Origin of the sequence: Vibrio sp. D431a, assembly GCF_030248655.1 — a bacterium.
GTDB lineage: Bacteria > Pseudomonadota > Gammaproteobacteria > Enterobacterales > Vibrionaceae > Vibrio > Vibrio alginolyticus.
Window position 1 is genome coordinate 1 of record NZ_JAHGAP010000035.1, and the last position, 51,631, is coordinate 51,631.

Annotated in this window: 47 protein-coding genes; 12 read left to right on the forward strand and 35 right to left on the reverse strand. The window is 45.0% G+C overall.

Annotated features, from left to right (window positions below):
• Positions 1 to 588: 588 nt before the first annotated feature.
• The 7 genes from KJB35_RS25190 to dusA form a co-directional block, all read right to left on the reverse strand.
• Positions 589 to 1,368, reverse strand: coding sequence for a phosphoadenylyl-sulfate reductase (locus KJB35_RS25190; protein WP_005382748.1), 780 nt, complete (start codon positions 1,366 to 1,368; stop codon positions 589 to 591).
• Positions 1,361 to 3,097 carry an assimilatory sulfite reductase (NADPH) hemoprotein subunit gene (gene cysI / locus KJB35_RS25195; RefSeq protein ID WP_005382750.1) on the reverse strand — a complete coding sequence of 579 codons (1,737 nt, stop codon included), beginning with the start codon at positions 3,095 to 3,097 and terminating at the stop codon, positions 1,361 to 1,363. The genes KJB35_RS25190 and cysI overlap by 8 nt, the downstream gene beginning before the upstream one ends.
• Complete coding sequence (locus tag KJB35_RS25200; RefSeq protein WP_005381262.1) at positions 3,097 to 4,968, reverse strand: assimilatory sulfite reductase (NADPH) flavoprotein subunit; 1,872 nt, start codon at positions 4,966 to 4,968, stop codon at positions 3,097 to 3,099. The genes cysI and KJB35_RS25200 overlap by 1 nt, the downstream gene beginning before the upstream one ends.
• A gap of 117 nt (positions 4,969 to 5,085) precedes the next feature.
• Positions 5,086 to 5,316 (reverse strand): hypothetical protein, encoded by a 231-nt coding sequence (locus tag KJB35_RS25205; protein WP_005381264.1) that lies wholly within the window; start codon positions 5,314 to 5,316, stop codon positions 5,086 to 5,088.
• A gap of 157 nt (positions 5,317 to 5,473) precedes the next feature.
• The gene (locus KJB35_RS25210; protein WP_005381265.1) at positions 5,474 to 6,133 is read right to left on the reverse strand and encodes a TIGR04219 family outer membrane beta-barrel protein; all 660 of its coding nucleotides are present in this window, start codon (positions 6,131 to 6,133) and stop codon (positions 5,474 to 5,476) included.
• A gap of 98 nt (positions 6,134 to 6,231) precedes the next feature.
• Positions 6,232 to 6,447, reverse strand: a complete 216-nt coding sequence (pspG, locus tag KJB35_RS25215) for an envelope stress response protein PspG (protein WP_005381266.1) — start codon at positions 6,445 to 6,447, stop codon at positions 6,232 to 6,234.
• A gap of 163 nt (positions 6,448 to 6,610) precedes the next feature.
• Positions 6,611 to 7,591, reverse strand: a complete 981-nt coding sequence (gene dusA / locus KJB35_RS25220; RefSeq protein WP_017821727.1) for a tRNA dihydrouridine(20/20a) synthase DusA — start codon at positions 7,589 to 7,591, stop codon at positions 6,611 to 6,613.
• 321 nt (positions 7,592 to 7,912) lie between these two features.
• Between dusA and zur the strand changes: the two genes are divergently transcribed.
• The gene (gene zur, locus KJB35_RS25225; protein ID WP_005381268.1) at positions 7,913 to 8,377 is read left to right on the forward strand and encodes a zinc uptake transcriptional repressor Zur; all 465 of its coding nucleotides are present in this window, start codon (positions 7,913 to 7,915) and stop codon (positions 8,375 to 8,377) included.
• A 9-nt stretch (positions 8,378 to 8,386) separates the two neighbouring features.
• Positions 8,387 to 8,848: a chemotaxis protein CheX gene (locus KJB35_RS25230; protein ID WP_005381269.1), complete on the forward strand. Its 462-nt coding sequence runs from the start codon at positions 8,387 to 8,389 to the stop codon at positions 8,846 to 8,848.
• Positions 8,849 to 8,947: 99 nt separating this feature from the next.
• Here the strand turns inward: KJB35_RS25230 and pgi are convergent, their stop codons facing one another.
• Positions 8,948 to 10,600 (reverse strand): glucose-6-phosphate isomerase, encoded by a 1,653-nt coding sequence (gene pgi, locus KJB35_RS25235; protein ID WP_005381270.1) that lies wholly within the window; start codon positions 10,598 to 10,600, stop codon positions 8,948 to 8,950.
• Between the two features lie 305 nt (positions 10,601 to 10,905).
• Between pgi and KJB35_RS25240 the strand changes: the two genes are divergently transcribed.
• Positions 10,906 to 11,325: a secondary thiamine-phosphate synthase enzyme YjbQ gene (locus KJB35_RS25240; protein WP_005381271.1), complete on the forward strand. Its 420-nt coding sequence runs from the start codon at positions 10,906 to 10,908 to the stop codon at positions 11,323 to 11,325.
• Between the two features lie 38 nt (positions 11,326 to 11,363).
• On the opposite strand, the gene alr is transcribed toward KJB35_RS25240, so the two are convergent.
• Together alr and KJB35_RS25250 are read right to left on the reverse strand one after the other, a co-directional pair.
• Positions 11,364 to 12,440 carry an alanine racemase gene (gene alr / locus KJB35_RS25245; protein WP_031777284.1) on the reverse strand — a complete coding sequence of 359 codons (1,077 nt, stop codon included), beginning with the start codon at positions 12,438 to 12,440 and terminating at the stop codon, positions 11,364 to 11,366.
• 13 nt (positions 12,441 to 12,453) lie between these two features.
• Complete coding sequence (locus KJB35_RS25250) at positions 12,454 to 13,854, reverse strand: replicative DNA helicase (RefSeq protein ID WP_005382759.1); 1,401 nt, start codon at positions 13,852 to 13,854, stop codon at positions 12,454 to 12,456.
• A gap of 221 nt (positions 13,855 to 14,075) precedes the next feature.
• Here KJB35_RS25250 and KJB35_RS25255 point away from each other — a divergent pair, with 221 nt between their 5' ends.
• A complete protein-coding gene (locus KJB35_RS25255) occupies positions 14,076 to 14,840 on the forward strand; it encodes a DUF481 domain-containing protein (protein WP_005381276.1) in 765 nt (254 codons plus the stop codon).
• A 77-nt stretch (positions 14,841 to 14,917) separates the two neighbouring features.
• On the opposite strand, the gene rplI is transcribed toward KJB35_RS25255, so the two are convergent.
• The 14 genes from rplI to pilM form a co-directional block, all read right to left on the reverse strand.
• Entirely contained in the window at positions 14,918 to 15,370 is a 453-nt protein-coding gene (gene rplI, locus KJB35_RS25260) for a 50S ribosomal protein L9 (protein WP_005381278.1), read from the reverse strand.
• Positions 15,371 to 15,403: 33 nt separating this feature from the next.
• Entirely contained in the window at positions 15,404 to 15,631 is a 228-nt protein-coding gene (gene rpsR / locus KJB35_RS25265; protein WP_000090472.1) for a 30S ribosomal protein S18, read from the reverse strand.
• 16 nt (positions 15,632 to 15,647) lie between these two features.
• Positions 15,648 to 15,950 carry a primosomal replication protein N gene (gene priB, locus KJB35_RS25270; protein WP_005381298.1) on the reverse strand — a complete coding sequence of 101 codons (303 nt, stop codon included), beginning with the start codon at positions 15,948 to 15,950 and terminating at the stop codon, positions 15,648 to 15,650.
• An 8-nt stretch (positions 15,951 to 15,958) separates the two neighbouring features.
• Entirely contained in the window at positions 15,959 to 16,348 is a 390-nt protein-coding gene (gene rpsF / locus KJB35_RS25275; RefSeq protein WP_005381299.1) for a 30S ribosomal protein S6, read from the reverse strand.
• A 244-nt stretch (positions 16,349 to 16,592) separates the two neighbouring features.
• Entirely contained in the window at positions 16,593 to 17,264 is a 672-nt protein-coding gene (gene rpe / locus KJB35_RS25280; RefSeq protein ID WP_005381300.1) for a ribulose-phosphate 3-epimerase, read from the reverse strand.
• 92 nt (positions 17,265 to 17,356) lie between these two features.
• Positions 17,357 to 18,196 carry a Dam family site-specific DNA-(adenine-N6)-methyltransferase gene (locus tag KJB35_RS25285; protein ID WP_005382762.1) on the reverse strand — a complete coding sequence of 280 codons (840 nt, stop codon included), beginning with the start codon at positions 18,194 to 18,196 and terminating at the stop codon, positions 17,357 to 17,359.
• Positions 18,197 to 18,265: 69 nt separating this feature from the next.
• Positions 18,266 to 19,777 carry an SPOR domain-containing protein gene (locus tag KJB35_RS25290; RefSeq protein WP_213908266.1) on the reverse strand — a complete coding sequence of 504 codons (1,512 nt, stop codon included), beginning with the start codon at positions 19,775 to 19,777 and terminating at the stop codon, positions 18,266 to 18,268.
• A gap of 52 nt (positions 19,778 to 19,829) precedes the next feature.
• Positions 19,830 to 20,930, reverse strand: coding sequence for a 3-dehydroquinate synthase (gene aroB / locus KJB35_RS25295; RefSeq protein ID WP_005381318.1), 1,101 nt, complete (start codon positions 20,928 to 20,930; stop codon positions 19,830 to 19,832).
• Between the two features lie 31 nt (positions 20,931 to 20,961).
• On the reverse strand, positions 20,962 to 21,480 hold the full coding sequence (gene aroK, locus KJB35_RS25300) for a shikimate kinase AroK (protein ID WP_005381319.1): 519 nt from the start codon (positions 21,478 to 21,480) through the stop codon (positions 20,962 to 20,964).
• A gap of 187 nt (positions 21,481 to 21,667) precedes the next feature.
• Positions 21,668 to 23,413, reverse strand: coding sequence for a type IV pilus secretin PilQ (locus KJB35_RS25305; protein ID WP_213908265.1), 1,746 nt, complete (start codon positions 23,411 to 23,413; stop codon positions 21,668 to 21,670).
• Between the two features lie 25 nt (positions 23,414 to 23,438).
• Complete coding sequence (locus KJB35_RS25310; protein WP_005382766.1) at positions 23,439 to 23,954, reverse strand: pilus assembly protein PilP; 516 nt, start codon at positions 23,952 to 23,954, stop codon at positions 23,439 to 23,441.
• Entirely contained in the window at positions 23,944 to 24,537 is a 594-nt protein-coding gene (locus tag KJB35_RS25315) for a type 4a pilus biogenesis protein PilO (RefSeq protein WP_064354357.1), read from the reverse strand. The genes KJB35_RS25310 and KJB35_RS25315 overlap by 11 nt, the downstream gene beginning before the upstream one ends.
• A complete protein-coding gene (locus KJB35_RS25320; protein WP_054577259.1) occupies positions 24,530 to 25,105 on the reverse strand; it encodes a PilN domain-containing protein in 576 nt (191 codons plus the stop codon). The genes KJB35_RS25315 and KJB35_RS25320 overlap by 8 nt, the downstream gene beginning before the upstream one ends.
• Positions 25,089 to 26,105, reverse strand: a complete 1,017-nt coding sequence (gene pilM / locus KJB35_RS25325) for a type IV pilus biogenesis protein PilM (protein ID WP_017821733.1) — start codon at positions 26,103 to 26,105, stop codon at positions 25,089 to 25,091. Before pilM ends, KJB35_RS25320 begins: the two co-directional genes overlap by 17 nt.
• Positions 26,106 to 26,249: 144 nt before the next feature.
• On the opposite strand from pilM, the gene KJB35_RS25330 reads away from it, so the two are divergent.
• Complete coding sequence (locus tag KJB35_RS25330; RefSeq protein WP_025768081.1) at positions 26,250 to 28,811, forward strand: penicillin-binding protein 1A; 2,562 nt, start codon at positions 26,250 to 26,252, stop codon at positions 28,809 to 28,811.
• Positions 28,812 to 28,864: 53 nt separating this feature from the next.
• Here KJB35_RS25330 and oxyR read toward each other — a convergent pair whose 3' ends face one another.
• Positions 28,865 to 29,776, reverse strand: coding sequence for a DNA-binding transcriptional regulator OxyR (gene oxyR / locus KJB35_RS25335; protein WP_005381326.1), 912 nt, complete (start codon positions 29,774 to 29,776; stop codon positions 28,865 to 28,867).
• 169 nt (positions 29,777 to 29,945) lie between these two features.
• Here oxyR and KJB35_RS25340 point away from each other — a divergent pair, with 169 nt between their 5' ends.
• From KJB35_RS25340 to KJB35_RS25350, 3 genes are all read left to right on the forward strand, one after another.
• Entirely contained in the window at positions 29,946 to 30,674 is a 729-nt protein-coding gene (locus KJB35_RS25340) for a redoxin family protein (protein WP_005382781.1), read from the forward strand.
• A gap of 191 nt (positions 30,675 to 30,865) precedes the next feature.
• Positions 30,866 to 32,338 (forward strand): dihydrolipoyl dehydrogenase, encoded by a 1,473-nt coding sequence (locus KJB35_RS25345; protein ID WP_248525352.1) that lies wholly within the window; start codon positions 30,866 to 30,868, stop codon positions 32,336 to 32,338.
• A 373-nt stretch (positions 32,339 to 32,711) separates the two neighbouring features.
• Positions 32,712 to 32,993 carry a DUF3624 domain-containing protein gene (locus tag KJB35_RS25350; RefSeq protein ID WP_025768083.1) on the forward strand — a complete coding sequence of 94 codons (282 nt, stop codon included), beginning with the start codon at positions 32,712 to 32,714 and terminating at the stop codon, positions 32,991 to 32,993.
• Between the two features lie 194 nt (positions 32,994 to 33,187).
• On the opposite strand, the gene argH is transcribed toward KJB35_RS25350, so the two are convergent.
• The 4 genes from argH to argC all read right to left on the reverse strand — a co-directional run bounded on the left by argH (position 33,188) and on the right by argC (position 38,421).
• Positions 33,188 to 35,062 carry an argininosuccinate lyase gene (argH, locus tag KJB35_RS25355; RefSeq protein ID WP_053304155.1) on the reverse strand — a complete coding sequence of 625 codons (1,875 nt, stop codon included), beginning with the start codon at positions 35,060 to 35,062 and terminating at the stop codon, positions 33,188 to 33,190.
• A gap of 242 nt (positions 35,063 to 35,304) precedes the next feature.
• Positions 35,305 to 36,519 (reverse strand): argininosuccinate synthase, encoded by a 1,215-nt coding sequence (locus KJB35_RS25360; protein WP_017821738.1) that lies wholly within the window; start codon positions 36,517 to 36,519, stop codon positions 35,305 to 35,307.
• Between the two features lie 84 nt (positions 36,520 to 36,603).
• Positions 36,604 to 37,395 (reverse strand): acetylglutamate kinase, encoded by a 792-nt coding sequence (gene argB, locus KJB35_RS25365; protein WP_005381333.1) that lies wholly within the window; start codon positions 37,393 to 37,395, stop codon positions 36,604 to 36,606.
• Positions 37,396 to 37,416: 21 nt separating this feature from the next.
• Entirely contained in the window at positions 37,417 to 38,421 is a 1,005-nt protein-coding gene (gene argC / locus KJB35_RS25370; RefSeq protein ID WP_053304154.1) for an N-acetyl-gamma-glutamyl-phosphate reductase, read from the reverse strand.
• Positions 38,422 to 38,565: 144 nt separating this feature from the next.
• Here argC and argE point away from each other — a divergent pair, with 144 nt between their 5' ends.
• From argE to KJB35_RS25385, 3 genes are all read left to right on the forward strand, one after another.
• Positions 38,566 to 39,702 (forward strand): acetylornithine deacetylase, encoded by a 1,137-nt coding sequence (argE, locus tag KJB35_RS25375; RefSeq protein WP_005381335.1) that lies wholly within the window; start codon positions 38,566 to 38,568, stop codon positions 39,700 to 39,702.
• A 272-nt stretch (positions 39,703 to 39,974) separates the two neighbouring features.
• Positions 39,975 to 42,608: a phosphoenolpyruvate carboxylase gene (gene ppc / locus KJB35_RS25380; protein ID WP_005381336.1), complete on the forward strand. Its 2,634-nt coding sequence runs from the start codon at positions 39,975 to 39,977 to the stop codon at positions 42,606 to 42,608.
• A 425-nt stretch (positions 42,609 to 43,033) separates the two neighbouring features.
• A complete protein-coding gene (locus KJB35_RS25385; RefSeq protein ID WP_005382791.1) occupies positions 43,034 to 43,573 on the forward strand; it encodes a PadR family transcriptional regulator in 540 nt (179 codons plus the stop codon).
• Positions 43,574 to 43,643: 70 nt separating this feature from the next.
• On the opposite strand, the gene metF is transcribed toward KJB35_RS25385, so the two are convergent.
• The 3 genes from metF to KJB35_RS25400 all read right to left on the reverse strand — a co-directional run bounded on the left by metF (position 43,644) and on the right by KJB35_RS25400 (position 48,393).
• On the reverse strand, positions 43,644 to 44,546 hold the full coding sequence (metF, locus tag KJB35_RS25390) for a methylenetetrahydrofolate reductase (RefSeq protein WP_005381345.1): 903 nt from the start codon (positions 44,544 to 44,546) through the stop codon (positions 43,644 to 43,646).
• Positions 44,547 to 44,808: 262 nt separating this feature from the next.
• The gene (locus tag KJB35_RS25395) at positions 44,809 to 47,217 is read right to left on the reverse strand and encodes a bifunctional aspartate kinase/homoserine dehydrogenase II (RefSeq protein ID WP_285357820.1); all 2,409 of its coding nucleotides are present in this window, start codon (positions 47,215 to 47,217) and stop codon (positions 44,809 to 44,811) included.
• A 15-nt stretch (positions 47,218 to 47,232) separates the two neighbouring features.
• Positions 47,233 to 48,393 (reverse strand): O-succinylhomoserine (thiol)-lyase, encoded by a 1,161-nt coding sequence (locus tag KJB35_RS25400; RefSeq protein ID WP_053304152.1) that lies wholly within the window; start codon positions 48,391 to 48,393, stop codon positions 47,233 to 47,235.
• Between the two features lie 225 nt (positions 48,394 to 48,618).
• Here KJB35_RS25400 and metJ point away from each other — a divergent pair, with 225 nt between their 5' ends.
• On the forward strand, positions 48,619 to 48,939 hold the full coding sequence (gene metJ, locus KJB35_RS25405) for a met regulon transcriptional regulator MetJ (protein ID WP_005381353.1): 321 nt from the start codon (positions 48,619 to 48,621) through the stop codon (positions 48,937 to 48,939).
• Positions 48,940 to 49,051: 112 nt separating this feature from the next.
• Here the strand turns inward: metJ and KJB35_RS25410 are convergent, their stop codons facing one another.
• The 3 genes from KJB35_RS25410 to KJB35_RS25420 all read right to left on the reverse strand — a co-directional run bounded on the left by KJB35_RS25410 (position 49,052) and on the right by KJB35_RS25420 (position 51,294).
• A complete protein-coding gene (locus KJB35_RS25410; RefSeq protein ID WP_005381358.1) occupies positions 49,052 to 50,329 on the reverse strand; it encodes a malic enzyme-like NAD(P)-binding protein in 1,278 nt (425 codons plus the stop codon).
• A 206-nt stretch (positions 50,330 to 50,535) separates the two neighbouring features.
• Positions 50,536 to 51,012 (reverse strand): bacterioferritin, encoded by a 477-nt coding sequence (bfr, locus tag KJB35_RS25415; RefSeq protein ID WP_005381359.1) that lies wholly within the window; start codon positions 51,010 to 51,012, stop codon positions 50,536 to 50,538.
• 93 nt (positions 51,013 to 51,105) lie between these two features.
• Positions 51,106 to 51,294 (reverse strand): (2Fe-2S)-binding protein, encoded by a 189-nt coding sequence (locus KJB35_RS25420; RefSeq protein ID WP_054729689.1) that lies wholly within the window; start codon positions 51,292 to 51,294, stop codon positions 51,106 to 51,108.
• Between the last annotated feature and the right edge of the window lie 337 nt (positions 51,295 to 51,631).

A 51,631-nucleotide genomic window follows, 5' to 3' on the forward strand; every position in this document is an offset into this window, starting at 1 on the left:
TCGGCTCAATGAATACTGAACATTCCTTTCGCTAATAAATAGCAGAAGTAATGTTTGAATTGACTGTGCTGAATCTTTCGATTCAATGGTCACTTCGTATCATTGAAACCTAATTTGATACCGAAGTATCGAATTGGATTATCATCAACGAGTGCCCACACAGATTGATAGGTCTATATTGTTAAAGAGCAACTCTTCTTTGTGATTGACATCACTTCGGAAGAGGCGGCCATTCTAGCGAGATAATTTATTGTGTCAAACACTTTCTTCAAATTATTTCGTTTTTCTTTTCAGCCTTATCAACTTCGCTTAAACCCTTGTGAGCCCTTGCCCTGTCGACGAGGAGGCATTATAGAGATCGCGCTCACATTGGCAAGTGTTATTTTTCAAAAATTGCAAAAATAATGGTTAAACGATGAGTTTTCGATCAAACCTTTATTTATTCAACTTTACCCCAAACTCTCACACAACTTATCCACAGAGTTGTTCTTTGAGACGTATTTTTCAAGTACCATAAATAAAGAAAGCTGCTTTATTGCAGCTATCTTTATTAAACTTAACCTAAACTCTATTTAAAGAGCATTATGGCTATATGCCAGACCCATCTTGTTCAGAGCCATCATCTTCGTGTAGGCCACATTCTCGCTTTAAGCCAAAGAATCGAGTTTCTTCCTCTGACATTCCCGGCTCCCATTTACGAGTGGTATGTGTATCACCAACTGAAAGGTAACCTTCATCCCATAATGGGTGGTATTTAAGGCCGTGTTGTTCTAAGTAGTAATGAACGTCTTTATTAGTCCAATCAATTACTGGTAGAAATTTAAACACACCGTTCTGAATTGATAGAATCGGTAAACCTGCACGAGATTTACTTTGCTCTCGACGCAATCCAGAGAACCACGTTCCAACATTAAGCTCTTTTAACGCTCGACGCATCGGCTCAACTTTATTGAGCTTGTTGTATTTTTCAATTCCCTCTACACCCTGCTCCCATAATTTTCCATATCGAGCTTCTTGCCAATTCGCACTTTCTTTGGCTCGATAAACTTTTAAATTTAGGTTGAGAGCATCTGTCAGCTCATCGATAAATCGGTACGTCTCAGCAAACAGGTAACCAGTATCGGTTAGAATGACGGGGATGTCCGCTTTGGCGCGAGTAACTAAATGAAGCATAACCGCGGCTTGAATACCAAAACTAGAAGAAACCGCGAACTCGCCTTCTAGATTATCTAAAGCCCACGCTACTCTCTCTTGTGCTGAAAGCTTTTCGAGCTCGACATTAATTTGAGCAAGACGGAGGATTTGCTCCGTCTTTGTTAATGTCAGTAACTCTGTGAGCTCCAGCTTGGATGCTACAGAATCAAGCATGAAAGTCCCTCTTTGATACGAGCACTTCTTGGATAATGCCAGCACGAATAGTGAAATCGCCAAAGGCTTCGCCTTCTTCACGCTCTTTCGACCATCGAGCCACCAGCAGATCAATCTCTTCTAAGATTTGCTTATCCGTGATGTTCTCTTTATACATTTTTGGTACTCGAGTACCGGCACGGTTACCACCTAGGTGCAAGTTGTAACGACCCGGCGCTTTGCCAACTAGACCAATTTCAGCCAACATTGCGCGACCACAGCCATTTGGACACCCAGTTACACGCAAAATGATGTTGTCATTTTCTGGTAGGTTGTGCTTCTCCAGAATCCCCTCCACATCAGTAACAAACTGAGGAAGGAAACGTTCAGCTTCTGCCATCGCTAGCGGACAAGTTGGAAAAGCAACACAAGCCATTGAGTTCTTACGCTGTTCACTTACGCCGTCGTCCATTAAGCCATGTTCACGAGCGATCTTTTCAATCTTCGCTTTTTCGTTTTTAGGTACACCCGCAACAATTAGGTTTTGGTTTGCTGTCATGCGGAAATCGCCTTTGTGGATTTTGGCAATTTCAGCAACACCCGTCTTAAGTGGTTTACCTGGAAAGTCTAATAAGCGACCGTTTTCGATGAAAAGCGCTAGATGATATTTACCATCAATTCCTTCTACCCAGCCAATACGGTCACCACGTTCTGTGAATTCATATGGACGGCTTTGCTCAAACTTAACACCAGCACGTTTCTCGACTTCCGCTTTAAAGACATCGCTACCTACACGATCCAATGTGTATTTGGTTTTTGCGTTCTTACGGTTTGAACGGTTACCCCAGTCGCGCTGAGTTGTTACTACAGCTGCGGCAACATCAAGTGTCTTGTCCAGCGGAATAAAGCCAAAGTCGTCAGCGCGGCGCGGATAAGTTGATGTATCGCCATGCGTCATCGCTAAGCCGCCGCCGACCAGGACGTTAAAGCCTACCAGCTTACCGTTATCTGCAATCGCTACGAAGTTGAGATCGTTAGCGTGTACATCTACGTCATTTTGCGGTGGGATAACCACTGTAGTTTTAAACTTACGTGGTAAGTAGTTCTTGCCTAGAATCGGTTCGTCTTCTTCCGTGCTTTCTACTTTTTCACCGTCTAGCCAAATCTCTGCATAAGCGCGCGTCTTTGGTAATAGATGCTCACTGATCTTCTTCGCCCATTCGTAAGCTTCTTGGTGTAACTCTGACTCCACTGGGTTAGTGGTACACAACACGTTACGGTTTACATCACCCGCGGTTGCAATCGAATCAATGCCAATACTGTTGAGCGTTTGATGCATCAACTTAATATTCGGTTTTAATACCCCATGAAACTGGAACGTTTGGCGAGTCGTCAGACGAATACTTCCATATAAAGAGTGCTCCGTTGCGAACTTGTCGATCGCTAACCATTGCGTTGGCGTGATGATGCCTCCAGGCATACGAGCACGAAGCATCACATTATGTAATGGTTCCAGTTTTTGCTTTGTGCGTTCATTACGGATATCACGATCGTCTTGTTGATACATACCGTGGAAACGAATTAACTGGAAGTTGTCGGCAGTAAAGCCACCAGTAATACGGTCCTGTAAATCTTGCTCAATGGTGCCACGTAATAAGTTGCTTTCTCGCTTCAGGCGCTCGTTATCAGATAGCGGCCCTAACTCTTCACCTAATACAACCTGCTTATTATTGTCCGTAGAAAAAGTCATTAGTACACATCCCTCTGATAACGTTTCGCTTTACGTAGGTCATTAATAAATTGTTCTGCATCGTCACGCGGCATCTTGCCTTCTTGTTCAGCAACGATAACCAATGCGTCATGCACATCTTTTGCCATACGCGTTGCATCACCGCAGACATAGATATAAGCGCCTTCTTGGATCCACTGCCACACTTGAGCTGCGTTTTCTAAGATGCGATGTTGTACGTAAACCTTTTCTACTTGGTCACGACTAAAGGCAACATCCAATCGGCTTAGTACTCCTGACTTGAGATACTTTTGCCATTCCACTTGGTACAAGAAATCTTGAGTGAACGTGCGATCACCAAAGAACAACCAGTTTTTGCCTTCAGCATCGCGGTTTTCACGTTCCTGAATAAAGCTACGGAATGGTGCGATCCCTGTGCCAGGACCAACCATGATAATTGGAGTACTATCATCTTCCGGCAGTTTAAAGTTGTTGTTATGCTCAACAAATACTTTAACTTCATCTCCCTCTTCGAGACGCTGTGCTAAGAAACTAGACGCACCACCATATCGTTTTTCGTCGTTTTGTTCGTACTCAACCAAAGCAACCGTTAGGTGTACTTCTTCATCGACCTCTTCTTGGCTTGATGCAATAGAGTAAAGGCGTGGAGTAAGACGACGAAGCAAACCAATCAACTCATCTGCGGTTAACTTGGTTTTCTTTTCTGCCAGTACATCAACGATTTGAGTATTTGCAGAGTACTCGCGAAGCTTATCTTTATCTTCAACTAACTTTTGTAGCTTCTTGCTACCGGATAACTCGGCAAACTTTGTGATGAGCTGCGGGTTAGATGTTGTGATTTCATATTTACTCACGAGAGCACTGTGGATTGACAAGCTTTCACCATCAACGTCAACAGTCTCAACCCCAGACAAACCGACCTTACCAAGAATGGCATTTGCAAGTTCCGAGCTATTTTCAAACCACACACCTAGTGCATCACCTGGCTGATACGTTAAGCCCGAGCCTTCTAAGTCGATTTCTATATGACGAACGTCTTTTCCAGAGTCACGGCCCGTGATTTTTTGACTGGTCAGTAACGTCGCAGTGTACGGATTTTGTTTATTGTAAGGAGAGTGCGCAGTCGCAGCTTGACCCACAGGAAGTTGAACCACATCCGCTTCAGAGCCAGAAGACAGTGTATCTTTTACCTTGTCTAACGCATTCTTACGCCATTCAGTTGCAGGGGCTTCATAATCCACATCGCAATCAAGACGCTCGATAAATGGAGTCGCGCCTAGCTTTGATAGGTAAGTGTCGAAGTCTTTACCGGTCTGACAGAAGAACTCGTAGCTAGAATCTCCCAATGCAATAACACCATATTGCAGGTTTGGCAGCTTAGGAGCCTTCTTCGATTGCAAAAACTCATGTAGCTCAATGGCATTGTCTGGCGCTTCGCCTTCGCCGTTAGTCGATGCCACAATAATGACATGCGTTTCTTTGGCTAAGTTTTTACCTTTGTAATCGCTTGCATCAAAAAGTTCGACTGCAATTCCTTCTGCTTTTGCTTCCTGTTCCAGAGCTTCAGCAACACCTTTAGCATTGCCCGTTTGGGAAGCAAAAATAATACTCAACTTACCTGCTGGCTTCGCTGATACGGCTGCCGTTGCTTGTGCAATTGGCGTTACCGCTGTGTTTGGTTGATTTTGAGCTAATCCCCAAAAATACCCACTGACCCAAGCAAGTTGCTGTGAAGACAACTCAGAGACAGTTTGTTGGAGTGAGCTAATTTGTTGGTCATTCAGAGGGCTTGCGATTGGAGGATTTCCTCCTTGCCCATTATTATCTTCAGACACATTCTTGTGAGAATACTCATTCTTTTGAAAAGACATTATCACGACATCCCTATTCATTGCGTGACGATAGAGTACCCACTCTCCTTAATAACAAGAAAGAATAGAAGTGAATGTTTTATAACTTTTTGGAAGTAAGAACGGCTTACTTTTTGCTCATCGATCTTCAATGCGGACTTGTTGAAAGCCTACTGCCATTGCCGATTTTGACGCAGTATCCAAATCTTCATAAAGACATTCTTCGCCGTGACTGTCCGTTAGAAAAACAAAACCACCGCGCGCATGTCTGAACTCTACAACCCAACCACCCTCTTGGATTGCAGGCTCAATAATCGCTTCGATAAGCTGATTTTCACGGAATAGATGTCTTAGTTCATTTATTGTCATCGCTATCCCTGCTTTAACTTTCACATTGCTCCTAGGTAAGCATGGTCTAAGTCAGCCAAATAGGGAGAAATTTCGATTAGATATAATGAAGTGATATAAAAAAACGCCGCTTATAAAGCGACGTTTTAAGTAAATCGAATATCTAACATGGCTGAATTTAGAACGCGTATTCCGCACTCACAAAGAAGCCGTTAGCAAAAATAAACTCTTTCCCTAGATCCGACATGAATTTATCGGACTCTAAATCAATCACACGGTAACCTCCACGAAAAGCCAGTCGAGCTTTTTCGAGCGGTACATTGTATTGAACACCTGCCATGAAATCGGTGCTTTTGATACCTTTGTTGTCACCAAAGTTTATCTCACCAATCACATCAAAGTTTGTATCCGGAACTTGAATTTCTGCGTAACCATACCAAGCCCAAATCAGCTCATCAAATTCTTCTACACGCCTGCTTGAGCCAGCATCAATGTATTTAGTGTCACTTAAATTACTGAACGTGAGACCCGCATCAAAGTGCAATAAATCATGCTCTAGAACGTGGTAATACAAGGTTAAATCGAGCTTATCGAACCCCATGTAATCCGCATCAACACTTGAGTAACGAAGGCGCGCATTAGGGACATATTTAACATCATGTTCAATCGCCGCGTAAAAAGTGCCTGCGGTACTGCTATCTCGTCTCACTTCATTAACTTTAGTGTCGGCAGCCCATACCTCTGCGCCGACTTTTGTCGATACAGAGTACTCTGCAAAAACAGGAAAAGATACTGCCAACGATAATGCAGTTAAAGCGATGTTCGCTTTATTTGTCATGTAGTATTTACTCCGAGATAGCTGATATTCACGTAGAGGACGTGAGAGGAAATATACCATATTCTCACGCCTCTCCATCAACTAAATGATGTTACTCATTATTTATAGCGGGGCTGAGCGACGTAATTCTTGAAGAACCAAATACCCAATGCAATCACGATTAACCATGGTAATAGTTTAAGTACCGCTCCAACCATTCCCAGTAAAAACATCACAACTAACGCAATACCAGTTGCTGCGAATACGGTCATCATTGTGATACCCGTAACCAACAAGGTCGCCGCAAAGACTAAAATAAAGATTAGCTCCAACATAATCACTTCTCCATTTGTTTTCAATAAACAGAGCAGTTTCCATACCAACTTACAGAAACGAAGTTAAGATTATGATTTTTAATAAAAAAACAAAGCCAGAGGCATTCTGCACTCTGGCTTTATCATTCTTTAGTTGGTAATTTTAGCCATTCACTGGCGAATTTTACACATTCAATTCTTTTGGAATCTTAGCTAGCGCGTCTTGCAATACTTCTAGACCAGAACCTGGTTTGTGCGCATTTTCACTGATATGACGACGCCATTGACGAGCACCGGGCATGCTTTGGAACAAACCTAACATGTGGCGGGTAATATGACCAAGGTACGCACCTTTCGCTAATTGCGCTTCAATGTATGGATACATCTCTTCAACAATTTCGCTGCGTTTCTTCACTGGAGCATTAGAGCCAAACAACTCTTGATCTACCGATGCCAGTAAATATGGGCTTTGGTATGCTTCACGACCAATCATCACACCGTCAAGATGCTGAAGATGTGCTTTTGCTTCTTCTAATGATTTCACGCCACCGTTAATCGCAATCGTTAGGTGTGAGAAGTCTTGCTTCAATTGGTAAGCGCGTGGGTAATCCAATGGTGGGATCTCACGGTTTTCTTTTGGGCTTAGACCACTTAACCAAGCTTTACGAGCATGGATAGTGAACTGCTCACAGCCACCCTTTTCTGAAACAATAGAAACGAAGTCCGTTAGGAATTCGTAAGAGTCTTGATCATCAATACCAATGCGAGTCTTGACTGTTACAGGGATATCGACCACGTCTTTCATTGCTGCGACACAATCCGCAACTAACTGCGGTTCAGCCATTAGGCAAGCACCAAATCGACCGTTTTGTACGCGGTCAGATGGACACCCCACATTTAGGTTAATCTCATCGTAGCCACGCTCTTGCGCTAGCTTGGCACACGTAGCCAAATCTGCTGGGTTTGAACCACCAAGCTGAAGGGCTAACGGATGCTCTTCTTCGTTATAAGCCAGGAAATCTCCTTTTCCATGAATGATCGCACCTGTCGTCACCATTTCAGTGTACAACAGGGTTTCTTTGGTCATTAAGCGATGGAAGTAGCGACAATGACGATCAGTCCAATCTAACATTGGTGCTACGGAGAGCCTGCAAGAATGAGTCATGATATAAACACCCGTTTTTATGTTGCCAAGGTCGAGCGCAGCAGTACGCTCAAAAAATAAGTCGGGTATTGTATACCCAAGCACCTCTGGGTGCTAGTTTCAGCGAGAATGATTTGGTTGGCTGACTAGCCAAGTGCTTAGGAATACGCAGAAGTAATACGAATCTGTCATTCGTTGATTCATTCTGTGATGATTATTCCGCCTTCACACCACCACCGACTTGCTTTAATTCATGATTTTCGTTCTGATAGTGGGTAAAATGAAGCATTTCTAAACGAACTTCGTATAGAAATGATTTATCATAGAGCACGTCCGATAGTTATGGTGAAAGGTTTGAACCCAACAATCATTGAACAAATTGAAAGTATCTGCGCAGAGCGTGGAGTACGACTGACTCCGCAACGCCGACGCGTATTTGAACTCATTTGTTCTAATCGCCGCGCCTCAAGTGCGTATGAGCTATTGGAGCAACTAAAAGAGAGTGAGCCTCAGGCTAAGCCGCCCACTGTTTATCGAGCATTAGATTTTCTCCTAGAGCAAGGCTTCATCCACCGAGTGGAATCGACAAATAGCTTTATTACTTGTTGTTCTTTCAATACTCAGCAGCACTTTTTCCAATTACTAATTTGCGATAAATGTGGTGATGTCGTTGAACTCGAAGATGAGACGCTGATATCCTTGTTAGCCGAAAACGCCGAGAAGCATGGATTCAAACTGACCAACCAAGTTATTGAAACTCATGGTGAATGCCAGGCCTGTTCCTCCGAGACGAAAGAAAAAGTATAGAAGAACGTTATGCGCGCTGAATTTGTAAACCCGTTTTTAGCTTCTTTAATGAACGTGCTAAAAACTATGGCTTCTCTTGAGCTGAAGCCACAAAAACCGCGAATCAAAAAAGATGAGATCGCACGAGGTGACGTTTCTGGTCTGATTGGTATGGTAGGCCCACAAACTCGTGGTTCAATGTCGATCACCTTTGATGAAGCACTCGCCCTAGAAATCATGCAGAACATGCTTGGTGAACGTCCAAATGGGCTCAATGAAGAAGTGACCGATATGGTGGGTGAGATCACCAACATGGTTACTGGTGGTGCGAAACGCATTCTGGCGGAAAGTGGTTTTGACTTTGATATGGCAACACCGGTTGTGGTTTCGGGCCGAGGTCATACGATTCGCCACAAGTGTGAAGGCTCAATTATTATCATGCCTTTCTCTTCCCAATGGGGAAATGCCTTTATCGAAATTTGCTTCGAATAAAAGAGAAAAAATAGGTTGGCACTGGCCAACCTATTTTGTTTTTGCCTCAGGCAATAAAAAGGTCAGCATTTGCTGACCTTTTCTTTATCTATTCAAACATTAAGCTTTGAACGCTTTAAATGCGTTGATTAGACCGTTTGTTGAGCTGTCATGCGAGCTGATTTGAGACTCGTCTGCAAGCTCAGGTAGGATTTGGTTAGCCAGTTGTTTACCTAGCTCCACGCCCCACTGGTCAAAGCTGAAGATATTCCAGATAACACCTTGTACGAAAATTTTGTGTTCGTACATTGCGATCAAGTTACCTAGCGTACGAGGCGTGATTTGCTTCACTAGAATAGAGTTTGTTGGACGGTTACCTTCAAACACTTTGAATGGCGCAATCGCTGCCACTTCTTCAGCATTCTTACCTACTTTCACCAACTCTTCTTTCACGGTTTCTTCATTTTTACCAAACGCTAGAGCTTCAGTTTGCGCGAAGAAGTTAGACATCAGTTTTTGGTGATGATCGCTAGCTGGGTTGTGGCTAATTGCAGGTGCAATGAAGTCACATGGGATAAGCTTAGTACCTTGGTGAATTAGCTGGTAGAACGCGTGCTGACCGTTGGTACCTGGTTCACCCCAAATGATTGGGCCAGTTTGGTAAGTTACAGCATTGCCGTCACGGTCAACGTATTTACCGTTTGATTCCATGTTACCTTGCTGGAAGTACGCCGCGAAACGGTGCATGTACTGATCGTAAGGCAGAATAGCTTCTGATTCCGCACCGTGGAAGTTGTTGTACCAAATACCGATAAGCGCAAGGATCACAGGGATGTTGCTTTCTAGATCTGTTGATACAAAGTGCTTGTCCATCTCGTGAGCGCCATCAAGCAGCTCAACGAAGTTGTCGAAACCTACTGCTAGTGCAATTGATAGACCGATCGCAGACCATAGTGAGTAACGGCCACCAACCCAGTCCCAGAATTCAAACATGTTCGCTGTATCGATACCAAATTCAGACACGGCTGTCGCGTTTGTTGAAAGCGCAGCAAAGTGCTTAGCCACATGAGCCTGATCACCCGCCGATTCTAGGAACCAATCACGAGCAGTGTGCGCGTTAGTCATGGTTTCTTGTGTTGTAAACGTCTTAGACGCGATCAAGAATAACGTCGTTTCTGGGTTAACTTTCTTCAACGTTTCAACGATGTGTGTACCATCAACGTTAGATACGAAGTGAAGGTTTAGATGATTTTTGTATGGCGCTAGAGCTTCCGTCACCATGTAAGGGCCAAGGTCAGAACCGCCGATACCGATGTTCACAATATCGGTAATTGCTTTGCCTGTGTAACCTTTCCATTCACCGCCGATAACGCGCTCAGTGAATGATTTCATTTTTTCTAGAACCGCGTTCACTGCTGGCATTACGTCTTCGCCATCTACCATAACTGGAGTATTAGCGCGGTTACGTAGTGCAGTGTGAAGAACAGCGCGACCTTCTGTTTGGTTGATCGCTTCACCACTGAACATCGCTTCAATTGCAGATTTCAGCTCGGTCTCTTTCGCAAGAGCAAACAGGTGCTTCAGAGTTTCCTCATTGATGAGGTTCTTTGAGTAATCGACTAGGATGTCTGAGCCGAAACGTGCAGAGTATTTGTCGAAACGCGCTGCGTCTTGAGCAAACAGCTCTTTAAGATCCATATCTTGTGCAGATTCGAAATGCGCCGTTAGCGCTTTCCAAGCTTGTGTTTGCGTTGGATTGATATTTTTCAACATGGTCTTTATCCCGATGTTACAGTAGGTTCCATTCCTTACAGTCTAGCGAAAACTGTGGAATCCCCGATTTAGCAAATAGAATATAAATTAGATGTTTGGGCAAATTGCCACAAAACAAGTCTTTGTAATTTTTTTTCAGGCGCCAATTATGACCGAGAGCTTTTACACTCACATTGAGTTAGGTCACGTTCCCTGCCCTGAAATTGAACATTCATTTACGATGACAAGAATCATATCATTTACTAATGACAGGCTCTAATTGGAATAGGATAGACGCCAATTTATAAATTTCCAAAGGAACACGTATGTGGGCACAAAAAACACTGCAATTAAAAGCGAGAAGCCGCGGTTTTCACCTGATAACTGATGAAATTGAACAACAATTACCACAAATAAACGAACTTTCAGTAGGTTTATTACACTTATTTATTCAGCACACCTCCGCCAGTTTGACCTTAAATGAGAATGCTGATCCAACCGTGCGTATGGACATGGAAGCGCACTTCAATAAGTTTGTGCCAGAGCGTGCTCCTTATTATCAGCACACCTATGAAGGTGACGACGACATGCCGGCACATATTAAAGCATCACTGCTTGGCAGTAGTGTGACGGTACCAATCCAAAATGGTCGATTAGCTTTAGGAACATGGCAAGGTATTTACTTGGGTGAGCATCGAGACTTTGGTGGCGGCCGCCGCGTTATTGCTACGATTAACGGTGAGTAGATAAAACAAAGGCTAACCTTGGGTTAGCCTTTCGTTGTTTATTTGGAGTATTCCATCTCGACGCGAGGCGTTAGCTTAGTCACGAGTTCATACGCAATCGTACCAATGTGACCCGCTACTTCTTCTACTGGGAGCTCTTTCCCCCAAAGAATCGCTTCGTCGCTGACTTTATCCGTTGCGTCTGGTCCCAAATCGACCGTCAGCATATCCATGGAAACTCGACCTGCAATAGGTACTTTACGGCCATTAACCCACACCGGCGTACCGTTTGGAGCACTTCTTGGGTAACCGTCGCCATACCCTACAGCAATGACACCAACTTTTGTATCTCGCTCACTGGTCCAAATACCACCGTAGCCAACACTTTCACCCTTCTTCACTTCACGTACCGCAATAAGGTGGGATTTAAGTGTCATGACAGGCTGATACCCAAGATCTTGCGCCGTTTTGTCATCGAATGGCGACACACCATACATGATAATACCCGGACGAACCCAATCTAAATGGCTTTGAGGCCATGCCAATAACCCCGCAGATGCCGCCAGTGAACGTTCCCCTTGGCAACCAGAAGTCAACGATTTAAACAGCTCAATCTGTTGTGGGGTAATATCGCTATCCAGCTCATCTGCACAGCCAAAGTGGCTCATGTAACGCAACGGTTTCGCTACATTTGGACACTCCTTCAGCCGCGTTACAAACTCGTCATATTGTTCAGGACGAACCCCAAGGCGGTGCATGCCACTGTCAATCTTCAGCCACACGACAACCGGAGTTTCAAGGTCTGCTTGCTCCAAGGCGATAAGCTGCTCTTCACAGTGCACCACAGTTTGGATGTTGTTCGTCACAAGAACAGGTAAGTCACCAGGAGAGTAAAAACCTTCTAGCAATAGAATCGGCTTTACTACTCCACAAGCGCGCAGTTGCAATGCTTCTTCAATACGAGCCACACCAAACGCATCCGCATGGTTAGCATGTTTTGCGACATGACGTAATCCGTGACCATAACCATTGGCCTTGACGACAGCCATCACTTTACTTTGTGGCGCTTGAGCTTTTACGCGCTGTAAGTTGTGCTGCAACGCAGACAAATCAATGCACGCCTTGGCCGCTTTCATATAGCTCATGGGATTACTCATCATCAATATCGAATGCAGGACCCGCGTAGTTGTCGAAACGCGAATGTTGACCTTGGAAAGTGAGGCGAACAGAGCCGATAGGACCATTACGCTGTTTACCAATAATGATTTCGGCCGTACCTTTGTACGGACTATCTGGGTGATAAACCTCATCACGGTAGATGAACATGATCAAGTCGGCATCCTGCTCGATGGAACCGGATTCACGCAAGTCCGAGTTTACTGGTCGTTTATCCGCACGTTGCTCTAGGGAACGGTTTAGCTGCGACAGTGCCACAACAGGCACATTTAGCTCTTTTGCCAGCGCCTTAAGAGAGCGAGAGATCTCAGCAATCTCAAGAGTACGGTTATCGGTTAACGAAGGCACGCGCATCAACTGAAGGTAGTCGACCATGATCATCGATAGACCGCCATGTTCACGAGCGATACGGCGAGCGCGCGAACGCACTTCGGTCGGAGTTAGTCCAGAGCTATCATCAATGTACATATTTTTCTTCTGCATCAGGATACCCATAGTAGAAGAAATACGCGCCCAATCTTCGTCATCTAGCTGACCCGTACGGATCTTGGTTTGGTCTACACGAGACAAAGAGGCCAACATACGCATCATCAACTGTTCAGCTGGCATCTCTAACGAGAAAATAAGTACGGGCTTTTCTTGTTGCATGGCCGCATTTTCACACAAGTTCATCGCAAAGGTCGTTTTACCCATCGATGGACGCGCTGCGACAATCACCAAATCAGAGCCTTGCAAACCTGCGGTTTTCTTATTGAGATCTGTGAAACCGGTATCGACCCCCGTAACACCATCTTGTGGCGTTTTATACAACAACTCGATACGTTCTAACGTCTTTTCGAGGATGTTGTCGACGTTTTGTGGTCCTTCGTTTTCACTAGTTCGAGACTCGGCGATAGCAAAAACTTTACTCTCCGCCATGTCTATTAAATCTTCAGAACTGCGACCTTGAGGGTCATAGCCCGCGTCCGCAATTTCATTCGCGACACCAATAAGGCCACGAACAATCGCACGCTCAGCGACAATATCAGCATACGCATTGATGTTAGCTGCACTTGGCGTATTCTTCGCCAAGTCAGCGAGGTAAGCAAAACCGCCTACATCTTCTAACAACTCGTGACGCTCTAGATATTCCGATAAAGTAATAAGATCGAGAGGTTTACCCGCTTCAAGAATGGTTTTTACACCTTCAAAAATCAGGCGGTGTGGACGACTATAGAAATCACTGCTCACAACACGTTCGGCAACGGTGTCCCAACGTTCATTATCCAGTAAAAGACCACCAATTACTGATTGCTCGGCTTCTAGTGAGTGAGGTGGCACTTTAATTGCGTCGACCTGACTGTCTGAAGGTTTGCGATTTCTGTTTTCCGCCATGACTTTGCTCGATAACTACTATTGACCCACGATTATAACCTTAACCTAACTGAGATGCTTCCCCGAAGCGACAATTACTTGTTAAGAAATCATCATGTGAACCACCCGGGTAATAGCCTGGTTCTTCCGCCTAGCTCTAATAAAAATTAACCTACCATTGACCCAACCAAATATCTGTATCAGTATCATGCCCCTCCTTTTTGATTACGTTCGAGGTTGATGTGTCCCGATACTGGTTACTTAGCTTTAGCCTACTGTGCGCTAGTGCATCGTATGCTGACGAATCAGTACAGCCAGAGCAAAATATTGATGTACCCGACCCACTAAAAACCGAGGTGGAGTTCGGCTATCAAGCTCACACAGGTAACACGGACTCTCGTTCCCTGAATGCTCGTTTGAGTGCTGAATATACGTCAGGTCGACACCGTTCTAATGGTGAATGGAAGTACTACAACTTGTACAAAGACGGTGAAGAAGACAAACGCTCATCCACCTACTCCCTACAGAGTGACTACAAGTTAGGCCCTAAGACATATTTGTATGGCAGCTTTAAAGGAGTGGATTCTCGCTACAGTGCTTATTTTAAAGACTATACGTTGTCAGGTGGTTTGGGTTACCAGTTCTCCTACACTGAGAACTTCATTTTAGAGGTAGAGGTAGGCCCTGGTTTTCGCTATCAAGAGCCAAACTTAGACGAAATAGATGATGACGATATTGTCTTTCCCGATATCGTTAGAGAAGGCATTTTTCGAGGAAATATCAACACAACTTGGCATGCGTTGGATAATTTAAGTTTCGCAGCTGATATTACGTTGGTAACAGGTAGAAGTAACACACGTACTGATAGTGAACTCAGTGTAACCAATGATATTACTGAAGATATTGCACTGAAACTGGCGCACTCTCGTCAGTATCACGATAAAGTGCCTGAAGGCTTAAGCAAAGCAGACAGCGTATTTTCCGTTAATTTACTTTTCGCTTTTTAACCCTTTTTCTCTCAGTTTTAGAAATAAAAAAAGCACCTCCAAGGAGGTGCTTTTTAGTATTTCGTCTTGATACTGAATTACTCAGCAGCAACAACTTGTAGGTTCACAGTTGCGAAAACTTCAGAGTGAAGTTGAACGCTGATCTCGAACTCACCAGTTGTACGTAGAGCACCTTCAGGAAGGCGAACTTCGCTCTTAGCAACTTCAACGCCTGCAGCTGTGATAGCGTCAGCGATGTCACGAGTACCGATAGAACCGAATAGTTTGCCTTCGTCACCAGCTTTAGAAGCGATAACTACAGCTTCTAGAGCGTTAACTTTCTCTGCGCGAGCTTCTGCAGCAGCTAGTTGCTCAGCAACTTTAGCTTCTAGTTCAGCACGACGAGCTTCAAACATTTCAACGTTAGCTTTAGTTGCCATAACTGCTTTACCTTGTGGGATAAGGAAGTTACGAGCGTAGCCAGATTTAACGTTTGCAGTATCGCCAAGACCACCTAGGTTACCAATTTTATCAAGTAGAATAACTTGCATTGCTTAATCCTCTTTCTTAATAAAATGAACCGATTACTGATGCTTGTCAGTGTACGGTAGTAGAGCTAGGTAGCGTGAACGCTTGATAGCACGTGCTAGTTGACGCTGGTACTTAGCGCTTGTACCAGTGATACGGCTAGGTACGATTTTACCAGCTTCAGTGATGTAGTTTTTAAGAGTTGCTACGTCTTTGTAATCAATCTCTTGTACGCCTTCTGCAGTGAAACGGCAGAATTTACGACGACGGAAGAAACGAGCCATGGGCTATCTCCTGATCTTAAATTTGAGTAATGTTGTCGGCGTGTAACACTAATTTTCCCACGCCATTTCGGCCGGTTTGATAAGTGACAAAACCACTTACCTTAATGTTACTGCCTTGAACTAAATTCTGAGTTAGTGCTTGTGACCCAAGCCCGCTGACGACTACCGGCATACGACAATAAACTTGTCGAGGTAAGTCAGCTTCGATAATAGTAGAGCGATGCTCCAGCCAAAACCGACAGTGTTCAATGCCACCAGGGCTTTTACTACGAATGGGCGGTTTGGCAATGGTGCCGCTCAGCTCCATTCGATTGGCCATAAGAAAACTTACTCAGCAGCTTCTGACTTAGCTTCAGGCTTAGCTTCAGAACGCTCTTCACGACGTGGAGCACGCTCTTCTTTTTGCTTAAGCATGATAGATTGCTCAGTGATCGCTGCTTTAGTACGCATGATCATGTTACGTAGAACTGCATCGTTGAAACGGAAAGCAGTTTCTAGCTCATCAATTACAGCTTGGTCAGCTTCAACGTTCATAAGAACGTAGTGAGCTTTGTGAAGCTTGTTGATTGGGTAAGCCAGTTGACGACGGCCCCAGTCTTCTAGACGGTGGATTTTACCGCCAGCTTCAGTGATTGAACCAGTGTAACGCTCGATCATGCCAGCAACTTGCTCGCTTTGATCTGGGTGCACCATGAATACGATTTCGTAATGACGCATTGGTTGCTCCTTACGGATTATTCAGCTTCCACAAATGGCTCAGTCGTCCAGAGGAAGCAAGGAACTAAAGATAATTGACTGAGTTTAAGGAGCACGAATAGTACAGAAAGGGCGTAAAATAGGCAAGTGATTATTTGCTCAGCGCAGTGGATATTTAATTTCTTCTAATACTAGAAAACACAAAGGCTGCCAACAAGCTGGCAGCCTTTAAAATCAGCGTGTTATTGCGCTGGCTTATCGGTGCTTATTTAACTTCAGCCAGTTCAGCGCGCATTTGATCGATCACTTGTTTGTAATCTGGCTCACCGAAAATCGCCGAGCCTGCAACAAACATGTCTGCGCCCGCTTCTGCAATTTCACGAATGTTGTCAACCTTCACACCGCCATCGATTTCTAAGCGGATATCACGACCAGACTCGTCAATCATCTTACGAACGGCACGCAGTTTATCTAGTGTATGAGGAATGAATGATTGACCACCAAAACCAGGGTTTACCGACATCAGTAGAATCATGTCGACTTTATCCATAATAAACTCAAGACTTGCAAGTGGCGTTGCTGGGTTTAGTACCACACCAGCCTGACAGCCGTGCTCTTTAATTAACTGCAGTGTACGGTCTACATGATCAGAAGCTTCTACATGGAACGTAATCATCGACGCACCCGCTTTTGCGAAATCAGGAATAATACGGTCAACGGGTTTCACCATTAGGTGAACATCGATTGGCGCTGTGATGCCATAATCGCGTAGTGCTTTACACACAGGCGCACCAAAAGTCAGGTTTGGTACATAGTGGTTATCCATAACGTCGAAATGCACCACATCCGCACCCGCTGCGAGTACTTTTTCTACATCTTCACCGAGACGAGCAAAATCTGCCGATAAAATGGATGGAGCAATAAGAAAATCTTTCATACCTGACCTCAGTAGTAATGAGCAAACAATCTGCGCGCAATTCTACCGAAGCCAGTGGGGAGATCCACTATTTAGATATAATAGTGTGAGAATTAAGAGCTTGATTTATCCATGTCTGGGGCATGAAAAAGCGCAAGTAGCTCATCAACTTTATTACGACCGTTACCATTACGGCTAATGGTACGCTTTACTTTTACCACATTAAGATCCGCACCGTGATACAACCGACGTGTCAAGGTAGTGTCGTGGTTAGAAATCAACACAGGAATGCCACGTTCAGTCGCTGTTCTTTCAGCAATGTCGGCTAATGCAGCTTGGTCGTCCAACGTGAAACCATTACCTGCGTATGAGGTGAAATTTGCCGTATTTGAAAGCGGCGCATAAGGTGGATCGCAATACACGACGCTCCCTTTGCGCGCACGACGAAATGTTTCAGGATAACCTTCACAAACGAACGTAGCTTTTTTGGCTTTTTCTGCAAAAAACTCCAATTCCGCCTCAGGGAAATACGGCTTTTTGTAAGAGCCAAACGGTACATTGAAGCCACCTTTTTTGTTGTAACGGCATAGGCCATTAAAACCAAAGCGGTTCATGTACAAAAATGCTAAAGAGCGGTACATCACGTCATCGGTTTTATTAAACTCAGCGCGAATGTGTAGGTAGGCTTCTTTGCGGTTGTTCTCAGCGACAAACCAACGCTTCGCTTCAGAGATATACTCTTCAGGGCGTTCTTTCAGCAGGTTGTACAGATTGATCAAATCTGGATTGATATCTGCAAGTAGATAATGGTCATAATCGGTATTCAGAAACACTGAGCCCGCACCAACAAAAGGTTCAACTAGCTTTCGAGCCGGCGGCAAATGACGTTGGATGTCTTCAACCAGTCCGTATTTTCCTCCTGCCCATTTAAGAAAGGCTCGTTGCTTTTTCATCTACTGCTCTATCTATCGACCAAAAATTAAGGCTGCGGAATGTAACATATTTTTCAGGGAAGCTCAGGTTTATTTCACTCGTTCAATTTCACGGTGAACCTGACGGAGTGATTTTGCCCAAGGACTCACCGACTTAACCGAATCTGGCAAGCTTGCGACGGCATCACGAGCCATTTGAATTGTCGGATAATCTTGATATGTGATGATATACCACTCGGTGTCATTACGAACGGTAGGATAAATTCGCACTTGATTATTCAGTTGATGCTCATTGAGAAAGGATTGTACATCTTCCATTGAGGTCATAGCTGCGAGTTGTAAAGTATAAGCTCTTGGCGATAGCGCTTTTAGTTCTTCACGAGCAAATGAAAATTTCACAACAGGTTGGTTTGCCTCACCCTCTTCTGACTGAGCAGGTGCTTGCGTCATATCTTGATTCGGTTTTACGACTTTAATCAAAGGGGAGCTAGTTTCATCGGCGGTTTCTGTCTTCTCAGTACCGACGACATCATCAATCGCTTTTGTGTCTGCTGAATCAGCTTTACCTTCAAGCAATGCATCGACCACATTCGACTCAATCACCACTCTTTGTTGATTGTCATCACTGCCTACGCTCGCTACTTCTTCTGTCACTGCTGGCGGTAATGAATCAGAATCATCAACCGCACCAGACTTATCAAGACTGCTAGAGCCATCGGTTACAGGTTGCAGTGAAGACTGCGCTGCACTGACTCCTGACTCTTCAAAAGTTGGAATAACCGTTTGCTCTAAACTGCCAGCAATTTGCTGCGCTTTATCATCAGGACTTGGTTGACTAAGCATCCACCAATAGCCACCAGCAGCAAGCAACAGTAAGACTAATACCACCAACACAATATTCAGGGGTGAACCGACAATCGAGCGGATAATGATCCTTTTTTCCACTTTCATCTCTCCTAACGCCATGATGTCACCCGGTACTGGGTCGACTTTTTTAAATGCATCTCGAACCCGTTTCTCAGACTCATCATCGACGTAGCGCGCAACAAGTGACTCAAAGAAACGACGAGCTTCCACTTCGGACAACATATCAATATCAAGCTCAACAGGCTTTATCTCTTGTCCATAACTGAGACGTGCTAGCAAACCTTCTAAACGTCCAGACTGTGTAAACAGTAAGACATTGATGGTCCAATTTGGCTTATGGTGCGCCTCTAAGACCAGCATCCAAAGCTCAGAGATAAGTGTCTCACTCAATAAATGCGCATCATCGACAACAATTGCAATGTCACACGGCTCATCACCTAAAAGCCTTTCAAGGCTATCAAGTAAAGGCTCTTGCTGATTAAACAATGCGTCTGAAACCAGTTGACTCAAAATAAGGACGCGATGCTGCACATCGTCTTGATTAGAATGACAAAGTAACAAACATTGATTCTTGTTACTGGCACCCACTTCAAGGTATCGCTGCGCTAACCAAGATTTCCCGTACCCATCATGACCATTAATCGCAATGAGATTGGAACCAAAGTTAGTCAGTAGACCTAATCTATCAAGCAACTCGATTTGAGAATCTAATTCCAGTACGTGAGCAACACTCATCTAATAACCTTAATACACTACAAGAATGACGCCCAAAGGCGCCATTACAAGGTTAAATATCGCGACCGAAGTCTATTGCCTGCTTGAGTACGTCTTGCGTCGTATCAGCAATTACCTCGGCAGTGCCAATGCCTGTAGGCAAAACCAATCGTAATTGACCAGAGAGGACTTTCTTATCTCGCATCATGTGCTTGATGAAGTCATCGAAATTCATACTGTCTGGAGTATGCACAGGCAGTTTTGCACGACGCAAAATCGCAACAATACGCTCAAATTGCTCTTCCGAGATCAGACCGCGTAGATGCGACGTTTTGGCCGCCATAACAGTGCCGGAAGATACCGCTTCACCATGCAGCCAATTGCCATAGCCAAGTTCCGCTTCAATCGCATGACCAAAGGTGTGACCTAAGTTAAGCAAAGCACGGATGCCCGATTCTTTCTCATCCTGAGCCACCACTTCCGCTTTTATTTCACAGCAACGTGCGATCGCATAAGTTAGTGCTTCTTCATCCAACGCATACAAGCGCTCAAGATTGTCTTCTAACCATACAAAAAAATCTGCATCGTAAATAATGCCGTACTTAATGACTTCGGCGATACCCGCAGCGAACTCACGTTCAGGCAACGTCGACAGGCAGTTGGTATCAATGATCACGGCTTTAGGTTGGTAAAACGCACCTATCATGTTCTTACCCAACGGATGGTTAACCGCGGTTTTTCCACCAACCGAAGAGTCCACTTGGGATAGTAATGTGGTCGGTATTTGAATAAAGTCGACCCCACGCTGGTAACAGGCAGACGCAAAACCCACAAGGTCGCCAATAACACCACCCCCTAACGCGATGATCACAACATCACGAGCATAACTCCCTTCCAGTAAGAAGTTCATTACTTGATTAAATACATCCAAGTTTTTGTACTGTTCACCGTCAGGCAATTCTAACAAGGATGCACTACAACCGAGCTGCTCGAGTTGCTTTAAAATTTTGTCTGCATACAAAGGTGCCACTGTGACATTACTGATCACAACAACTTTTTGTTTTGCATTTTTGTTTGAGAGAACTTGAGAGAGGTACGCCGGGTCCTCAAATAACCCGGCGCCAATAGAGATTGGGTAGCTACGCTCAGCTAGGTTGACCGTAATCCGTTCCATCGGTTTGCTCCAATTAAAAAAAGATAAAGACTTATCTCTCTTCTAGCATTTTTACGATCTGGTTGGCTACCACTTTTGCACTTTGATCGTCAGTGCGAACAGTGTAATCCGCTACTTCTTCATATAAAGGATTACGTTCTTCAGCTAATTGCTCCAGTACTTCGCGAGGGTTATCCGTTTGAAGTAAAGGACGCTTCTTGTCGCGGTTTGTACGCGCAAGTTGCTTTTCAATCGTCGTTTCTAAGTAAACAACAACACCACGTGCCGAAAGACGATTGCGGTTTTCTTTGCTCTTAACAGAGCCACCGCCAGTCGCAAGCACGATGCCTTGCTCTTGTGTTAGGTCTTCAAGTACCGCTTCTTCACGCTTGCGGAAGCCTTCTTCACCCTCTACATCAAAAACCCAAGAGATGTCTGCACCAGTGCGTTCTTCGATCACTGTATCGGAGTCAACAAACTCCATATGCAGTTGCTGTGCTAGATGTCTACCAATTGTACTTTTGCCGGCGCCCATTGGGCCAACAAGGAAAATATTACGTTTCTCAGCCATGTTTAGCAGTAATTTACAACATTGATTCAATAAGATCGCCACAAGAAAACACAGCTAAACTGCTGTTCTACAAGGCTTGTGGCACCAGTTCCTCACAGATAATTCGTGATAAGACCCGAAATTATCCAAGCATGGTGCCACTATTGCAACTTTATTTTTGATTTAATCAGTTTTTTCCGAGACAGAACTACTGAATCACCACCTTAGGCGTGACGAAAATTAACAGCTCACTTTTACCAACATTTTCATAACTTCGACGAAAAAGCGCACCTAATAGCGGAAGATCGCCCAACAAAGGCACTTTGTCCACCGAGTTAGTAATGCTGTGCTGAAAAATACCACCAAGAACGACCGTTTCACCGTTATTCACTAACACTTGCGTCCCGATACGTTGAGTATCAATCGCAACAGCTTCACCAGTGCCTGTCTTCACGACTTGTCCTGGTCTATCTTGCGTGACACTTAAATCCAATACTAAGCGGTTATCCGGTGTGATTTGCGGGGTTACCTTCAAACTTAATACCGCCTTTTTGAACGTCACCGTCGTTGCACCACTTGATGATGACTCTAGGTAAGGAATCTCTGTACCTTGTTCGATATAGGCAGGTTTCTTATTGGTAGTGATCAAACGTGGGCTCGAGATAATCTCAGCTTTAGACTCTTGTTGCAGAGCAGAAAGCTCAAGATCCAACAAGGTGTCTGAACCTAACTTTGCGACCTGAAAAGCAATGCTGGTGGCATTCGGACTGGTTGCAGCTAAGTTTACATTTAGGAAGTCATCGATCCCTACTCCATCACCGTCACCACCGTCATCACCCCCTTCTCCATTATAGAGACCGATCGTGGCAAGGTTGTTCTCAATAGAACCGCCCACTGTATTACTGCCATTAATAGACGTAAAACCCCAACGAATACCTAGCTCGTCCATGTTACCTTCATTGATGGTCACAATACGCGCCTCAATTTGAACCTGTTTAACTGGAATATCCAAAGACTCAATAATTTCTCGAATCACCTCGATGTTTTCAGGTAACTCTCTAATCAATAACGAGTTAGTTCGCTCATCAATGGTCATACTGCCGCGCTCTGACAGCATGCTGATATTTCCTTCACCATTGATCATCTCCGCAATGTCTGATGCTTTAGCAAAATTAACTTTGATGATTTCAGATGAAAGCTCTCCCATTTCTTCCGTCAGTTTTTGTTTTTCTAACTGCTGCTTCTCACGCAAGTCCAGCTCATCAGTCGGAGCAACTAAAATCACGTTGCCATCAACACGCTTATCTAACCCCTTAATTTGCAAAATAATATCCAGAACTTGCTGCCAAGGGACACCATCAAGACGAAGCGTGAGGTTGCCTTCGACAGAGTCGGAGACAACCAAATTAAATTGGTTGTAATCAGCAATAAGCTGCAAGACATTTCGCACAGGAATATCTTGGAAGTTAATCGAAATAAGCTTACCTTCTCTTTCTAAAATGCTTTTATCTGGGGCTTTCTCATTGGGTTTGATCTTCGCTACTTTGATTTCCAAAAAACGCCCCGTTAAACGGTAATCATGCATGTATTCTTCATTGATGTTCGCAACCAAGCGCGTCGTCGAGGTGTCGCGAAACACTTCTACGCTCTCAACCACAGTCGAAAAATCTTTCACGTCTAGGAGATACAATTGCTCGTCTTTTACTGAAGTGTTAAGCAAATCGATACTTAACCCTTCCTGTACACGCTTGATATCTACAATCGCAGCCGGTGACGCCAATTCGACGACAATCACGGCGTCTTTATCTTTATTAGTTCGAAAGTCGATACTTTTTAGGGCATTGGACGAAACTTCTTCAGCTGCCGCTAAAGGGGCTAAAAATACAAACAACCATAAGGAGAAGAGCCCAGTAAGTATCCTTGGTGTACGTGTTAATCCTTGTCTCATTTTCATTACTCAATATCAAAAATAAATGGGGCTATCTCAAAGCCAACTTAACTTTACGTTTTTGCCAACATCCTAAGCCGTCGGGCAACGTTTCATTAATCAACAAATAGGAGTGGCTGACATGGGTCACTTTGCCATTATTGCGTCCAAGGTATTGACCCGGCTTAACTTTATAGACGGTGCCATTGGGAGCCTGAACGAGGCCAGAAACCGTGTTATCCATGCCCATGACCCCTTTCAAACGTAATTGGCTTAATGGGAATTTTTCTAATTTTCCAGTTCGCCTTCTTGAGGGCGGTTGCCAACAATCTTTTCTTGCAACTGGCTGAGTCGCGATGGTGGCTTCTTTGGGCAATTCAAAGGGTGCACGCTGTACTTCCGGTGCGTACGTGACTGCAACATACTTGTCTGCGGGCTTAAGCTTCTCGACCTCTCGACGCGCCTGTGTTTCCACTCCTCGAATAAAATCCGTCAATGATTCATCATTCGCCTGGCAGCCCATCAATAGAGAACCCATCAGTACCAGCAACAAAGACTTACTTGTCATTTTTCGTCTCCTCCGGCTTAAACTGATAGGTGTTAGCGCGCACCCGAAAGTGCAGAGTTTCGCTCTCTTGGCTGACACGTTGCCAAGTCACATCTTTAAACGTGATGATTCGAGGTAGCGTCGCTATCGCCTGAGAAAAATGGCCGATGTCATGAAAGTCACCCGTTAACTCAATGTTTAAAGGGAGACGATAAAGGAAGTGCTCTGATTGTTTTTCGCCCCAGTCGATTCGGGTGAAAGTCAGCTTATTGTCGATGCCAAGTTCATTCACTGAAGCGAGCATTGTAGCCAGCTCTTTTTGCGCAGGCAGTTGCTGCAGCAATAACTCGTAACGGGTGGTAAGTTCATCCAATTGAGATTGAAGCTGAGGCAACGCTGCCACTTTGTTCGCTTTGATCTTCAATGCCACCTTGAGTGTCTGCTCCTGCTGGATCAAGTGATTCAACTGTTCGTCTTTCGGTTTAAGGTAAAACCAATAACCTAAGCCTTGAATCACCATGATCAGAAGCGCGATTACTATAATCTGGGGCAACAATGGCCACTCGGCCATTTCATCGATTTCGAGATCCTGCCAATCAACCACGTTGAGCCTCCAATTTCTTCTCCGTTACTTTGAACATGAAAGACACTTTGAATGTTTGAAACTCTTTCCCAAAACGGGCTTTGCCGTGAACGATGGAATGCATTTCTACGTCGTTCAACTTGGCCGAGCGCTCCATGTTGTCCAGCATCGTGGCAAGTTTTGGAGTGCTATCAGAGATCCCAGAGATCTCAATTTCCAGATCATTCATTTTGATCTTGTCGACATATACACCTTCAGGGATAACGGCAGGCATTAAGTTCATGAACTCGGTCGTTTTGTTTCGTCCGTTTTGTAAACCTTCAACGACCTTTAGGCGTTCGAGGATTTTGCTGTGCTCTTGCTCTGCAATTTTCATTGCTTCAATACGCTGGTCGAGTTCGGCAATGTAGTGAGTGAGGTAATCGAGCCGATCCTGTTGTTGATCTTGTTGGTACTCAAAAAACTTTCCAATACCCCACTGGATGCCAACAGCGACCAACATGCCTAATGCGACCAAACTGATGAAACGACGTCGGTGCTCTTCTCTTTGATTCTCTCGCCAAGGAAGTAAATTAATGCGATAAAGCACGGGCGCCTCCTAGCCAATGAATGCCACGAACGGCCAGTCCGGCTGCTGTTGAGAAATGCTGCCAATCCACAGCACGACGCTTACGCTTAGACACCTTCATCTCAAATAGCCCTAGCGGATTTAGCAATTCACACTCTAACGACAATTGTTGAGACAACTCTTCTGCGAGCATGGGAGTGGAGGCCCCCTCCCCTGATAACCAGATACCCTTGATGTTTTGTGAGCCATTGATTGAGGTATAGAGCTGCATCTGGCGCTTTACTCGCTCTATGATTTGACGGTTAAACAGCTCTGTTTTCTCCTGAGCATCATCGGACAGAAAATCGACTGGAGAAGCGCTGTTTGCTCCGCGTGTGCCGTAAGCAAACTCTTTGTGAAACAGTTCACCTTGTTCGGTAAACATGGTGAAGGAGCTCGATAAGGTGCCAATATCGAGTAAGCAGTATTTGTTTTTGTCAGGAAAGCGATCGGCGGTGAGCTTCCAGATATGACCAAGGCTTTGCGAATGCACGTCCACTAAAACAGGTTTTAGTCCGGACTTTTGTAATGCATCAACTCGGCCTTCTACCACATCTTTTCTTGTCGCAAACACTTGATAGCTATCACTGCCACTCTGCCCGCCCTCCGCGCGAAGACGAACGAAGTCTAAACTCAGCTCTTCGACAGGGAATGGCGATTGATGAGAAAAGGCTTGTATCACTGCAAACTCAACTTCACTCTCTTCAAGATTTTGTTCTATTTGCAGTTTCTTGCTAATTACCGAGTTATCAGGAACTGAAATCGCAACTTTTTTAGCGCCAAAAGGCAGTTCTTTTTTTATCTGCTTGAGGGTCTTTACAATTTCTTGATGATTTATGGTGTTATTTTCAGCGACAATACCTTCCTTTAGTAATATTTCTTTGTAACCCAACAGAGCGTAATTGTTGCCTGTGGGTTTAAGTACTACGGCTTTGAGGCTGTTATGGCCTATATCGATGCCGGTAACGATTAGCTTATCCATCTCTTACTCTCGCTCCGAAATTTCTTCGTGCAAAGGTTGTTATTAGCATCCAAATAAGAGTTAATATCTCTTATGTGCTAAATTTTTGACCTAAGAGTACAAGGGTTTGCCGTTACACAGCCTCAACCAATCAGGGATTCTCCGGTGAAGTTCATAAAGCGTTTATTATTTTTAACATTGATTTGCATAATTCTTGGAGTCACCACAATATTTGGCTTCTATCAGTACGTGAAGCCTGAATTGCCAGATGTTGCAACTCTAAAAGACGTTGAATTACAAACACCTATGAAGGTGTTTAGTCAAGACGGGAAGCTGATCGCACAGTTCGGTGAAAAGCGTCGTATTCCTGTTACTTATGACGAAATTCCTCAAGACTTAATTCACGCGCTCATCGCAACCGAAGATAGCCGTTTCTACGAGCATCCCGGTATCGACCCTATCGGCATCACTCGTGCAGCTGTTGTTGTTGCGGTTTCAGGCTCGGCTAAACAGGGTGCAAGTACGATTACGCAACAGCTAGCTCGTAACTTCTTCTTATCTAATGAGAAGAAAATCATGCGTAAGATTAAAGAGATTTTTATTGCTATCCATATTGAGCAGCTTTTAAGTAAGCAAGAAATCATGGAGCTTTATGTCAATAAAATCTTCCTTGGTTACCGCTCATATGGCTTTGGTGCTGCCGCTCAAGTGTATTTTGGCAAGAGCCTTGATGAATTGACGTTAAGTGAGATTGCAACACTCGCTGGTATGCCAAAAGCGCCATCAACCATGAACCCAATTTACTCTCTTGAGCGCGCAACAAAACGCCGTAACGTTGTATTAATGCGAATGCTTGATGAGAAATACATTACACAAGAGCAGTATGACGAAGCACGCAATGAACCTATTGTGGCGCGTTATCATAGCGCTGAAATTGAGCTTTCAGCGCCTTACGTAGCAGAGTTGGCTCGTGCATGGGCAGTAAAAGAGTACGGTGAAGAAGAAGCTTACACCTCTGGCTTGAATATCTACATGACTGTGGACTCTAAACTGCAAGATGCTGCAAATACGTCTGCGGTAAATAACCTCTTGTCATACGATGAACGTCATGGCTACCGTGGTGCAGAAAGTGTGCTTTGGAAAGAAGGGGAAGCAGCCTGGGGCAATGAGCAAATAGAAAAGCACCTGAAGAAACAGCCAACTTATGGTGACCTTTACCCTGCGGTTGTGACGAAAGTCGATGATAAGACGGCGCAAGTATGGGTTAAGAACCATGAAGAGCAAACCATCCCTTGGACTGGAATGCACTGGGCGCGTAAGTACATTACCGATAACCGCCAAGGCTCAACACCAAAGTCAGCGCATGATGTGTTAGCGACAGGTCAACAAGTTTGGGTTCGCGAAGTAAGTGAAACCGATGAAGATGACAACACAACACTGAGCTGGAAACTGAGCCAAGTGCCGACAGCAAACACCGCGTTTGTTGCGATGAACCCAGAAAATGGCGCGATATTGTCGCTGGTTGGTGGTTTCAACTTTGTTCACAGCAAGTTTAACCGTGCAACCATGTCAGTGCGTCAGGTTGGTTCAAGTATCAAGCCTTTCATCTACTCGGCAGCAATTGACAAAGGACTGACTCTAGCCACTTTGATTAACGATGCGCCGATTAACAAGTGGGATGCAGGTTCTGGTTCAGCTTGGCGACCAAAAAACTCACCACCGACTTATGGTGGTCCAACGCGTCTTCGCCTCGGCTTAGCTCAATCAAAAAACGTCATGGCAGTACGTACACTCCGTGAAGTTGGCCTCGAGGAGACACGTCAGTACCTTACTCGTTTCGGTTTTGATATTAACCAAGTACCACGCTCTGAGACCATCGCACTCGGAGCTGGCAGCTTAACACCAATGAAAGTGGCACAAGGTTACTCTGTGTTTGCAAACGGTGGTTATTACGTTGAACCATTCTATGTAGAACGCGTGGAAGATGCATTCGGTGAAGTACTGTTTAAAGCCAATCCAAAGAGTGTTTGTCATAAGGATTGTCCACAAATGAGCGAGCAGCCAGAAAATCGCTACGCTGATGAATTTGGCGAACAAGACGTCGCAATTGACGGCCTTGCAACAGACAATGCCCTTGAAAATGATGAACCTCAATATGCACCGCAAGTTATCTCCGAACAGAATGCATTCTTAATGCGTGAGATGATGTACAGCAACATTTGGGGTGGCGGTAACTGGCGTGAAGGCACAGGTTGGAATGGTACAGGCTGGCGCGCGCAAAAACTTGGTCGTCGTGATATCGGGGGTAAAACGGGTACAACGAATGATTCCAAGGATGCTTGGTACAATGGCTATGGACCTGGTGTCGTTGCGATAGCTTGGGTTGGCTTTGATGATCACTCACGTGCACTTGGCCGCACCACTGTTAACAGCAACCTAGGGCAAGGCCAAATTTCTGGTGCCGAGTCGGGTGCGAAAACCGCAGAGCCTGCTTGGATTGACTTCATGCGTGTTGCGCTAGAAGGGACGCCGGAGCAAGGTAAAAATATTCCAGAGGATATTATTCGAGTTCGTATTGATCGCAACAGCGGTATGCTAACGCACAAGGTAGATAGCACATCAATGTTCGAATACTTTGAAAAAGGCACGGAGCCTACCGAATACGCTGGCGACCGTTTAGAAGATAGTATTTACTCTTCAGGCTCTGGCGCAGAAGAACTGTTCTAAATCACAAAAGCACAAGGGAGAGCATCAAGCTCTCCCTTTTTTATGTCTGCTTCTTATGCTGCAGCATTCAATGATGGATAAGAAGCCAACACCTCTTTAATCTTCGCTGCTAAAGCTTCAAACCTAGCTCGTAATGGTGAGCCCGGACGATATACGAGAACGATATTACGCGAGGGTGTTGGGTTAACAGCTGGTACGTAGCATACGCCATCTTTTTGCTTCTCATTAGGGATAGAAAGCTGAGGCAATAACGTAATCCCCGCACCGGCAGCAACCATATTGCGTAACGTCTCCAAGCTGGTGGCTTTAAAACGCTCATCGTCTTTTGCACCAGCGGCAAAACAAAAACCTAACGCTTGATCTCGCAGACAGTGGCCGTCTCCCAACGCTAAAACGGTTTTACCATTCAGCTCCAACATATCAACATGGTCGAGAGAGGCCCACTCGTGGTCACATGGCACTGCGACACTTAATGGCTCTTGATACACTTCGATCTCTTTAAATGGCGCAGTTTCATCAACCGAAGCTAAAACTAAGCAATCTAGTTTGCCTTCTTCCAATTGACGCACTAATTGATGTGTTTGAGCTTCGTGCAGAAATAGCTCCAGCTCAGGAAATGCTTCTTTTATCTGCGGCAGAATTTTGGGTAGTAGATAAGGCCCAACCGTCGGGATGAAACCAATATGCATCGGTCCAGTCATGGCTCCGCTTTGACCGCTTGCCATATCTCTGAAGGTTTTCACTTCACTTAAGATGCGTTTAGCCTGCTCCACCAGCTGTAAACCTGAATCGGTAAACAAAACACGTCGGCTGCTTCGCTCTAAAAGCGTGGTCCCGAGTTCGTCCTCTAGTTTACGAATTTGCCCACTCAATGTTGGCTGGCTAACAAAACATGCCTCTGCCGCTTTGCGAAAGTGCTTATGTTCCGCAAGTGCAACTAAGTACTCAAAATCTCGAATATTCATACTTCACGCTTCGCTTCTTTAACAATAGCTAATACCTATCAAAACCATAACACCAAACGATTAGAGCTATCAAAGGATTTTTACAATAATGGGCTCAACAAAACGAAACAGAGCGACGAAAAACGCTAAGCTCTATACGCATAATTTAAAATAGTTAAAGGAAATCATTATGTTTGTATCTAAAGAAGGTCAACAAGTCCCTCAAGTTACTTTTCCAGTTCGTCAAGGTGACTCTTGGGTGAATGTAACGACCGATGAGCTATTTAAAGGTAAGACCGTTATCGTATTTAGCTTACCGGGTGCATTTACTCCAACCTGTTCATCAAGCCATCTACCTCGTTACAACGAATTGTTCCCTGTATTTAAAGAGCACGGAGTGGATGAGATTATTTGTGTCTCGGTCAATGATACGTTCGTGATGAATGCATGGAAACAAGACCAAGAAGCAGAAAACATTACCTTCATCCCGGATGGTAATGGTGAATTCACCGATGGCATGGGTATGTTAGTGGATAAAAACGACATCGGCTTTGGCAAACGTTCATGGCGTTACAGCATGCTAGTAAAAGATGGCGTAGTGGAAAAAATGTTCATTGAGCCAAACGAACCAGGCGACCCATTCAAGGTGTCAGACGCAGATACGATGCTGAACTACATAGCGCCTGACTACAAAACGCAAGAATCCATCACTGTGTTCACTAAACCAGGCTGCCCTTTCTGTATGAAAGCGAAACAAAATCTGATTGACCACGGTCTTCAATATGAAGAAGTGATTCTGGGTAAAGACGCAACAACAGTTAGTCTACGAGCTATATCTGGTCGCACGACTGTTCCACAAGTCTTTATCGGTGGCAAGCACATCGGCGGTAGCGAAGAGCTAGAAGCGTATCTAGGCTAAGCTGTCCATAGCCTACACCCTCGGTCTCCGGTGCCTTTTGGCTCGGAGGCCAACCCTAAACCACTTCTTCTACTAGTCTAGATAAGTAGTCATCTACCAATAAGGTGACTACTTATCCAGATTCAACTATCCAATTCACTCTCCAAGCTCAATGTAGCTAGCTTGGCTTAAAACAAAAGCGAGAGTTCACGATGAAACAAGTTAATGTCGACGTAGCGGTTATTGGTGGCGGGACGGCTGGTCTTGGTGCTTATCGAGCAGCAAAAGCTCATACCAACAGCGTGGTAATGATTGAGGGCGGTCCCTACGGAACAACCTGTGCTCGTGTCGGATGCATGCCGTCTAAGCTGTTAATTGCGGCAGCAGAAAGTGTTCATCAAATCGAAAAAGCACCTGGATTTGGGATACACCCGCAAGGTGAAGTACGAATTAACGGACGAGAAGTTATGGATCGTGTAAAGCGCGAACGCGATCGTTTTGTTGGCTTTGTGCTTGAAAGTGTCGATGATATTCCCGCTGAAGACAAACTATCGGGCTACGCGAAGTTTGCCGATGACCACACTCTCATCATAGATGATCATACTCAGGTCACCGCACAGCGCATTGTTATTGCGACAGGATCTCGTCCAGCATATCCGGCAGCTTGGAATGAACTGGGTGATCGCCTAGTGATTAACGATGATGTATTTGACTGGGATGACTTACCAGAGTCCGTGGCAGTATTTGGCCCAGGAGTCATCGGCCTTGAATTGGGTCAGGCTTTACACCGCCTAGGAGTGAACGTGAAGCTCTTTGGCCTTGGAGGACAAGTGGGCCCACTGACAGACCCAGAGGTGATGGCGTATGCAGATAAAGCCTTTAAGGAAGAGTTCTACCTTGATGCAGATGTAAAAGTCGAAAGCATGAAACGCATTGCTTCGTCAGACAATGACGGCGAAGACAAGGTCGAAATCCAATTCATCAACCATGATGGCGAATTAGAAACTTTCGTTGTCGATTACGTATTGGCCGCAACGGGTCGTCGTCCAAACGTCGATAAGCTGGCGATCGAGAACACCAATGTGGCTCTCGATGAACGTGGCGTACCAACGGCGGATCACTATACATTGCAAACTTCGGTAGAGAGCATCTTCATCGCAGGTGATGCAAGTAACCAAATTCCACTGCTGCACGAAGCCGCTGACCAAGGCCGTATTGCTGGAGACAACGCAGGCCGTTTCCCAGATATTCGTGCGGGTCTGCGTCGCTCACCAATTTCAGCCGTGTTCTCCGACCCTCAAATTGCTATGGTTGGCGAAACATATAAACAACTAGAAACACGTCTAGGCACATGTGGATGTTTCGCAACCGGTGAAGTCTCGTTTGAAAATCAAGGACGTTCGCGCGTCATGCTTCGTAATAAAGGTATTCTGCATGTCTACGGAGAGCAAGGCACTGGACGTTTTTTAGGTGCAGAAATGATGGGCCCGAATGCAGAGCATCTTGCGCACCTTTTAGCGTGGGCGCACCAAAATAGGATGACGATTTCTGAGATGTTAGATATGCCCTTCTATCACCCAGTGATTGAAGAAGGCGTCCGCACCGCTCTACGTGATTTGAATGCAAAACTACACTTAGGGCCAGAAATGGTGAAACATTGTCTTGACTGCGGCCCAGGCTGCTAACGCTTTCAGGCTTCTATCTAAATATAAAGCAAAGCCTCGTCATCAACGAGGCTTTGCTTTACTACTTCGGCGCAATGAAATCTCTCTTACGCTGCCATCATTGCATAGCGACTGACCATACAAATCGCGACAACACCGATCATAAAGAACCCACCAGCGATACTTAGCGCAAGTTTCAACTCTGTCGACATCATTATATTTCCTGTTAAAGACTGACAGCGCACCATACATCAATTACGTGCCACAAAGCTTTTACAAAGCTAACTTTCCATTTTTGGTTGTGTCATGGCGCTCTAAGTCCGGTACAAGAAACACTTTCCACCATATAGTTAGATATATAATCTGAAGCAACACTAATGGTTTGGAAAACACTATGACTTGTCGCCGCTGCGAGGAACATTGGTTTTGGAAAAAACTTGGACGTTGCCAACGATGCTTGGATCAATTGACGGTACTTTCTGTACTGTGTTGGATTGTGTGGTGGTTTACGCTCAAAGATGATCCACAAAGCATCGAGTCGATCGCTTTGATCTTTGCCGGCTTCGCTTTCAACGTTTTGTTGTTTCTACACTTATGGATGCGTTTTGTCATCTTGCCTTGGCAACGTCGAAAGGGACAAAAAAAGGCGAATAAAAAAGAGAAAAGTGACAGATAGAAAAAAGCCCCAAAACCAATGTCAGTTCTGGGGCTCTCTTAGATTCTTCTAAGAAAAAGCAGTGGTACTTTAATAGACCGGGCTTCCTCTCAAAGGTTCCAAATTTTTTCGATTTTTTTAGCGAATACTGATGTAAGTAAACAGGAAAATGACTATGTCATTGAATGCTAATAAAATCACTCCACAACTTCAGTTCATGCCACATGCGTTTTTTGGATCACTTGCTCCATTAAATTGATCTCAAGCGCTACCTCATCACATGCATGTTGACGTGGGCACTGATCGCAATCTTTCAGAACTTTCTCCGGCAGTAATGACTTCGATGTCGGTAAAAAGCTTTGCTTCATAAAGAACTCAGGCGTTCGCGTTAGAACAAAGACTTTCTTGATCGCCATCTGGCGCGCTTTCTCAACCAAATAGTTCACAATCGCACTGCCCTGCCCTTGGCCTTGCCAGCCCGCTTCGATACCAAGAGAGCGTATTTCAGCCAACCCTGAGTCATACACATATAGAGAAGCACAACCCGTCACTTCACCATGATGCTCAGCCACCGCGAAAGAGCCAATATCTCTCACGAGCTCATTACGAGAGCGCGGAAGATTCTCACCAAGGTTCGCCCAGTAAGCAACCATACCTTCCAACGTTTCAATGTCCGTCAAACGTGCAGGACGCACTTTCACCGCCGAGCTGTCACGCTGGCTCAGGCGCTTATCCGCTTGTTCTACCGCGTAAGCGACCTGATGAGGCGAAACACCACCCAAAGCACAACGCTTTTCCAAACACGAATCGATAGTCAGAATGTCATACACATCCGCTTCAATGACTTCTGAGAAGGCTTTTAACTCTTCGATAGACAGCTCTTCTAGCGCACAACCTTTAGCAATAGCACCAACGACCGCGACACCGACGATGTGGTGAGCTTCACGGAATGGGATGCCTTTCGCCACTAGGTAATCAGCTAACTCCGTCGAGTTTGCGTAACCTTGTTTCGCCGCTTCTAGTGTGCGCTCGCCATTCACTTTAATACCGTCAAAACACAGAGCTGCCATTTCCATGCAGTCGTTCCATGTATCTAAAGCGTCAAACAACCCTTCTTTATCTTCCTGCATGTCTTTGTTGTACGCCAATGGCAAGGCTTTAACTGTCATCATCATGCTCGATAATGCGCCATAGACACGCCCTGTCTTACCACGGATCAACTCAAGTGCATCTGGGTTTTTCTTCTGTGGCATTAATGACGAACCAGATGTCACCGTATCCGCTAACTCAATGAAGTTTGACTCGCCTGAATTGTAGAAGATCATATCTTCTGCAAGACGAGAAAGGTGAAGCATAGAAATCGACGCCACCGACATCAGTTCCATCACATGATCACGATCTGAAACCGAATCGAGTGAATTACGCGTAGCACGGTGGAAACCGAGATTATGTGCTAATTGTTCGCGATCAATCGGATAAGCCGTTCCCGCTAACGCACCCGAGCCAAGTGGACAAGTGTCGAGACGCTGTAAGGCATCATTCAGACGAGAGTAGTCACGCTCGAACATTTCAACATAAGCCAAGCACCAGTGAGCAAAAGTTACAGGTTGAGCACGCTGAAGATGAGTATAGCCTGGCAATACGGTGCCTTGGTGCTGTTTAGCAACATGGACCATTTGTGCTTGTAGGCGATCTAAAGCAATCAATAATTGCTGACCTTGCTGACGACACCAAAGTTTCAAGTCTGTGGCGACTTGGTCATTCCGAGAACGCCCAGTGTGGAGTTTTTTACCTAAATCTCCCACTTTACTGATTAGCTGCTGTTCAACCCAAGAGTGGATATCTTCTGCATCAGAGCGAAGAATTTGGTGAGGGTCTTCCATCACTTCTAACTTCAGCTCATTTAAAGCAAGTTCCAGTTTTTTCTGTTCTTCTGCCGATAGCACATCAACAGAAAGCAGAGCTTTAGACCATGCGATTGAACCTACGATGTCTTGCTCAGCCAATCGGTAGTCAAAACGCAACGAATCATTGAACTCTTTAAATCTGGTGTCTGCCGCTTGGGTAAATCTTCCGCCCCATAATGCCATTGCGTCTCTCCTGATGACTATTGCTTACTCTAACGTTCTCGAATGAGTAGTAACCAATTTGATGGTCATTTGCTCACTTTTTCTTATGGGTCAACGTTACGGCAATTTCGATAAAAAATAAAGTATAAATTCAATATTTTTACATATATATTCAAAACAACTTTAGATACCCGCTTTTAGAAACCAAAAGACCCGCCTATAAATGGCGGGTCTTTATTCAATCCAAGATGGATGTTAAGGGATTATTTCTTCTGGCTGTTCAATGCACGAATACGGCTTGATAGCGAGTAAAGACGGATGAACCCACCTGCATGGCTTTGGTCGTAAACTTCATCTTCACCAAAAGTCGCGAACTCTTCTGAATACAAGCTGTTGTCAGAACGTTTTTGCGTCACTGTCGCTTGACCTTTGTAGAGCTTAACAACCACTTCACCGTTAACGTCTTGCGCTAGCTCTTCTGAAGCGGCAAGGATCGATTTACATAGTGGCGTAAACCAACGGCCATCGTATACAAGGTGAGACGCTTTTAGACCTAGCTCCTCACGGAATTCGAATGATGATTTGTCTAGCACAAGCTGCTCTACAGCACGCAGCGCTTCCATCATGATGGTGCCTCCCGGTGTTTCATAACAACCACGAGACTTCATTCCAACAAGACGGTTTTCCACGATATCGATACGGCCAACACCGTGCTTAGCGCCCTTCTCATTTAGGTAAACCAGTGCGTTGTATGGTGTCATCGCTTCACCATCAACTTCGACCACTTCACCTTTTTCTACTTTCAGCGTGACGTATTCCGCTTCATTTGGCGCTTGCTCTGGGTCGACAGTCCACACCCAGCAGTCTTCGTTTGGTGCGTTCCACGTATCTTCTAAAACGCCGCCTTCCGTCGAAATGTGCCATGCGTTTGCATCACGCGAATAGATCTTAGTAAGAGACGCAGAGCAAGGAATATTACGCTCAGCTAGGTAATCCAAACACTCTTCACGGCTCACTAGGTCCCACTCACGCCAAGGTGCAATCACTTGTAAGTCCGGTGCTAGTGCTGCGAATGCGCCTTCAAAACGTACTTGGTCGTTACCTTTACCTGTACAGCCATGACACAGAGCGTCCGCGCCCACTTTACGTGCCACTTCAACCTGCGCTTTGGCAATGATTGGACGCGCCATTGATGTACCTAGCAGGTACTTACCTTCGTAGTACGCGCCGGTTTTTAGCGTTGGGTAAATGTAGTCTGCGACCATTTCTTCTTTCAAGTCAGCGATGTAGCACTCAGAAGCACCAGAGGCTTTTGCTTTCGCTTCAATGCCTTCTAGCTCTTCGGCACCTTGACCAACATCGGCAACGAAAGCCACTACTTCACAGTCGTAGTTCTCTTTTAGCCACGGGATAATTACTGAAGTATCTAGACCGCCTGAGTATGCGACTACCACTTTATTTACGTTCACTTTGCTCATGTTTTTTCTCCAAACTTAACTGGCGCTGCGCTCGGCGGTCAGTGCCAACTACGACTTCCTAATATTGAATTCTTTTGCTGATGCTTATTGAGGCAAGAATTGAGTACCAATACTTTCACCAGCGAATAACTGTGCTAATTTTTCTGGGTAACGCCAGGTCGCGACTTCAATTGGACGGCCAAGATCATTGGCGGCCTCCAAAGCGGCTTTAACTTTGACGATCATGCCATCGGTGATCACATGTCCATCGATCAACGAGTTAGCTTGCTGCTCTGACAGGGTTTTGATCAAATGGCCTTTTCCATCTAATACACCACTCACGTCTGATAACAGGACTAACTCCGCATCTAATGCGCCCGCAACCGCGACTGCTGCTTGATCAGCATTCACATTCATCATCTGGCCATCTTTGGTTAAACCAATTGAACTGATGATCGGCAGTGCACCTGTGTTTAGCACCGCTTGTAATAGTGCTGAGTCACCCGGTGATGCTTTGCCTACCGCGCCGAGTTCTGGGTCAAGTTCTTCAACAAGACACAAACCACCATCCGCAAGGCTAAGACCCACAGCGTTAAGACCGTCCGCAATCGCTTGACCTTGAAGTAACTTATTCGCAGTGCCTGCAAGCGCGCCTGCAATCACAGGAATTTGATCGTAAGGCGTTACGCGTAAACCGTTTTTCTTTACGGTTTCAAGCTGAAGCTTTGCCATCAACTCATCAACTAGGTAGCCACCGCCATGAACGATGGCGATTTGTCGCTGTGCCGATTTTTGGTAAGCCGCAATGGCACCAAACAGTTGGCTTAAGGTTTGAGTGCATGATAGAGCTGCACCACCTAGCTTAATGACTAAAGGAGCTTGATTGGTTTGCGTCATCGCATTTCCCTCTTTCAACGACTACAGCAACGCTGTCAGTTCTGGGTAACCGTAATGAATATTGAGACATTGCATCGCTTGACTCGATGCACCTTTAAGTAGGTTGTCGATAGCTGAAATCACAATGATGTGTTCGCCTTGTACCTTCCAGCCGATATCGCAGAAAGGGGTATTTTCGACATCCTGAATACGTGGAATACCGTCGCCTTTAAGACGCACCGCAGGCTTGCCTTGATAAGCTTGTTCAAACGCCTGTGCCACTTGTGCTTCTGTCACACCTTGCGCAAGCTTCATGGTGATAGTGACAAGAATGCCGCGTTTAAAGTTGCCGAGGTGCGGAGTAAAAATCACATCGCAACCCAAGTGCTGAGCAATCTCTGGCTGGTGACGATGGTTAAATACACCATAAGGTTGCAAGCTCACTTCACAGAAGCTGTTAACCATGGAGGCTTTACGCCCTCCACCAGATACACCACTGGTTGCGTTGATCACTGGCCATTGGTTGGTATCGAGCAACGCATGTTCTAATAAAGGTTTGATTGCAAGCTGTGAAGCGGTTGGGTAGCAACCTGCTACTGCAATCAAAGGAGTGGTTTTTATTGATTCTTGGTTCCACTCTGCTAAGCCGTATGCTGCTTTATCTAGCCAGTTGTTATGTTGATGTGCGAAGCCATAAAAAGTGTCGTAAAAGCCTTCACTTTTCACACGGAATGCACCCGATAAATCGAATACCTGACAGCCTGTCTCCAAGAAAGTTGGGGCTAAATCATGGCTGACTTCGTGAGCCGTTGCCAAAAACACCACGTCCGATTCTTGAGCGATTTGCAGTGGATCCGTTAGTGGTAAAACTGGCATATCAATGATGCCCGCTAGCTTACCGTGTAGCTGCGCGATGCTCTTTCCCGCATCAACACTGTTGGCGGAAACGTATAAACCTGATAGCGTGAGTTGTGGGTGTTTATTAACCATTAACGCTAACTCTGCGCCGGTGTAACCGCTGGCTCCAATAATCGTGGTTTTTAGCATTGTGTGACATCCATATACTTAAAGGCTCAAATGACTATTCATATTTAATTTTTGCTTTATTTTGATTTTTTATTCATTAAATATGATTTAATATGTGTTTTACATTTTTGTGGTCTGTCTGTCAACAGGAGATTTGAAGAATCCATGCAATTACCAACTTTTCTAGAGGTCTATGAAGGACTCATCAGCACCTCTTCTATCAGCTCCACGGATCCGAGCTGGGATCAGGGCAATGCAAAAGTCATCGAAAAACTCGCATCTTGGTTTAAAGATCTGGGTTTTAGCGTTGAAGTGATCGAAGTCGAGCCAGGCAAGCACAATATGATCGCACGTATGGGTGAGGGTGAAGGTGGCCTTTTACTTGCTGGCCATAGTGATACCGTGCCATTCGATCAAGGGCGATGGAATTTCGATCCGCATAAACTGACGGAAAAAGACAACCGCTTCTACGGTTTAGGCACAGCAGACATGAAAGGCTTTTTCGCCTTTATTTATGAAGCAGTGAAGAAAGTCGATTGGAGCAAGCAGAGCAAACCACTCTACGTATTAGCCACTTGTGACGAAGAGACCACCATGTTGGGCGCGCGACATTTCACAGCAAACGCCCCATTTAAGCCGGATTACTGCATCATTGGTGAACCCACCAGCCTTGTACCAATTCGAGGTCATAAAGGGCATGTGGCAAATGCCATTCGCGTAACAGGCAAGTCCGGTCACTCATCGGACCCAGCGCTTGGCGTTAACGCTATTGAGATCATGCATGAAGTCATGTTCGCCATGATGCAACTGCGTGACAAATTGATTAAAGAATATCACCATCCGGGTTTTGCCATTCCAAGCCCAACCCTAAATCTTGGACACATTCATGGTGGTGACAGCGCTAACCGTATTTGTGGTTGCTGTGAGCTGCATTACGACGTGCGTCCTCTTCCCGGCATTAGCCTTGATGGTTTAGAGAACATGTTGCGCGGAGCATTAAAAGAAGTCGAAGCGAAATGGCCTGGGAGACTGGAGATTATTCCATTGCATGAGCCTATTCCGGGTTACGAATGCCAACATGACCACCCATTTATCGGTGGTGTTGAAGAGATCTGCCAAACCAGTTCAGAAACCGTGAACTACTGTACTGAGGCACCATTTCTACAGCAGTTGTGTCCAACCTTGGTGCTCGGCCCTGGGTCAATCGACCAAGCCCATCAACCGGATGAGTTTCTATCCTTCGACTTTATCGACCCCACAATTGATGTGCTTTCAAAGGCGATGGTCAAGTACTGCTGTTAATACGCGTTTAAGCTCGAAAGTCTGTGCAGCTCGATTGAGCTGCATCTTTTTATCTTCACAATTTAGCGCTAGTCTTAACACTTATTTAACTTGTTATTTTGTAATTAATTTTCACTTCTTACTCTATGGCTGCCGTAAATTTGCTCTAAATCAGGAGACAGCGGAATAATTGCAAACTTAGTCTGCTTTATTTGACTATAACTGGTGCTTTTCGCTAGATTGGAGTCTTAACAAGGACAATGGATGTAGTTTTTTTACGAGGCAGGACGACAATGAACGAGAAATACGCCGCACTCAAAAGTAATGTGCGCATGTTAGGCCACTTATTGGGTAACACCATTCGCGATGCCCATGGCGAAGAAATCTTCGAGAAAGTGGAAACCATTCGTAAATTATCCAAATCAGCTCAAGCAGGGAATCAAGCAGACAGGGACAGCTTGATCGAAGAAATCAAACATCTACCTGATGAGCAGCTAACGCCCGTTACTCGCGCGTTTAACCAATTTCTAAACCTCACCAATATCGCTGAGCAATACCACACGATTTCACGCCATTGTGAAGAGCACATTTGCGAACCAGACGCGATTAACTCGCTGTTTTCTAAACTGGTACAAAACGATGTGAGCAAACTGGACACTGCCCAAGCGGTTCGTGATCTGAATATTGAATTGGTATTGACGGCTCACCCAACAGAAATTACGCGCCGCACGATGATCAACAAACTGGTCAAGATAAACGAGTGCTTATCAAAGTTGGAGCTAAGCGATCTTTCTTCTAAAGAGCGCAGAAAAACCGAACGCCGCCTAGAGCAACTGATTGCCCAAGGCTGGCATTCAGACGTGATTCGACAACAACGCCCTACTCCGTTGGATGAAGCAAAGTGGGGCTTTGCGGTCGTTGAAAACTCTCTATGGGAAGCAGTACCGGACTTCCTACGTGAGATGAATGACCGTCTAAAATCTTACCTTGGAGAAGGTTTACCCATTGATGCTCGCCCAGTGCACTTCTCCTCTTGGATGGGCGGTGACCGTGACGGTAACCCGTTTGTTACTCACAACGTTACGCGTGAAGTCTTACTATTGTCTCGTTGGAAAGCCGCCGATCTTTATCTCAATGACATCAACGAGTTGATCAGCGAGCTGTCTATGACAGTTTCAAACGATCAAGTCCGTGAACTTGCTGGCGAAGATCAGCACGAACCATACCGTGCGATCCTGAAGCAATTACGCACTCTGCTCAATGAAACCAAAGATATTCTCGATGCTAAGATCCACGGTCAAAAACTGGCCGTTAAAGCACCACTGCAAAAAGTCGAGCAACTTTGGGAACCGTTGTATGCCTGCTACCAGTCACTAAACGAATGTGGCATGGGTGTAATAGCCAACGGCTCACTACTGGATACACTACGCCGCGTAAAAGCATTTGGTATCCATCTTGTACGTCTTGATATCCGCCAGGAGAGCACGCGTCACTCAGACGTCTTGTCTGAACTGACTCGCTACTTAGGTATTGGTGATTACGAACAATGGAGTGAGCAAGATAAGATTGCTTTTCTAACTAACGAGCTGGCATCTAAACGTCCGCTTCTCCCTCGTGATTGGGAACCGTCTGAACCCGTCAAAGAGGTTTTGGATACCTGCAAGATTGTTGCAGCACAACCGCGTGAAGCGTTTGGCGCTTACGTTATTTCAATGGCACGTACCGCCTCTGACGTACTAGCCGTTCATCTACTGCTACAAGAAGCTGGTTGCCCTTACCGCATGGATGTGTGTCCTCTGTTCGAAACGCTAGACGATTTGAACAACGCGGAATCGGTCATCAAGCAGCTTATGGGGATTGACCTTTACCGTGGTTTTATCCAAAACCACCAGATGGTCATGATTGGTTACTCTGACTCAGCGAAAGATGCAGGTGTTATGTCTGCAGGTTGGGCTCAGTATCATGCGATGGAATCGTTAGTTAAAGTGGCTGAAGAAGAAGGCGTTGAGCTAACTCTATTCCATGGTCGTGGGGGCACAGTCGGTCGCGGTGGCGCACCTGCGCATGCTGCGCTTTTGTCGCAACCACCAAAAAGCTTGAAAGGCGGTTTACGTGTAACAGAGCAAGGCGAGATGATCCGCTTTAAACTGGGTCTCCCAGATGTCGCAGTAAACAGCTTTAACCTATACGCAAGTGCGATTCTGGAAGCCAACTTGTTACCGCCACCGGAGCCAAAACAAGAATGGCGCGACTTGATGGAAGTGCTATCAGAAGTAAGCTGTGAGTCTTACCGAAATGTGGTTCGTGGCGAGCCAGATTTCGTGCCTTACTTCCGCCAAGCAACACCAGAACTCGAACTCGGTAAGTTGCCACTTGGTTCTCGTCCTGCAAAACGCAACCCTAAGGGCGGAGTAGAAAGCTTACGTGCAATCCCGTGGATCTTCTCATGGAGTCAAAACCGTTTGGTACTTCCTGCATGGCTAGGCGCAGGTGAAGCGATTCAATACTCGATCGATAAAGGCCACCAAGCATTGCTCGAAGAGATGTGCCGCGAATGGCCGTTTTTCTCTACTCGTCTCGGCATGCTAGAGATGGTGTACTCGAAGTGTAATATTGATATCTCTCGCTACTACGATGAGCGATTGGTGGATGAGTCGCTCCGTCCACTCGGTGAAAAACTTCGTGCTCAGCTTCAAGAAGACATCAAAGCGGTACTGAATGTAGAGAACAATGAAAACTTGATGCAGCATGACCCTTGGGGACTCGAGTCGATTCGCTTACGCAATATCTACGTTGAGCCATTGAATATGCTACAGGCAGAGCTACTATACCGCACGCGTCAAACCGAAGAAGCTTCTGCAAACTTGGAAGAAGCGTTGATGGTGACGATTGCTGGTATTGCTGCTGGTATGCGCAACACAGGCTAATCGTTTCATTTTTAATAAAAAGCTGGGCAAATGCTCAGCTTTTTTTTATCACAGGATAATCGCACCAAAACAAAGGCAGTTAAATACACCACTATAGACCCAAAAAATACCAAAATAAAAGAATAAAAAACCACAAGTTAACACTATTGATTATTATGTTAGTTTTTTAGGGTAATTTTGTCCTACTATTCCACTTCATGCTTATTATTTATATACTACTTGCCTGCTGAGAGCTCATAAATCCAATCATACCTGCTCCAGCCTTGATGGGACTCCCCATCTCTCTAGGTGATAAACGGCTTTAAGGTGACAGGACCAACATTGTTGGTGCTACTTATACATTAAAAAACTCAAGTGCCAGTAAGAGCGCAGCTGAAAGTATAAGTAGCTTGTTTACAAGTTTATTGACCATTTGGATTGAAGACATGTCATTACCACACGTAATCTTAACTGTTCTTAGCACTCGCGACGCAACCGGTTACGATATCACTAAAGAATTCTCTGCTAGCATCGGTTACTTCTGGAAAGCAAGCCACCAACAGGTGTACCGTGAACTCAACAAAATGGCTGAGAAAGAACTGGTTACTTGCGTATTAGAACCCCAAGAAGGCAAACCAGACCGCAAGGTTTACTCCATTACAGACGCTGGTCGCAGCGCTTTAGGAGAGTGGTTTGATCAACCAACTGCACACCCAACAGTTCGTGATGAGTTTTCAGCGAAATTGATGGCATGTGCCGTTCAACCAGCGGCTCCATTCCGTGACCAACTCGCCGAGCTAGTTGAAGAGTCTCGCAAACTGGTTTCTCACTACAAAGAAATTGAAGCGGCTTACTACGCAACGCCGTCAACTTTAGATAAACAAGCTCGCCTAGAACGTCTAACGCTTCGCCGTAACCTACTGTTACGTGAAACTTGGATCACTTGGGCAGAAGAAGTTCTAACTGAACTTGAAGTGATTGGTTAAACTCCTTTTGCTTTGATAAAACGAAAAAGGCTTGCCACTTGGCAAGCCTTTTATCTTTTTGAAACTAGGTTTACGCACCGACTACTGCGCGAGGACGAACACCCAACGTATGGCATAACGCGTAAGTCATCTCTGCACGGTTTAGTGTGTAGAAGTGAAAATCCTTAACCCCTTCACGACTCAGTACACGCACCATATCAATAGCTTGGCTAGCTCCTACAAGCTGGCGAGTCACCGGATCATCATCCAAGCCATCGAATTGTTTGCTCATCCATCCTGGTACTTTCACATTGTTCTGTGCCGCAAAGCGAGAAGCTTGCTTAAAGTTCGATACAGGCAAAATTCCTGGCACAATCTCTACGTCAATTCCTGCTGCGACACAACGGTCACGGAATCGCAGGTAAGACTCAACGTCAAAAAAGAACTGAGTAATAGCACGGTTTGCACCTGCATCTACCTTACGTTTTAGGTTCAATAAGTCAGACTGTGCGCTTTTAGCTTCAGGGTGAACCTCAGGGAATGCAGCAACGGAGATATCGAAATCGTGGCGTGATTTCAGCAGCTCAACCAAATCCGAGGCATACATATCAGGCGCACCGCCACCTGGAGGAATATCACCACGCAGAGCGACGATATTTTCAATACCATTGTTCCAATAATCATCGGCAATATTAATCAGCTCTTCACGAGTCGCATCAATACAAGTGAGATGGGGAGCGGCAACCAATCCGGTTGTTGCTTTAATTTCTTTAATGATGGAGTGTGTTCTGTCACGCTCGCCGGAGTTCGCACCGTAAGTCACAGAAACAAATTTAGGTTGAAGCGTTTTAAGACGGTGCACTGAATTCCAAAGTGTTTCTTCCATCTTAGCGCTGCTTGGCGGAAAAAACTCAAACGATACATTGATGTTATCTGATAACTCAGCAATATTCTGGTTCAAGGCGTCGATATGGCCTGCGTGCGTATATCCCATCTTACTCTCCCTGCGGCACTCCGCCACGAAAACAAATCCTTAAAATCGACGTTTAGACGTCTATATGTCTACAGAATGTATTGAATACGATTTAATGTCAACCTTGTAATTATGAATTTTTCTCAAGTTAATAATGAAGATAGTTCAAGTTTCTACTTGAGCATCATCTCACCATTTTGCACGGGTTATGACTTCAGTATGGCACTGATAGGGGAATAAAAAACCCTGGATTAATTCCAGGGTTTTTAGGTCAATCGCAACTTTAAAATAAACCAGCCAATCGGTTGAGGTCGGATTGAATAGCGCCGGCTGTCACTTCTCTGCCTGCGCCTGGTCCTCGAATGACCAGAGGGTTATCTTTGTACCACTTGCTCTCTATGGCAAAAATGTTATCGCATGGCAATAAGTTGGCGAGCGCGTGCTCACGAGATAACGCTTCGACTCCCACCGTTGCTTTACCATTTTTTTCTAAACGCGCCACATAGCGAAGCACTTGATCGTTTCTCTGTGCTTTTGTCAGACGCTCTTGAAGTATTTCACTCAACAACGCTCCATTATCGAAGAAATCATCTAAGCTCAGTTCTCTTAATTCTTCTGGAACCAAAGACTCAACTTTAACGCTGTCTGGTTCTATATCTAGGCCCGACTCTCGAGCCAAGATGACTAACTTACGCATTACATCGGAGCCATCTAAATCAGAACGAGGGTCAGGTTCGGTTAACCCTTGCTGCCAAGCAAGATCGACTAAATCATTAAATGGCACAGAACCATCAAACTGTTGGAACAGCCATGATAACGTCCCCGAGAAAATCCCCGATAGAGCGACGATTTCATCCCCACTTTCACGAAGATCTCGCACGGTATGGTTTATCGGTAACCCAGCACCAACCGTTGCGTTGTATAGCCAATGACGACCAATTTTAGCGAATGCATCTTGAACCTGATGGTAGTACTGACTATCTGCGGAACCGGCCACTTTGTTAGCGGAAATCAAATGAATGCCTTGCTGTGCGATTTCTACGTAGCGCTGAGCTAACTCTTTACTCGCGGTAACATCAAGCACGACGGCTTCATCATAGCTTTTAAGTGCTCCCAAACGTGCCAGCCAATCCCCATTGTTTGCTATGCTTTCATCATCAAATCGTTCAGCAACACTCGCCGCCTCAATACCTTGCTCATCGAACCAATAGGTTTGGCTATCCACAACCGCGACAAGATCAAAGCTCATACCATGACGTTTTTCGAGCTCACTTTTTTGCGTCGCAAATAAATTTAACCAACTAGAACCAATATTACCCTTGCCACATAAAGCCACTGCCACGCGTTTTTGCGCTTGGAACAACTGGCTATGAATCGTTTGAACCAACGCCTCGGTATCACTACGGCGCAAAACAGCGACTAGGCTCAGTCCTGAGTCTGTTTCAGAGATAAATTCTACCGGAGAGTGCTTTAGCTTCTGATAAAAGCCAAAGCAATGATTGGCGTTTTTCGTAACGCCTGCACCTACCGCAGCTAAGAGCGAGTAACCTTCTTTTAGCTTAATTTCTGCCTCTACCGCAAGCTCTTGCAAGTGTTTCAATGCACCACCGGCGATTTCTGCGGTGTAAGCTAAGCGTAGCGTGTGCTGATCGGATTGAGCTTCAAATGCCAGTGGCTCTAATTGCGCGCGCTGCAACGCTTGTAATACATCACTCTGTGTTTTTTCGAAGTCGTGCCCATGCATGAAAGACAACTGCACCAATAAAACATCATCCAGTGAAGTAATAATTTTAGCGCCACGACCAGATGCCAATACACGCTCAATACGAGTAGAACCCGACTCTGGCAGATAGCTACACTTGAGATTAAGGTCCATGGTACTTTGCGCCACAGGCTGAAGCGTACGACTGTGTAGCACTGGGGCAGCTAAGCGAGCAAGTTCACTGGCTTCATCCAATCGAAGTAACGGTAATAAACAAGCGTCAGACACCAAACGTGGATCGGCACTATAGACACCAGCAACATCACTCCAAATCGTGACAGTACTGACTTCAGCAAGCGCGCCTATGACCGTTGCAGAATAGTCAGAGCCGTTACGACCAAGTAGAATGGTTTCTCCTGCCTCGTTCTGAGCCATAAATCCAGTAATTACCACACGTTTATGGTTATGCTGCGCGAGGATCTCTTTAATTAAAGGGTATGAACGAGCGCGATCAACCTCTGGTTGAGTTCCCGCTTCTGCACGTAAAAACGCTCGTGCATCTTGTGCAACCGCAGGGATAGAACGTTGAGATAATAACGCGGCCAATAGGCGAGCAGACCATACTTCTCCGTGTCCCAGTACCGCAGATTTTTGCGCATTAGTGAGTGGTGCAGTCAGCTCCGAGAGAGTACTGAACTCATCATGTAATAAAGCTAACAGCTCTTCTTTTGCTTCACTCTCCAACAAGCTTTCTATTAGCTCAGTTTGAAACTGTCTTAAGCTTTGAAGCGCTTCATGCGCAATTCGGCCATCTTTATTTAACCCTTCCAAAAACTCAATCAAGCGGTTAGTGGTTTTTCCTGCAGCAGAGACGACCACCAGATCATTTTCTGTCGAATACTCCTTGAGAATACCCACAACGCGTAAGTAGCATTCTGGGTTTGCTAAGCTACTGCCACCAAACTTATGCAGCTGACGTTGTACAGTCATTGTTATCGTCTCCTATTACTGGGTAGCTTTAGCGAACGCTTGTTCTAAATCTGTGATGAGGTCTTGTGCATCTTCCAAACCGACAGACAAACGCAATAGTTGATGAGAGACCCCAGCCTCCGCCAGCGCCTCCTCACCCATTGCACGGTGCGTCATGGATGCCGGGTGGCAAATCAAACTTTCTACACCACCTAATGATTCAGCTAATGAAAACAGTTGGAGCTCTTTCACAAACACCTTTAACTGTTCAAACGAACCAGCAAACTCAAAACTCAACATAGAGCCAAAGCCCGTTTGCTGCTTTTTAGCGATGTCATGACCTGGATGTTCCGGCAGGCTTGGATGATAGATAGTTTTAACTAACGCTTGTTTCTGTAGGTAAGCCAGTACCTGCTGTGAGCTCTCTTCATGTACTTTCATACGAGCACCAAGCGTACGAATACCTCGCAGTGTCATGTAACTATCGAAAGGTGTGCCCGTTGCACCAATACAATTGCCCCACCATGCAAGCTCTTCTGCATGCGCTTCTGTGTTGGTGATGATTACCCCACCAATTACGTCCGAATGACCGTTGATGTACTTTGTTGTGGAGTGGATAACAAAATCCGCACCTAGCTCTAAAGGTTTTTGGTACACGGGTGTCAAAAAGGTATTGTCCACCGCAACTAACGCGCCGATTTGTTTCGCTTTTTCACAAGTAGCTGCAATATCCACTACGCGAACCAGAGGGTTTGACGGAGTTTCTAGCAAAATGAGTTTTGGTTTTTGTGCCAATGCAGCATCTAAAGCCTGTTCGTCTGATTGATCGACAAACTGAACCTTAAAATCGCCTTTGTTAGCTCGGGTATTAAAAAGACGATAGGTACCACCATAACAATCGTGAGGAGCAATAATGAGATCATCTGGGCCGAGAAAAGCGGAAACCCATAAATTTAATGCCGACGTACCGCAGTTAGTAACAACCGCTCCTTTTCCAGACTCAAGTTCAGATAGCGCACTTTCCAACAGTCCGCGGTTTGGATTACCAGATCGTGTGTAATCATACTTGGGCACTTCACCAAAAGCAGGAAAACCATAGTTAGTGGAAAGATAAATAGGTGGAACGACAGCATGATATTGGCTGTCTGATTCAATACCAGTGCGTACTGCAATGGTCGCAGGTTTGCGAGTGCTCATGGGTGTATCCTTTCACGGGTAATGACTTCTAAATAGGAATGCGCTATATCTAATGAGTAACATAAAGTGATCAACACGCTTCCTTTGCTGTTATGTTCACTTTACTCGTCAAAAAATGAGACGTCAACACTTCTAGACGTCTATATGTCTTTGCTTATGGCGGTAAATGCAGCTAAAATCAGCACCTAAATTATTTTTAACCGATTACATAAATGAAGGTGTGCAATGGCTGACTGGAATGGCGAATACATTAGCCCATATGCAGAGCACGGCAAAAAAAGCGAACAAGTAAAAAAAATTACCGTCTCTATCCCGCTAAAAGTTTTAAAGGTGCTAACTGATGAGCGTACTCGCCGTCAGATCAATAACTTACGCCATGCAACCAATAGTGAATTGCTATGCGAGGCATTTTTGCACGCGTACACAGGTCAGCCACTTCCGACAGATGAAGACCTTCGTAAAGACCGTCCTGATGATATTCCAACAGAAGTAAAAGCGCTGATGACGGAAATGGGCATCGAATTTGAGTCATTCGACGAAGAATAAAAAAGCCTGATAAGAGGTTTCAGGTAATAACTCTTGCCTCGAGCCAAATGAATGACATAAAAAATGGGACGCAATAGCGTCCCATTTTTGTGTATCACATCTGAAAGATATATTACTCTGCCATGTAGTTTTCAGGCATCTCGATACGAGCTACACCTGAATTAACCGCCGCCTGAGCAACCGCTTTTGCAACACGTGGTAGCAAACGTGAATCCATTGGTTTTGGAATAATATAGTCCGCACCAAACTCTAGCTTATCAACACCTGCAGCCTTCAATACGGCTTCAGGTACAGGCTCTTTTGCTAGCTCACGAATCGCCTCAACGGCTGCAAGTTTCATTTCATCATTGATTTCACTTGCACGCACATCAAGAGCACCGCGGAAAATGAATGGGAAACACAATACGTTGTTAACTTGGTTAGGATAATCACTACGGCCAGTACCCATGATCAAGTCATCACGAACTGCGTGAGCAAGTTCCGGCTTGATTTCAGGATCCGGGTTAGAACATGCGAATACGATTGGCTTATCTGCCATCAACTTCAACGCTTCCGCTGGCAATAGGTTTGGACCAGATACACCTAGGAACAGATCTGCACCTTCAATCACGTCTTCTAGTGTGCGCTTATCTGTATTGTTCGCAAATAGCTGCTTATATTCATTAAGATCATCACGACGAGTGTGAATCACACCTTTGCGATCTAGCATGTAGATTTTTTCGCGCATTGCGCCGCATTTGATCAGAAGCTCCATACACGCTACAGCGGCAGCGCCAGCGCCAAGACAAACAATTGTTGAATCTTCAAGTTTCTTACCTTGAAGTTCGATTGCATTCAGCATACCCGCTGCCGTTACAATAGCAGTACCATGTTGATCATCGTGGAATACTGGTACATCACAACGTTCAATCAGACGCTTTTCAATCTCAAAACAGTCTGGTGCTTTAATATCTTCAAGGTTGATACCGCCAAAAGTGTCTGCAATGCTCGCAACAGTATCAACAAATTCATCGATCGTGCGGTGCTTAACTTCAATATCAATAGAGTCAAGACCTGCAAAACGCTTAAACAGTAACGCTTTACCTTCCATCACTGGCTTAGATGCAAGTGGACCTAGGTTACCTAGACCTAGAATAGCGGTACCGTTAGAAATAACAGCAACCATGTTCCCTTTTGCAGTGTACTTGTACACGTTATCCGGGTTTTGTGCGATTTCACGCACTGGCTCTGCAACACCAGGGCTGTAAGCAAGGGCAAGATCACCCGCCGTTTCCGCAGGCTTTGTCAGTTCGACAGCAATCTTTCCTGGAGTTGGATAAGCATGGTAATCCAATGCTTTTTGGCGATGTTCTTCTTCTGGAGTGGCTGCTTGGTGGTTGTCTTCAGACATGGACGTTTCTCTTTTTTATTTTTAGGTAAGGGGGCATAAATTCTATCGGATAGAAATCAAACTTCATAGGCAAGATTGCGAGCAATATCCTTAAAAAGCCGATAATAAAAGAGATTAGACCAGATAACGGGGTTAAGCACCTGATTTTCGAGTCAGGTGCTCTTTCTTCTTACTATTATTGGAGTATGCAAACTCAGAAAGTATCGTTACTCTTCGTCCACGTATTGCGCTTGGAGATAATTCTCAATACCAGACATTTCAATCAAGCCAAGTTGCGTCTCTAGCCAATCAACATGTTCTTCTTCATCTTCAAGAATATCTTGGAAGAGATCTCGAGACACATAATCTCGAATGTCTTCAGCGTAGGCAATCGCATCTTTTAAATCTGGAATAGCCGCCATTTCAAGCTTTAAGTCACACTCGAGCATTTCCTTGGTATCTTCACCAATCATCAACTTACCTAAATCTTGTAGGTTCGGTAGGCCTTCAAGGAACAAAATACGCTCAATTAGATGATCGGCATGCTTCATCTCATCGATAGATTCGTGATATTCCTTGTCTGCTAGGTGCTTTAAGCCCCAGTCTTTATACATTCGGGCGTGAAGAAAATACTGATTAATAGCGACGAGCTCGTTACCGAGCACTTTATTGAGATGTTGAATGATGATTGGATCGCCTTTCATGACAAAACCCTCCTCTTTGGCTTCATTTAAATGTAGAAGCAAATGAGAAGGTGTCAAAATGTAAGGCAAATAATTACTGCATACTTACAGCAATTAGCTAGCTTGTTTAAATTCCGTGTAACTAGTTTCCGCTAAAATTTCCTTGGCCTGTCTGATGCACTTACCACATTGGCTGCCCAATGCCGTGCACTTTTTGATTCCTTTAATATCTGTTACGCCTTCATCTATCGCCAACTTCCTAATTTTTTTGTCGGAGACACCATGGCAAAGACAAACGAACATACTCAAAAAACCTATAAAACTAATCTGTGACAAACAATATAAACAAGAATAGTTCTTGTTACCAGTCGCATTATGGTGTCCGCTCAGAATATTTGGTTATAACGATTTTACCGCTGCAGGAAAAGATCAAAGGGTTAAGAGGGGTGAGTAAAAGTGTTAAGATACAAAGCCGGTAAAACTCTGTTTTTAAATCGAAAAAGTGACGTCTTTTATTTCAACACTTATAACTAAATGTAATCTAGAAATGAAAAAGGGAAGCCTAAGCTTCCCTTTTCGATGCGCTTTCTTCAAAAAGAAGAACAGTGCAAGATTTCGTTTAATTCGCTATGAATTAGTC

Coding starts and splice junctions, on each gene's coding strand:
- KJB35_RS25190 (WP_005382748.1), bottom strand. CDS start 1,368: ATGCTTGATTCTGTAGCATCCAAGCTGGAGCTCACAGAGTTACTGACA.
- cysI (WP_005382750.1), bottom strand. CDS start 3,097: ATGACTTTTTCTACGGACAATAATAAGCAGGTTGTATTAGGTGAAGAG.
- KJB35_RS25200 (WP_005381262.1), bottom strand. CDS start 4,968: ATGTCTTTTCAAAAGAATGAGTATTCTCACAAGAATGTGTCTGAAGAT.
- KJB35_RS25205 (WP_005381264.1), bottom strand. CDS start 5,316: ATGACAATAAATGAACTAAGACATCTATTCCGTGAAAATCAGCTTATC.
- KJB35_RS25210 (WP_005381265.1), bottom strand. CDS start 6,133: ATGACAAATAAAGCGAACATCGCTTTAACTGCATTATCGTTGGCAGTA.
- pspG (WP_005381266.1), bottom strand. CDS start 6,447: ATGTTGGAGCTAATCTTTATTTTAGTCTTTGCGGCGACCTTGTTGGTT.
- dusA (WP_017821727.1), bottom strand. CDS start 7,591: ATGACTCATTCTTGCAGGCTCTCCGTAGCACCAATGTTAGATTGGACT.
- zur (WP_005381268.1), top strand. CDS start 7,913: ATGGTGAAAGGTTTGAACCCAACAATCATTGAACAAATTGAAAGTATC.
- KJB35_RS25230 (WP_005381269.1), top strand. CDS start 8,387: ATGCGCGCTGAATTTGTAAACCCGTTTTTAGCTTCTTTAATGAACGTG.
- pgi (WP_005381270.1), bottom strand. CDS start 10,600: ATGTTGAAAAATATCAATCCAACGCAAACACAAGCTTGGAAAGCGCTA.
- KJB35_RS25240 (WP_005381271.1), top strand. CDS start 10,906: ATGTGGGCACAAAAAACACTGCAATTAAAAGCGAGAAGCCGCGGTTTT.
- alr (WP_031777284.1), bottom strand. CDS start 12,440: ATGAAAGCGGCCAAGGCGTGCATTGATTTGTCTGCGTTGCAGCACAAC.
- KJB35_RS25250 (WP_005382759.1), bottom strand. CDS start 13,854: ATGGCGGAAAACAGAAATCGCAAACCTTCAGACAGTCAGGTCGACGCA.
- rplI (WP_005381278.1), bottom strand. CDS start 15,370: ATGCAAGTTATTCTACTTGATAAAATTGGTAACCTAGGTGGTCTTGGC.
- rpsR (WP_000090472.1), bottom strand. CDS start 15,631: ATGGCTCGTTTCTTCCGTCGTCGTAAATTCTGCCGTTTCACTGCAGAA.
- priB (WP_005381298.1), bottom strand. CDS start 15,950: ATGGCCAATCGAATGGAGCTGAGCGGCACCATTGCCAAACCGCCCATT.
- rpsF (WP_005381299.1), bottom strand. CDS start 16,348: ATGCGTCATTACGAAATCGTATTCATGGTGCACCCAGATCAAAGCGAG.
- rpe (WP_005381300.1), bottom strand. CDS start 17,264: ATGAAAGATTTTCTTATTGCTCCATCCATTTTATCGGCAGATTTTGCT.
- KJB35_RS25285 (WP_005382762.1), bottom strand. CDS start 18,196: ATGAAAAAGCAACGAGCCTTTCTTAAATGGGCAGGAGGAAAATACGGA.
- KJB35_RS25290 (WP_213908266.1), bottom strand. CDS start 19,777: ATGAGTGTTGCTCACGTACTGGAATTAGATTCTCAAATCGAGTTGCTT.
- aroB (WP_005381318.1), bottom strand. CDS start 20,930: ATGGAACGGATTACGGTCAACCTAGCTGAGCGTAGCTACCCAATCTCT.
- aroK (WP_005381319.1), bottom strand. CDS start 21,480: ATGGCTGAGAAACGTAATATTTTCCTTGTTGGCCCAATGGGCGCCGGC.
- KJB35_RS25305 (WP_213908265.1), bottom strand. CDS start 23,413: ATGAAAATGAGACAAGGATTAACACGTACACCAAGGATACTTACTGGG.
- KJB35_RS25310 (WP_005382766.1), bottom strand. CDS start 23,954: ATGACAAGTAAGTCTTTGTTGCTGGTACTGATGGGTTCTCTATTGATG.
- pilM (WP_017821733.1), bottom strand. CDS start 26,105: ATGGATAAGCTAATCGTTACCGGCATCGATATAGGCCATAACAGCCTC.
- oxyR (WP_005381326.1), bottom strand. CDS start 29,776: ATGAATATTCGAGATTTTGAGTACTTAGTTGCACTTGCGGAACATAAG.
- KJB35_RS25340 (WP_005382781.1), top strand. CDS start 29,946: ATGTTTGTATCTAAAGAAGGTCAACAAGTCCCTCAAGTTACTTTTCCA.
- KJB35_RS25345 (WP_248525352.1), top strand. CDS start 30,866: ATGAAACAAGTTAATGTCGACGTAGCGGTTATTGGTGGCGGGACGGCT.
- KJB35_RS25350 (WP_025768083.1), top strand. CDS start 32,712: ATGACTTGTCGCCGCTGCGAGGAACATTGGTTTTGGAAAAAACTTGGA.
- argH (WP_053304155.1), bottom strand. CDS start 35,062: ATGGCATTATGGGGCGGAAGATTTACCCAAGCGGCAGACACCAGATTT.
- KJB35_RS25360 (WP_017821738.1), bottom strand. CDS start 36,519: ATGAGCAAAGTGAACGTAAATAAAGTGGTAGTCGCATACTCAGGCGGT.
- argB (WP_005381333.1), bottom strand. CDS start 37,395: ATGACGCAAACCAATCAAGCTCCTTTAGTCATTAAGCTAGGTGGTGCA.
- argC (WP_053304154.1), bottom strand. CDS start 38,421: ATGCTAAAAACCACGATTATTGGAGCCAGCGGTTACACCGGCGCAGAG.
- argE (WP_005381335.1), top strand. CDS start 38,566: ATGCAATTACCAACTTTTCTAGAGGTCTATGAAGGACTCATCAGCACC.
- ppc (WP_005381336.1), top strand. CDS start 39,975: ATGAACGAGAAATACGCCGCACTCAAAAGTAATGTGCGCATGTTAGGC.
- KJB35_RS25385 (WP_005382791.1), top strand. CDS start 43,034: ATGTCATTACCACACGTAATCTTAACTGTTCTTAGCACTCGCGACGCA.
- metF (WP_005381345.1), bottom strand. CDS start 44,546: ATGGGATATACGCACGCAGGCCATATCGACGCCTTGAACCAGAATATT.
- KJB35_RS25395 (WP_285357820.1), bottom strand. CDS start 47,217: ATGACTGTACAACGTCAGCTGCATAAGTTTGGTGGCAGTAGCTTAGCA.
- KJB35_RS25400 (WP_053304152.1), bottom strand. CDS start 48,393: ATGAGCACTCGCAAACCTGCGACCATTGCAGTACGCACTGGTATTGAA.
- metJ (WP_005381353.1), top strand. CDS start 48,619: ATGGCTGACTGGAATGGCGAATACATTAGCCCATATGCAGAGCACGGC.
- KJB35_RS25410 (WP_005381358.1), bottom strand. CDS start 50,329: ATGTCTGAAGACAACCACCAAGCAGCCACTCCAGAAGAAGAACATCGC.
- bfr (WP_005381359.1), bottom strand. CDS start 51,012: ATGAAAGGCGATCCAATCATCATTCAACATCTCAATAAAGTGCTCGGT.
- KJB35_RS25420 (WP_054729689.1), bottom strand. CDS start 51,294: ATGTTCGTTTGTCTTTGCCATGGTGTCTCCGACAAAAAAATTAGGAAG.